Consider the following 48,755-nt stretch of genomic DNA (forward strand, 5'->3'; position numbering starts at 1 on the left):
GGTTCCTCACCGACCAACTCCTGCGCCGCGGAGTCCACAAAAGCGTTGCGGCACTGGACAAAGACATCACGACCTGGATCGAGCATTGGAACTCCAACCCGAAACCATTCGTCTGGCGAAAGACCGCGGAGGAGATCCTCGAATCACTCGCTAAATATCTTCAACGGATTTCAGGCGCGACACACTAGCACGACAGTTGTATTTCGTTGTTATGCAGCAGAGTTGCTTCTGCGGTAGGTTTTCGTAGGTGCTGGATGATGTTGGGGCCGAGGATGTTTCGGCCTGGAGATCGGGTTTCGATGCGGCGTTCGCCCGGGTGGCTGGGGTGTTCTATCGCGCGGAACCGCGGCGGTGGGCGCGGGCATATCTGACCGGGTTGCTGGCGCCGGTGGAGCGGAAGAATTCGTGGCAGCTGGCGGAGGCGGCCGGGGTGGTGAAGCCGGGCGGATTGCAGCATTTCCTCAACCGGTCCCGCTGGGATGCCGATCAGCTGCGTGATTGTGTGCGTGCGTATGTGGCCGAGGCGCTGGCGGGCCCGGATGGCGTGCTGGTGGTCGACGAGACCGGATTCCTCAAGAAGGGTGTGAAATCCGCTGGGGTGCAACGGCAATACTCCGGTACCGCCGGACGGGTGGAGAATTGCCAGCTGGGTGTGTTCCTGGCCTATGCCGGTCGGCCGGGTCGCGCGCTGGTCGACCGAGAGCTCTATCTGCCCGAGTCCTGGATCGACGACCGAAACCGCTGCATCGAAGCCGGGATACCGGAGCCTCGTTGCAGCCAAGGCGTTTTAACGAAGCCGAGGCTGGCAGAGGCGATGATCGCCCGGACCCTGGACGCCGGTGTGATGGCCGGATGGGTGGCCGCTGACGCCGCTTACGGCCGTGACGGGCAGTTCCGGGCGTTCTGCGAGAGTCGGCGCCTGTCCTCTACGTGCTCGAGGTCCCGGTCCGCCAGACCGTCGCTGATCTCGACGGCCGCCGCCGCGTCGACACCTTGGTAGGCCGCGCACCCGCCGAAGCCTGGCACCGCGTATCGGCCGGGCCCGGAGTGCGTGGCGAACGCGAATACGACTGGGCGTGGGCCACCCTCCCCAACTTCGGTGACCTGCCGATCGGGTTCACGCGCACGCTGCTGGCCCGGCGATCCCTCGATGAACCTGCTGATATCGCCTACTACCTGTGCTTTCACCCCGACACCGTCGCCCGCGAACAGGTCGTGACCGTCGCCGGCGCGAGGTGGGCGGTTGAGGAATGCTTCCAGGCCGCCAAGGACCAATGCGGCCTCGACCACTACCAGACCCGCAAATGGACACCCTGGTATCGGCACATCACCCTCGCAATGCTGGCCCACGCCTTTCTCGCAGTCACCGCCGCCACCGACCCAAAAGCCCACGCGAGCTGGGAAACATCACAGTCGCCGACGTCCGCCGTCTCCTGGCGATAGTCCTGCGCCCCGCCCGCACCCTCACCCACGCCCTGGCCGCTTGTCGATGGCGACGACAACACCAAACCTATGCCAGAATGTCTTCGCTACCAGCGAAAACGATTACAGCGCAACAAAATACAACTGTCGTGCTAGTACTCCAACATCACTTCGTGATGTAATCCCTGTCTTCGCTGGTAGTGGGCTTGTTTTGCGTGGTGTTGATGTCTTCGTCGCCAGGTCGACCAGCGGAGCAGTCGGGTGGGGCCCGGGATCGGGTGATCAGGTGTGCCAGGAGATGCTTGACTTCACCGATCGTGAGTGGAATGAGGCCGCTGCCAACGCTTTTGGTGAGACAGCGACAGTCACCGCGAGGTAGGTGTGGGCGAGCAGGGTGAGGGTGATGTGCCGGTACCAGGCGTCGTAGCGTGGGAGAACCGATTTGACGACTGTCGAGTGAAGCAGCACCGCTAGCGGCCGCCACCGCGTTTGGGGCGCAGGGTGTCGGCGCCGTTGCGCCACGTCGCGCTCATCGCGGTCCGCCACCACGCGCGCTTGGGGTCGGGGTTCTTGCCCTTGCCAAGACGATGGAGTTGATCGGTGTGCCATTGCAGGTCGAGCATGCTCTGCAATGGCCGCACTAGCGCCGCACGGGCAAACGGCAACTGGACCTGCCCGGCGGTGAGACGTGCTCCGGGCGAGGCGAGGACGTTGGTCGCGGCTTGGGGATCAAGGCACGTGGGTCGGCCCAGGCCGATGATGGCGCAATCACCTGCCGCGACCGCCTCGCTCATCGCGGTCGCCGTGCGGAATCCGCCGGTGACCGCGACTGGCACCGCGCCGGCCAATTCGATGACGGTACGCGCGTAGTCGAGGAAGTACGCCTCGCGTGCCGCCGTCGACGCTTTTGCCGCGCCCATCATCGCCGGGCTCTCATACGAGCCGCCGCTGATCTCAAGCAGATCGATCCCCTCGGCGACCAGCGCAGCAACCACCTCGCGGGATTCCTCCTCGGTGAAACCGCCGCGCTGGAAATCGGCGGAGTTCAGTTTTACACCGACGGCGAAGCCAGGACTCACCCTGGCACGGATCGCCGCGACGATCTCAAGCAGGAAGCGGCGGCGACGGATCGGATCGCCGCCCCATTCGTCGTCGCGTTTGTTGGTCAACGGCGAGAGGAATTGGGTGACGAGGTAGCCGTGGACGGCGTGGACTTGCACGCCAGCGAACCCGGCGGACTCGCAGACAGCGGCGGCGGTGGCGAAGCGGTCGATGATGTCGGAGATCTCGGATCCGGTCAGCGCGCGCGGTGTTGGTGCGCCCGGGATGTCGAGTGCGACCGCGCTCGGCGCGACCGTTTTGATATCCGCGAGTGGATTCGATTGGCGCCCAGGATGATTGAGCTGCACCAGGCAGACTGTGTCGACCTCATTGAACTGGGCGGCGACGCGACGCAGCGCGTCGAGATGGCGATCGTCTTCTATGACGACGTTGCCTGGTTCGCCGAGGTGGCATCGGTCGACCATCACATTGCCGGTCACGACCAGACCGAAACCACCGTGCGCCCAGCGGCGATAGAGCTGTTCAAGGGCGTGATTCGGTGCGTTGTCGGCGCCGGCGAGCGCTTCGCTCAACGCCGACTTCATCACGCGGTTGGGTAGGATGGCCCCGCACGGCAACGTCACAGTGTCGGTCAGTGCGGGGATGGTGGTCGCCGACATCAATTGCCCTGTCCGCCGGTCAACGCGCGTACCGTGGGATGCAGCCTGACGACTCGCTCGTAGATCCCGGCCCCGCCTCGGGTGCTCGCCAGCGCGCCAGCCAGCCAGCTCGGCGCGTACACCGAAGCCGATCGACGGGCGATCCCGTCGACGATGGCCTTGCCCGCTTTGTCGACCGGTGCCGGCTTGCCGAGCGGGCCTGGCATCTGTGACCAGATATCGGCGACGTGGGCGATCGCGGTGCTGGCCATCGGGGTATCGATGACGCCGAAATAGGCGACGCCGACGCCGACCCCGCTCGGGGCGAGCTCGATGCGCAGGCTGCGGGCGAATCCGTCGACGGCGTGCTTGCTCGCCACGTACGAGGCGATGCTTGGAACGGGGATGAGTCCGGCGATCGACGACACGCACAGGATGTAGCCGCGCGACTCGGTGAGGTAGGGGAGCGCGGCGTGCACGGTGTTGAACACGCCGAGCACGTTGACCGAGATCAGGCGGGCGAACTGGCGCGAGGTCGTCTGCGCGACGCTCATGGCCGGGTCCATGACCCCGGCATTGGCGACCACCGCGTCCAAGCGCCCGAAATGTGCGGCCGCGGCATCGACGGCGGCGGCGATCGCGGCGTCGTCGGTCACATCGGCGATGAAACTCGCTGCGGCTATACCCAATTCGGTGGCCAGCGCAGTGACGGTTGCCGGAGTCTGATCGACTAGGGCGACCTTGGCGCCGCGCGCGACGAGCTTGCGGGCGACATCGGCGCCGATTCCTTGACCGGCGCCGGTGATTAAGACGACCGCGCCCGAGAGCGGATCAGCCATGTCGATTTCCTTTCGTCGCAAACGACCACCCTCGTTGGCAAGTCGCTGACTTGAAATGTAGGGAGGGTGGCGATGTCGGTCAAGTCGTTGACTTGAAATGGGTACGCTGCTCAGGACAGTGGAGGCAGCGGACCCTGGGGGTTACTAGTGAGCCGAGCGACGCAGGACAAGCAAGCCCAAGCACGGATGGTGATCCTCGATGCGACGGTGGACGCGCTACAACGCGATGGGTACGCGGGCATTTCCGTGCGGCAGATCGCGCGCAAGGCCGAGGTGAGCCAGGGCGCGCTGCAGTATCACTTTCCCACCAAGGCCGCGTTGGTTGAGGCCGCGCTCTGGCAACTGGCGGTGCGGTTGCTTGAGCAGGCACAGGATCGGTTCGTTGATCTGCCGGAGGGTCAGCCGCAGCGTGCTGAGGAAGTGCTTGACGCGCTGTGGGAGATCCATAACTCGCCCATTGCCCATGTCATCGCCGAACTGTTCTTGGCCGCTCGCACCGACCCTGACCTGCGCGAGACCATGAGCACTGGCGTGGACACCGCGCACGCGATGACGATCGCCACGGTCGGACAGGCTCTGCCTGAACTTGCCGCTCGACCGGATTTCCCTGAGTGGGTACTCAGCTGTGTGGCCACCATGCGTGGACTCGTGGCCGTGGGCGCGCTCACGCTCGCGCCGGCGAGTGTGGTCAGCTGGCCGCAGGCTCGCACCCTGATGTTGCGCACGATCTATCTGCCTGGCTGACCGAGGGGATGGGTTCGCGCTGTCGGCGACGAGGGCTAGCCGGGCTCGGCGAGTACGCGTTCGCCGAGGGTGGCCACGCCGCGCAGGGCCACCTCAAGGGCCATCCGGTGTTCGTCGAGCGGACGTGGCAGGAGTTCATCGACCTGCTGCATGCGGTAGAGGACGGTGTTCTTGTGGACGGTGAGCGCCTCGGTGGCCTTGGTCATGCTGCCCTGTTGGAGATAGACAAGGGCGGTGTCGCGCAGGCGGGCGGCAGCGGGGCCGCGCTCGGCGAGACCGCCGAGTTCGCGCTTGACCATGCGGGATGCCGCGGCGAGGTCGGCGGTGAGGCAACTGACGAGTTCGACGTCTCGGTAGAGGGTGATCGGTGCGGCTTCCGGGGCGATCCGGTAGGCCCGTTGGGCCTCGTGATGCTGACGCGGAACCCATCGATACCGGTCGCGGGGACCCCGGCGGCCAACTGGACCATTGGGCCGCGCTGCTGGAAAGCCTTGAGGCTGGCGATTTTCCGTAGGTCTGGTGCGTCCGGGGTGGCGAGCCAGGCCCACACCATTCGGCCGCCGGCGGGCAGGACAAGCGCGCGGGGTGCGCCGAGAGCGGTCGCGACCGCGATGGCGGTGTTCTCCAGCGTGGCGCTCGCGTCGTCGGTGGCGCGGTCGACGGTCCACGGGATCAGGCGGTGTAGGCGGAGGTTGTGCCCGAGCTGGCGGATCCCATGGTCGAGGTCGATCCTGTTCTCGCGCAGGATGGACTCGATGAGCTCGCGCCTGCGGGTCAGCGCGGTGCTTGCCTGTTTGCGGGTCTCGTCGAGGAAGGCCAGTTCGGCACGCTCAGTGGCGGCGGAGATGGTGCGGCTGAGGTGATCCCACTGCTGGTCAAGGACAACGGCAACAATTCTGGATCGGTGATCTCCCGGCAGGCCGAGGTCATGATCTCGGCTCAGCTGATGCGTTGCAGGGTGCGATAGCAGCGTTGCAGGAGCGCGATGTCGTAGCCGCGTCGGGCAAGGGCACGGCCAAGGGCCTTGGCCGCGCCGGGCAGATGGATATCGCCGGAACGTTCGTGGGGACCGCGACTGAATTACACCCCGACACCGTCATGCACCGCGAGGCGGAGTTCCTGGCCTAGTCCTGCGAGCCGGACGAATCAGCCTCGTGGTCGGAGCCAGTGATCGATCTCGAGGGCCACGCCGACCTCCAGCGAGCGCGTGGTCCAGCGCTGGGGAAGCAGCTGATCTGCGCGTTGCAGGCGTTTGAGCACCGTGTTCCGGTGGGTGAACAGGGCACTGGCGGCACGAGCGGCGCTGTGGCCCTCGCGGACATAGATACGCACGGTTGTGCGCAGGTCCGGGTCTGCAGTGGACAGCCGACCCAGGACCCGGGAGACGTAGGCGCGGGCAGCCTGTTCGTTCTGCGTCGCGAGGTGGACCAGGGCGATGTCATCGAAGGCCGCCGCACGCACCTGGTGTGCGCGGAGCAGGAGTAGTTGGGCGCTCACCGCCTCGAAATGGCTGCGCCGGAAGCCGTCGACGTCGACGCCGGTGCCGCCCACTGCCAGACGCACCCCGCCCTCTGCGAGGACAGCCGTGTCTGCCCCCAGGGCGTCGGTGAGGATGCGCGGATCCAGTGGTTCGTGGGACCCCAGCCAGAGCCACAGCGAGGAGGAACTGGCCGGCACGGCCAACATCTGTGGCGCTCCGGCGCGACGTCGCAACTCGGACGCCGTTCGCATCAAGGCGGCCTGGTCGGGCATAGTGGCGACGGTCCACAGCACGGCCGCGAGGTGGGCGCCGCGGAGGCGGTATCCCAAGCGGTGTTCGGCGAGGTCGATGTCCGCCGGGTTCTCGTCCAGGAGCTGGGTGACGGTTGCGAGTCGCTGGGTGTGTGTCTGCCACAGGTAGTCGTCGCGCTCACGTTGGACGAGCGCGGTCAGTTCGTCGAGGGTGGCTTCGATCCACGAGCCCATCGACCTGGAGGCCAGATCCAGTGACGCGGCCAGGACCGCTGGATCCGCTTCCAGCTCGAAGGTCCGCTGCATCCACAGCCGCCAGGCCTCGTCCTTCGCGACGTGGTACGCCGTCCACACGGCGCGGTCGGCTCCGCGCCGGATCACCTCGCGGGCGATGCCGACGACGGGCCCTGCGAGCGTCGGCATCACCGGATCTTGTGGAGCGGTCGCCATCGTCGTCGCCCAGTGCCGGACGTTGAGGCGGGTCGACTCGCGCACTTCCTGCGCCATCACCGGATCGGTGTTGAACGGATCCCCGATGCCGGCGAGCGCTGCCTCCTCAACACGTGGCAAGGCTCCGCTCTCCGGGTCGACGAACCAGGCCACCACTGCGCGCAGAACGTCTTCGACGCCGCCGCGCCCTGCTTGCGGCACTGTCGCGGGGTTCGACCCGTCGCTCGTCGTCACGCCTGAATTCTGGGCCCAATATGGGCATTTGCACATCAGAATAGGAAATTCAGTGCAAATCGCCCCTGTCATTGTGGTCGGGGTCACGTGATGATGGGCGCATCGCCCCCACTGAAGGAGCTGTCGTGGAGAAGACATCACGCACTATCCCCGCCCGAAATCGGAGAGAGAGCACACAAACCCCGGACTTATCCGAGGTGGAACTGCTCATCATCGGCGCTGGTCTCACAGGACTCGGTTTCGCCACCAGGTCAAGGACGGGCCTTTGAGCTTCCGGATTCACTACCGCTTCGACCTCGAACGCCTCGCGGGTCCGATCGACGACGGCACCTTGGAATTCGGGCGCAGCGCCGACCGGGCGCTGCTGACGGTGGCCGGGGGAGTCGCATGAGCCGGGTCGATGTGACCTTCCTCAGCGCGGGCACCACATGTGCTGCGTGGCACTACACCGGGCCGACCTCGGCGTTCGAGACCGAGGCCGGGCGCCCGTGCGTCGTGATGGCACATGGCTTCAGCGGCACACGGGATGCGGGGCTGGAGGGCTACGCCGAGGGGTTCGCCGCAGCGGGGTTCGACGTACTGCTCTTCGACTATCGCGGGTTCGGCGGATCCCAGGGCGCGATGCGGCAGCACATCGACTACCGCGGCCAGCGGGCCGACTACCATGCTGCGGCTGCGGCCTCCCGGGGACTGGCCGGGGTCGACCCCGACAAAATCGTCCTGTGGGGTACGTCGTACTCCGGCGGGCACGTGCTGAACGTCGCGGCCCATGACCAGCGGATCGCCGCGGTCCTCTCGCTCACGCCCGCTGTCGACGGAGTCCCGGTGCTCGGCATGATCATCAAATCCGGGGGGATCGGAAAGGTCCTCGCCTTGTCCGGGGCGGGCCTGCGTGACCGCTTCGGTCGCCCGCAGATGCTTCCAGCGGTGGGACCGGCCGGCTCGTCGGCCGTGATTGCCAAGGACGGTGCCCTGGAGAACTTCCTCGCGGTGGCGGGTCCGTCGTGGCGCAATGAGGTGCGCGCCCGCTGCACCCTCGACGTCGCACTCAACCGACCGGTCCTGGGCATCCGCAAGATCACAGCGCCACTGCTGATCCAGGTGGGCGACAACGACACCGTCGTCTCCACACCTGCTGCCGTGCGCGCCGCCCGCAAAGCCACCGCGTTCAGTGAGTTGCGGAACTACCCCGTGGACCACTTCGACGTGTACGGCGATCCCTGGCTGTCGACCGTCCTGCACGACCAGATCGAGTTCCTGTCCCGCCGACTCGGCACTTCCGACCAGACGCAAAGGAATGCATCATGAGCAGCAATTTGACCAACATCACCGTCCTCGGCGCCGGGGTCCTCGGGCATCAGATCGCCTTCCAGGCGGCGTTGCACGGCTTCGCCGTCACCGCCTACGACGTCGACGACGCCGCCGTGGCAGCCGCGCGACAGCGTTTCTCCGACCTCGCAGCCACCTACGAGGTCGAGGTCCCGGCTGCCAAGGGCCGCACGCAGGAGGTGCTCGCGGGACTGAAGGTCACCTCCGACCTGGCCGATGCCGTGCACGACGCCGACCTAGTCATCGAGGCGGCGCCAGAGCTCCCGGAGGTCAAGCAGGCCCTCTACCGATCGCTGTCGAAGGTGCTGCAGGAGAAGACGATCCTGGCAACCAACTCCTCTACCTTGCTGCCGAGCGACCTGGTCGGCTCGACCGACCGTCCGGATAGGTTCCTCGCGCTGCACTTCGCCAATCGGATCTGGCAGTTGAACACCGCCGAGGTGATGGGCACCGACCTGACCGACCGCGCCGTGTTCGACCGTGTCGTGGCCTTCGCGGAGGAGATCGGCATGGTCTCGATCCCGATCCGCAAGGAGAAGGCGGGCTACGTGCTCAACTCGATGCTCGTGCCGTTCCTGGCCTCCGCCGCCCAACTGGCGGCCGAAGGTTATGCCATCCCGGCCGATGTCGACAAGGTGTGGACAATCGGCACCGGAGCAGCCTTGGGCCCCTTCCAACTCCTCGACATCATCGGCCTCGTCACGCCGTACAACATCTTCGCCAACGGGGACGAGGCCATGCAGCAGATTGCCGCCTGGATGAAGGAGGAATACATCGACCGCGGCAAGCTCGGTGTCGCGACCGGCGCGGGCTTCTACACCTACGAGGGGAACCAGTAACCAACCCGGCCGTTTCGCGGCCATCGCCACGCCGAGCTCATCCTGAGCATGCCCGGCTTCGGGCCACTGCTCCGGCGCGGAATTCCTCGCCGCCACCGGCAGCGACCTGACCGTGTTCGGCCGCCCCGACCGCCTGGCCGGAGTCGCCGGCTTGGCCCCGGGGCCCCGCGATTCCGGCCGCGTCAGAGGCAACCTCCCTCACGCGGCCCCCGCTCGTGGAAATTTCCGGATGCCCCGGCGTCCCGTGGTGGTGCAGGAGCGGCGGGTCGCTGGGCTGCCCTCAGCCGCGAGAGTGACGTCCGTGTGGCGGGGCTCGATCGAAGCGGTGTGTCACGCCGCTCATGGAGCGGTTACAGAGTATGAGAAGTTGAAAACATTGAATACAGTATGAGGTCGACTGCCAACATTGCGAACGACCAGGCGTCGGCTGCGATACGATGCCGGCGTGAATGACGCGTCGAAGTTTCGCTCCGAGGTGCGTCAGGTTCTGCGTGAACGCGCACTGGAGACGGCTCGGCAGCTCGTTTGCACCGAAGGCTGGGGTGCGGTGAGCATGTCCCGCGTGGCCAGGGAGGTCGGCATCAGTCGGCCCGTCCTCTACAAGGAGCTCGGCTCCAAGGATTCCCTGGCCCAGGCCATCATCGAGCGTGAGGTCGACATCTTCATGGCCGGCATTGCGGACACCCTGACTGCGTACCCCGCCGACCCGGTCACGGGTCTGACTGCGGCCAGCGCATACGCGCTGCGTAATGCCGCCGAGAACATCCTGATCAAGGCCGTTCTGTCCGGACGTCAAGCCAGTGACACGGTACTGCTGCCGGTGCTGGTGACCGAGCCCGGACCGGTGCTCATCAGGGCGCTCGATGCGCTCACCGATGCAGTTCGCAGGCAGTACGGGCTGCCGGCAATGAACGACGCGAACCTGAGGTCGATGGTCGAAATCGTCGTTCGCATGACCCTCAGTCATATGTTTCAGCCGCTCGGTACGGTAGAGCACGCAGTTGAACAGATAGCCGCGGTGATCGCCGGAATCTTCGGGCGGACGTTGGCGCCCATCATCGCGGTCTAGTACACCTCGAGCGCTTACCCGACACTGGCGCCCTGGACCCCGCGACCTCCTGCATAGTCCTCTTATCGGCGGGTCTTTGTGTGACATCAGGGGATGTGCGCGCACGCCACGACGCCTTTCTCGCTGGTCGCGGGCCGGCGAAGGTTGTTCGTCGGCTCTGGTACCGCCCTCTGGATACAGAATCTGAACAATTGCAATTTCTATTTACAGTTCTCCTTCACCTGTATTGCGATTTGCCATATTCGTCGCTATCGTTCGATACGATCTGGATCACACCTACTGATCAAAGTGGTGCAGATCACCAGAACAGTGGCGTTTTCGGCAGCATGTCTCCGCGATACCGCGGGACCTTTGTCCGCCGAGGCGGCACACGGCGATGCCGGGTTCATTTCCCTCGCGTGACATTGCTGGACACCTGTGTGCGTTGTGTCCGATCGCGCTCGAGAGCCCAAGGTCAGGAATGGAGTGCGATGTCAGCAACGGAAGTTCAGCTGTCCAAGCTGGCGGCAGCTGCCGCCGCGGGTACCCGTGGAGCACCACGCGTGCTGGGGGAGTTCTATGCGACGGCGCTCGAGACATTCCGCTACGTGCCCCGCCGGCCGTTCCAGCTCCGGGAATTCGTCTCTCAGGCTTGGTTCATCGCGAGCGTCTCGATCGTGCCCACGCTGCTGATGGCTATTCCGTTCTGCGTCATGGTGGTGTTCCAGATCAACGTCCTGCTCAACGAGATCGGCGCCATCGACCTGTCCGGCGCGGGCGCAGGAGTCGCGGTGGTCCGCGAGATCGGCCCGATCGTGACTGTTCTCGCCGTCGCTGGAACCGGAGCCACCGCGATCTGTGCCGACCTGGGGTCGCGGACCATCCGCGAGGAGATCGACGCGATGCGGGTGCTCGGCATCAATCCCATTCAGCGATTGGTCGTCCCCCGCGTCCTAGCCTCAACCGTGGTCGCCCTGTTTCTCAACGGTCTGGTCACCGCCGTGGGTTTGACCGGCGGCTATCTGTACGGCGTGTATCTGCAGGGCGCGACACCGGGGCAGTTCATCACGGCGATCCCGATCCTCACCGGAATCCCCGACCTATTGGTCAGCGAGCTCAAAGCCACCGTATTCGGACTGCTCGCCGGACTGGTTGCCTGCCATCTCGGTCTGAACGTCAAGGGCGGGCCGAAAGGTGTTGGCGACGCGGTCAATCAGACCGTCGTCTTCAGCTTCGTCCTGCTCTTCTTCGCCAATGCCATCATCACGACCCTTTCGCTGCACTGACCGGAGCGTTCAATGAATCCCTCGACGACCTACGGAATCGCTGATTCCATGCGTCGCAAGTCCTGGGCGCGCGCCGCGGCGAAGACTGCCGCCGCGCCCGCTGACCGTATTGCCGATGTCGGAAGCCAAATCGCGTTTCACCTCACCAGCGTGGCCGCGGCCCCGCGGGTGCTCAGACGGTATCGATCCGAAGTGTTGCGGTTGATCGCCGAGGTCAGCCTCGGGACAGGCGCGCTGGCGGTGATCGGCGGAACTGTCGTCATCGTCGGATTCCTCACTGCCGCAGCGGGTTACGAAGTGGGCCAGCAGGGCGCCAGCTCGCTGGGCAGGGTGGGAGTCGAGGCAATGGCCGGGTTCATCTCGGCGTTCTTCAACACCCGGGAGGCAATACCCGTCATCGCGGGCGTCGCGCTGACCGCCACGGTAGGTGCGGGATTCACCGCTCAGCTCGGCGCGATGCGGGTCAGCGAGGAGATCGACGCGCTGGAAGTGATGTCGGTTCCCGCGCTTCCTTACCTGGTCACCACCAGGATTCTGGCCGGGGTCATTGCGGTGGGCCCGTTGTACGCGATCGCGCTGTTCATGGGGTACGCATCCACCGAGTTCGTCAGCGTCTTCCTGTCGAACCAGTCTTCGGGCACATACCACCACTACTTCAACCTGTTCCTGGTTCCAGGTGACGTGCTGTGGTCGCTGCTGAAGGTCGCGGTTATGGCCGTGATCGTGATGTGCGTGCATTGCTACCACGGATACAACGCCACTGGGGGGCCGGCCGGAGTGGGCACCGCCGTCGGCCGTGCCGTGCGCACCTCGTTGATCGCGATCATGATGATCGACCTGCTCGTCGGCATCACGATCTACGGCGGGGTTCACTCGACTGTGCGGGTGTCGGGATGATCACTACGACCAGCCGCCGCACAGCGCTCGTTTTCGGCGTCGCCGCCATAGCTCTGGTCATCCTCGCCATCATGGGAGCCCTCGCCTCCTACAACGGGAGTTTCACTCGTTCGGTCCACGTCTACGTGCACGCCGATCGCGCCGGGCTGCTGATGGCCGAGGGATCCGATGTCAAGGTCGACGGCGTCGTCGTCGGGCGAGTCGAAACGGTGCAGTTGGACGCCGATCATGCGGTGTTGACGCTGGATTTGGCCCCCGAACAGGCACGCAAGATCCCCAGCAATGTCGGCGCCCACCTCGAACCGACAACCCTGTTCGGACGCAAGTTCGTGTCGCTGATCTGGCCACAACAGCCCGCATCGACGCGACTGAGCGAGGGAACGGTGATCGATTCGGCCACCGTCACGGTCGAGATCAACGACACCGTCAACACGCTGCTCGCGATCTTGAAGGTTGTGAATCCGCATAAGGTCAACTCCACCTTGACCGCCGCCGCCACCGCACTGGACGGCCGCGGCAAACGAGCCGGTGACCTGCTGGCGGATCTGGATCGATATCTGGGCCAGTTCAACAACGCCATCCCGGCCTTGCAACGCGATATCCCGCTGCTGGCCGACAACCTCGATACTCTGGCCGCCGCGACTCCGGACTTGATGACGACGTTGGCGAACCTGTCTACGACCAGCCGGACAGTCGTGGACGAGCAGACGAATCTGAGCGCCTTTCTGCTCAGCTTCACCGGCTTCGGAAACGCCGGTTCCGCCCTTGTGGACAAGGCAGGTACCCCTTTGATCAGCGCTCTCGACGCTCTGGAACCGACGACGCGGCTGCTGGCCGACAGGGCCCCCAGCTTTCCGTGCTTCTTCGCCAGTCTGAACAAGTCCCGCCAGGTACTGGAGCGGGCGCTGGGTGGCCGACCGGGCCTCAACATCGTCGGAACCCTTTTGCTCGGCAATCCGCCGTATGCCTATCCCAACGATGTTCCGGTCAACGGCGCTGACGGCGCACCGGCCTGCTACTCCTACGCGAATGGCACCGGCGGGCCCGCCCCGGGGCATATCAACTTCGACGATGGCTCGCATGCTTATCGTCCGGTCCGTGAGCCGCTCGACGTGCTCGGCAATCCGTTCGCCGCGCTGATCTACGGACTTACCCGATGAGCGCGCGCCGGGACGGTCTGAAATTGCTGGCGTTCCTGATCGCCACCTCGCTCATCACCGCGGCGCTGTTCGTCGTCGTCGGTGATCTGCGATTCGGCAGCCGGCGCGATTACCACGCCTTGTTCACCAATGCGTCCGGAATCAAGCCGGGCGAAGAGGTCAAGGTGGCGGGCGTTGTCGTCGGCAAGGTCGACAGTGTGGACTTCGCGGCCGATGGACTAACCAACGTCGGTTTCACGGTCGAAGACACTGTTGACATCCTGTGCTCGGCAACGGCGGCGATCAAATACAAGAACCTCATTGGCGACCGGTATCTCGAGCTCACAGTGCAACCCGACTCGTCCGGAATCCTGCCTGCCGGCACCACGATTCCGCAGACCCGGACCCACCCCGCACTGGACCTCGACGCGCTCGTCAACGGTTTTCGTCCGCTGCTGCAGGGACTCGATCCCGACGAGACCAACAAGCTCGCGGGCTCGCTGGTGGAGGTGTTGAACGGGCGCGAGCAGAGCGTCGCGTCCATCGTCGAACAGCTTGGCGCGCTCGGTAATTCGGTCGCCGACCGGGACGAGGTCATCGGCCGGCTGATCGACAACCTCAACCTCGTGCTGAAGACGATCAACAGCCGCGACAAGCAATTCGGCGGACTGGTCGACGGCTTGCAGGGATTGGTCACCGGGCTGAACAACGATCGAGGCACCCTGACCGATGCGCTGCAGCACATAGACGACGTCTCGTCGCAGACCGCGGCGATATTGAGCGACAACCGTCCCGCCATTGCCGCCGACATCGACGGGCTGCAACGCACCGCGGCGAACCTCAATGCCAGCACCGACACCCTCCAACTCGTGCTGGCGCAGCTGCCAGAGGTCTACCGTCGCGGCACCCGGGCCAGTGGTTACGGCAGCTTCGTGAACTTCTTCTTGTGCGGATTGGCGATTCGATACCCGTCGATCGGCGGCGGATACGCGACCACGCCGATGTTCACGTTGCCGGCCGAAAGGTGCAAGTGACAGTGAAGTCCTTCTTCGATCGGAACCCGGTCCGTATGGGCTGGATCGGTACGGCGATCATCGCGGTGCTGCTCGTGCTGGTGTTCAACTACGACAAGATTCCGGGCTGGCCCGGAATGGCAACCTATACGGCGCAATTCACCGATTCCAGCGGACTGCGGCCGGGAGATACCGTACAGATCAGCGGCATCACCGTGGGCAAGGTCGATTCCATCCGCCTGGCCGGTGACCACGTCGATGTCGCGTTGAAGGTCGACACCCATGGACGCCGTCTCGGTGACCGCAGCAGCGCCGCGATCAAGGTCGAGACCGTGCTCGGACGCCGCTACGTCGAATTGCATCCCGACGGCGGGGGCAGCCTCGGCAAGACCATCCCGGTGTCCCGGACCACTTCGGGATACGACATTTCCGAATCACTGTCCCAACTCACCGACAAGGTCGCGGGCACCAACAAGAAGAAACTGTCCGACGCGCTCGACAGTCTCTCCTCGGTCATGGAAGCGCTCCCGCCGAATCTGAAGTCCTCGCTGGAAGGAATTTCCCGGGCGTCGGCCACCGTCGGATCTCGCGACCAGGCGGTGCAGGAATTGCTCGGTAATACCGGCGCGGTGTCGGGTCTGCTCGCCGAGCGCGACCAGAAGATCACAGCACTCATCAGCGACGGCCGAACGTTGTTCGCCGCGCTCAACGACCGGGCGAACACCATCCGTGCATTGGCGGTCGACGTCCGCGATGTCAGTAACCAGTTGCGCGCCTTGGCAACCGAGAACACCGCCGGCGCGCCGCCGATGCTCGCCGAGCTGGACAAGACCCTGGCGGTGTTGAACCAGAACTACGCCAATATCAACGACGCGATCACCGGCCTGCAGCCGTTCGTCACGCAGTTGGGAGAGGTGGTCGGCAGCGGACCGTTCTTCAACGTCCTGCTGCAGAACATCACACCGGCCAACTTGCGCGGACAGGGACCGGGCAGTCTCGGAGGTGGAAAGTAGATGCGCACATCCATTTCGGCCACGTTCCGGCGAATTCCTTTGCCGGGGCGCGTCCTGGCCGTCGGCGTCGTCGCGGCCACCGTGGTCACCGTCGCTGTCGCGACCATCGGGCGCGGCAACACCCATCACGTCACCGCGTATTTCACCAACAGCACCGGTCTCTACACCGGCGACCCGGTGACGGTCAGAGGGGTGCAGATCGGCACAGTCGATGGCATCGAGCCGGTCGGAGACCGGGTCCGGGTCCGGCTGTCCTACGACGCCGACACCTTCGTGCCCGCCGACACCCGTGCCGTGATCGTCTCCCCGACCCTCGTTTCGGGACGGTACGTACAGCTGACGACGGATTCCGGCGATCAGCGCGCGCTCGCCGAGGGCGGCGAAATCCCCCTCGAAAGAACCGCGGTACCGGTCGAATACGACCAGGTCAAAAAGCAACTCGATGAACTCGCCACCGAGATCGGACCTCAGCAAGGCCGGGACGGGTCATTGAGCCGACTGGCCAATGCCACCTCCGCCACACTGTCCGGGAACGGCGCCACCTTGAATCAAACGCTGACCAACCTGTCGGCCGCCGTGCAGACTCTCGCGCAGGGCGGACCGGATCTGTTCAGCACGGTTCGCAACCTGCAAACGCTGGTATCGGCCCTGGCCGCCGGTGATCAGCAGATTACGCAGTTCACCAGCCAACTGGCGGGCCTGTCACGGTTGCTCGACAACAACCGCACTCAACTCGATGCAGCCGTCCAGGCTCTACAGGCGATGCTGCCCGAGATCCGCACCTTCGTGAACGACAACCACGCCGCACTGGGCCGCGACGTGGACGCGTTGACTCGAATCGCCCGCCTACTGGTCGACCGCCAGGATGACCTCGCGCAAATCCTGCATGTCGCCCCGACCGCATTGGGCGATCTGTACAACATCTATGACCCACGGTCGCGCACCCTGACCGCCGCGGTCAGCGTCGCCGACTTCCCGGATCCGATGTCGTTGATCTGCGGACTGTTGACCACCGTCAACGCACCGCAGGAGGAATGCTCGCGGGCCAGTGGGAACTTCGGCGACCTGTTCGCCTCCGCACTGCGTGCCGCCCAACCCAAACCGTCGAGTCCACCACCGCTGGCGCTGCCACAGCTGCTCATTCCCGGATTGGGGGTAGGCCGGTGAACCGTGCGCGCCGCGCGACCGCACTCGCCACCGTGCTGTTCACCTGTACCTTGGCGGCCGGGTGCCGGATGGACGGTCCCAACTCCATCCCGTTGCCGGACAACGCAATTCATCACGGCAGCTATACCCTGCACGTCGAGCTGAGGGACGCACAGAATCTCGTCGGCAACTCGATCGTCAAGGCCGACAACGTCACGGTCGGCGTCCTGCGTCGGATCGAGATCCACAACTACGTCGCCGTCGCGACAGTGGAAATCGACAATGCCGTGTCACTGCCGAAAAACACGACCGCCCAGCTCGCTCAGACCAGTGTGCTCGGGGCGCAGTATCTGGAGCTGACGACTCCGCCGAACGCACCGGTGAGCGACCGACTGCGCGGCGGGGACACCATCGCGTTATCGGCGAGCTCGGAATATCCGGCGACCGAGGAGGTGCTCGCCGCGCTCTCGCTGCTGCTCAACGGCAGCGGCCTGCAGCAGGTGCGCACCATCATGAGCGAGCTCAATCAGGCCGTCGGCGGCCGCGAAGACGTCGTCAACAGCGCAATCGGCCGTATTCAAACGTTCGTCGGCGGCCTGGACAAACAACGTGCCGACATTGTTCGCGCCATCGACAGCCTCGGTGCACTTGCCCAAGCGCTGGCCCACCAGAACACCGCCCTCGGCAAAGGCATCGAACAGATCCAGCCCGCGATTTATATCCTCAACGAGCAACGCCGGCAGTTGACGACCATGCTCGACAGCGTCGGCCGCTTCGGGACCCAGGCCGCACAGGTCCTGCGCAGCAGCAAGGAGAATCTGACCGCCGACCTGGCCAGTCTGCAACCGGTTCTCAACCAGCTCGCCGCCTCGGGAAAGGATCTGCCCGAATCCCTGCTGGTGGCGCTCAGCGTGCCGTTTCCCGTCACCGCCGTCGACGGCATTCGCGGCGACTATCTCAACTTGTTTCTGACATTGGATCTGAGCGCCGAGGCCATCCAGAACAAGGTCATCGGCAGCATCCCCTTCCCGGACCTGCTGCCCGCGGGACCCGATCGCGCGGTCGATCCACTGACCGCCCCGACCCAGCCTGCCACCGGAGGCCGATGATGAAATCACGTCTGATCAAAGGCCAGCTGATCGTCTTCTCTGTGCTGGCAATCGTGAGCCTTGTCTACGGCCTCGTCCAATACGTCGACATCCAGCGTCTGACCGGGTTCGGAACCTACACGGTCACAGTCGAATTCGCTGATTCCAGCGGCCTGTACACCAACGCTCTGGTCACCTACCGCGGCTCCGACGTCGGTCGCGTCGCGGGTATCGACTTGCGAGACAACCAGGCCGAGGTGCACCTTCAGATCAAGTCCGGCCACCGGATTCCCGCAACCGCGGCCGCCGCGATCAAGAGCATGTCAGCGATCGGCGAGCAGTACGTCGATCTGATACCGGACAACAACAATGGGCCCTATTTGCAGAACGGTTCCCGAATACCGTTGGCCAAGACCTCGGTGCCCGCGCCGACCGGCAAAGTCCTCGACAACCTGCAAACCCTGCTGACGAACATTCACACGGACAGTCTGAACAAGGCGATCGACGAAGCCGCCGCTGCACTCGACGGCACCGGGCCGGCCTTGTCGGGTCTGATCGAGTCGTCCACGGCCCTGATCCATCTGGCCCAGGCCGATCTCGGACCGACCATAACCCTGATCGACGACGCTGAACCACTGCTCACCACCGGTAATGCCGCGGCATCCGACATCCGTTCGTTCTCGCGCGATCTGGCTTCGTTCACCCACCAACTGGTCCTCAGCGATGCGCAGATACGGAACCTGCTCGTCCAAGGACCCAGCGCCGCCGACACAGTGGCCGGCACTTTCACCGAGCTCACCCCGACGCTGCCGCTGCTACTGGCTAATCTGCAAACCGTCGGACAGGTCCTGCGCGTCAATGTCCCGCAGCTCCGGCAGATCCTGGTCGTTTACCCGGCCTTGAGCGCCGTCGTCAACAACAGTGCCGTGGGCTACCAGGACACTTCCGACCCCCAACTGCCCTTGCCGCTCGATATCAAACTCGGCGACACGCTGAACCCGCCGCCATGCACCGAGGGCTATCAGGGCACCGAGCGACGCGATCCGTCCGACACCGGACGCGTTCCGGCGGTGCCTGGACAGCACTGCGACGTTCGCTCCGACAACCCGAAGGTCGTCCGTGGAGCACGCAACCTTCCTTGTGCCACCGACCCGGCCGTACGGACCGCTGACATCGCCCACTGCCCGCGCGGGCTGCCCTCGACCTGGCCCGAGATGCTGGCCCGACCGGGCGCGTCCGAGCTTGCGGTGGATCCCTTCCCGCTTCCGCCTCCCACTCCTTCCGCCACAACGGTTCCCGCCTTGCCCACACCGAGCACCGACGCTGTGCCCTACGCCGAATCCAGCGGCACCTTCCGAGGTCCCGATGGCTTCACCTATCTGCTCGGACCCGCATCCACCATCACCGGAAAGGAAATCAAGGGATGGCAATCACTACTGATCAAGTAACAGAAGTCGCCGACGCTGATCGTGGCATCGATGGCGAGGAATCCGAGGAATCCACCTCGGCCGAACCATCGACCCCTGTGCCGGAGCGAACCACCCATCCCAAACTCGCGGCGGCGGTCCTGATCCTGAGCGCACTACTGATCGGTGTCGCGATCAGCGCGACTCACTTCAACCTGGACGTTCACGAGAACAGGGCGGCCACCGAGCGAGATCACGCCGTCCTCGATACCGGGCGAAGGGTCGCCGCCGAGCTCGTCACACTCGACCACAACTCTGCCCAACGTGACCTGGACAGCATCGCGGCGAATTCCACCGGGTCCTTTCGAGACCAGTTCTCCAAAGTTTCGGGAACGTTCGCGTCGGTGCTGAGCCAAGGCCGGGTCGAATCCACCGGCGAGGTCAAAGAAGTGGGCATATCGAGTGCCGACGACCACCACGCCACAGTGCTGGCGGCGGTCACGTCCACCGTGAAGAACACCGAAGCCCCCGACGGGCAATTGCGCGTTTACCGAATGAAAATGAGCCTCGACAAGATTGATTCGAAGTGGCTCGTATCGAATGTGGAGTTCGTAGCATGAGAATCCTGGTTATCCCACGTCGAATCTTCACGGCAGTCGGTCGGGTGCGACGTGTGCCGCTCGTCGCGGTAACGGCCGTGCTGGCCGTCGCGTCGGCCAGCGCCGCGACCGCTACGACCGTGGCCGTGGTCGAACTCCGACACGACGATGCGATCCGGCAAGCCGAAGCCGCCGCCGAAACCGATGCGAAGGCAAAATTGCCCGCGGTGCTGTCCTACGACTATCACACCGTAGACACCGAATTCCCCAAGGCCGCAGACAATCTCACCGGCAAGTTCAAGGACGACTTCGCCCGCCTCGGCACGTCGATCATCATCCCTGCGGCGCACCAGGATTCGATTGTCACCAAGGCCGACGTCGTCGAAACGTCGGTGGTCGAGGCCACCGCCGAACGTGTCACGCTGCTGATGTTCCTCAATCAGACCACTACCAGTACCAAGATGCCCGGACCCCGGCTCGACGGCAGCCGTGTCCGGATCACTATGACCCAGAGCGGTGCGCAGTGGCTGATTTCTGATATCACCCCTGTCTGACCCGAGGCGCTGAAAGGCAATCAAGGTAATGGGAATCGAAGTCTCCGTAGAGAACCTGAGCAAATCATTTGGGTCGCAGCGTATTTGGCAGGACGTCTCGCTGACGCTGCCGTCGGGGGAAGTCAGCGCTCTGCTCGGCCCGTCGGGTACCGGTAAGTCGGTCTTCCTGAAGTCGTTGATCGGTCTGCTCCGTCCGGAGAAGGGCTCGATCTACATCGACGGCACCGACATCACGACCTGCTCGAACAAGGAGCTCTACGAGATCCGCAAGCTGTTCGGTGTCCTGTTCCAGGATGGCGCGCTGTTCGGGTCGATGAATCTGTTCGACAACACGGCCTTCCCGTTGCGTGAGCACACCAAGAAGAGCGAATCCGAGATCAAGAAGATCGTCATGGAGAAGCTCGAGCTGACCGGTCTGCTGGGTGCGGAGGGCAAGCTGCCCGGTGAGATCTCCGGTGGTATGCGCAAGCGTGCCGGCCTGGCGCGTGCGCTGGTGCTGGACCCGCAGATCATCCTCGTCGACGAGCCGGACTCGGGTCTGGATCCGGTTCGCACGAAGTATCTTTCGCAGTTGTTGATCGATATCAACGCGCAGATCGACGCGACGATCCTGATCGTCACGCACAACATCAACCTGGCTCGTACGGTGCCGGACAACATCGGCATGCTGTTCCGCCGCAATCTGGTCATGTTCGGTCCGCGTGAGGTGCTGCTGACCTCGGAGGAGCCGGTGGTCAAGCAGTTCCTCAACGGTCGTATGCAGGGCCCGATCGGTATGTCGGAGGAGAAGGACGAAGCCCAGATGGCCCGTGAGCAGGCCATGTTCGGCTCGGGTCACCACGCCGGTGGCGCCGAGGAGATCGAGGGCATCATCGCGCAGATGGTGGCCACCCCCGGCATGCCGGTGCGTGGCGCGGTGCACCGTCGTCGCGAGCGCGTCCGCCAGATCATGTACACCCTGCCGCCGACTGCCCAGGAAGCGATCCTTGCCCACATCGACCAGGCCGAGGATCCACAAACTGTCGTGCTGGAATCGGCTATGTCCAGTGAACCGATCCGTCGTCACCTTGCCATCGCCTCATCGCGTCGCGAGCACAGGGACGAAAAGAGGTGAGCAGCAATGGCTTTGCATCGTATCGCCCTTACCGCGCTGAGTTTTGTCGGTGTGTTCATGGCGACCTCTTCGGTGATCAACCCCCGCATAAGCCCGTATTGCTGGCGATGGGGAAGTCGGGCGCCGAGCGAGCGGCCGACAGCGAGCAGGCTGACTCGGGCCAGACTGTAGGACTTGTTCCGGCGGAGGCCCTTCTACCCATTCATCCACGTGCGGCACCTGCTGCGGATCCTGCCGAGTCATGCGGCCACTCGCGGCCGCTGACACAGCTTCCGTGACGAGTCAACTCAGCGTCCAGGGGATCCTGGAGATCGTCCTGGCCGCCTATCGCAATGCCGAGCTGAGTCTCGTGAGCTCCCAGCCGGATTGTGGACTGTTCTGGAATCTATTGGCGGGCATCGGACGTATCGAGTCGGGCCATGCTGGCAGTGGCAAGGTCGACGCTTACGGCACGACAGTGACCCCCATCCTCCTGCGCTCGATGGAACGCCGGCCGGCAACGAAGTGTTCGCCGACGGGCGAGGCGGGTTCGTCCGCGCCGTCGGGCGCATGCAACTCCTGCCGAGCACCTGGGCATTCTGGGCCGCCGATCCCCTGCGGCATCCTGTGCCCAACCCCGTCCGACGGTCAGCACTGACAGCTGAGGCGGTGGCGTGACCGCAGGTCCCGCTCGCCCGCGTCGGGACTCAGGCGTTTCGCCAAAGATCAGCAATCCGGGCTGTACGTAACATCCAACAGAGAGGTGCTCGCGATGAACCGCGACGGCTGCTTCGACGCTCGCGTCTACGAGTTCGTCGCCACCCAATCGGATCCGGCATCTGTCGGGCAGTGGGTCGATCGCATCGCGCACCGCATTCTGGACGTGCTTCCCGCAATGGCGTCAGACCCGTATCTAGCTGGGGTGATTCGAGGGAGCGCGGAAAGCCAGTGGAAAGCCTTCCTGGCGAGCATGACTCAGCCAGAACAGGATGTGCAGATGGTGCCTTCGGCGGCCGAGATGGCTGTTGAGATCGCCCGACGGGGGCGGACGATGCAAGAACTATTTCAGATCTACCGGATCGCCCGACGCGGGGTGTGGGAGCACATCACCGGCGTGCTGATGGAGCAGGCGGTAGATACCGAGAGTACGGCGTTCCTCATTTTCTTCTGGAATCGAGCAAGCCACTGGATCGATGCCGTCGTTGAATCATCAGCCACCCTCTTCGAGGACGAGCGGGATCAAGTACGCCTGGGTGCGGCTGCGCAGAGACTGGAGACGGTCCGAGAAATCCTCGAGAGAAGGTCGACAGCTAACCCGAGGGATCTTTCAGAGGCCCTCAACGGGCATCCGGTTTCGGGCTCCAACACTGCCTTGGTGCTCAGTGCATCCGATGCGGACAAGGTCAGTGAACTCCGTGCGGTCGCTTTCGAGCTCGCTAAGTTCGCGGGTGTACGTAACCCCCTCATCGTGAACCCGGGTGGCCGCGACCTGTGGGTCTGGCTCAGCACGGTGAAGGAACCATCACTTGCCCAACTTGTCACTGCCAAGCCGGAACTCACCGCCCGTGGGATCCGGGTCGCTGTGGGCGCCCCGGGCGAGGGGGTCGAAGGATTCCGGCAGAGCCATTCCGAGGCCCAACATGCCAAGAAGATCGCAGCCGTTGCGAAGAAGGATCTCGCCAATCCGCTGTACTTCCCGGATGTCGAAACGCTGGCGATGTTGTGGCAGTCGAGCGAACAGGCAGTCCGGTTCGTCCAGCGTACGCTCGGCGATCTGTACAAAGACAACGAAGCCATGGACCGGCTGCGACAGACTGCGAGGGTCACTCTCCGGGTCGGGAGTGTCGAGAAGGCCGCCGCCGTCCTCATCGTGCATAAGAACACGGTTCGCTATCGGCTCAGCCAGATAGAGAAGATTCTCGGGCGGGATCTGAATGAAGCGCCAATTGCGCTCGCGCTTGCTCTCGACTACCACGAGGCATTCCTTGCGGGCAACTAGCCGCCTGAGTCTGAATAGATGGAGGCGTCAGCGGCAGGGTCTCGGGTTCCCGCCGCCGACGGTATTTGTTTTGATGGTGCGCTCAGCCCGCCAGTTCCAGCGAATTCACCGGGCACCCGGTGCTGGCGCTTCCAACAATGAATTCAGCGAGGTGTAGGGGTTGGCCAGCAACTCACGGTTCGGCGTCAGCCCCTGAGCGATGGCACGCTTGCTGAACATGAATTCCTGTGGTCGATTGACGCAATCGGCAGCGATGAGTTGGCCCTTGTCGAGGTAGAAGCAGGCGAAGTCGCGGCCCTCTTCTGAGTCGCCACGCAGCACGATCTCGTCATAGCCGGTGTTGAGGCCCGCGATCTGCAGTTTGAGATCGAACTGATCCGACCAGAACCACGGCAGGGCGGAGATCTCTTTGTTCTTGCCGCAGATCGTCGCTGCGACGACTTTGCTCTGCTCTACCGCATTGGGCACTGACTCCAAGCGCAGGCGACAATCGTAGCGAGTATCGAAGTAGTTGGCGCAGTCTCCGGCCGCAAATATGTTCGGGTCACTGGTTCGGCCGTGTGGGTCGATGAGGATCCCGTCGTCCACCGTAAGGCCGGCCTCCTGGGCGAGTTCGGCGTTGGGCACGACGCCGATGCCGATGATGACCAGATCAGCGGCGATGTAATCACCGTTCGCGAGTCGGACGCCGCTGACGTGGTCCTGGCCCTCCAGTGAGGTGACGCCAACGCTGACACGAAGGTCAACTCCCTCCTCGCGGTGAACGCGATCGTAGAACGCGGACAACTCCGGAGCGGTAACCCGCTGCAGGACTCGGTCGGCAGCCTCGAGCACCGAAACGGTGACGCCCAACCTCCGGAGCGACGCGGCCGTCTCCAGCCCGATGTAGCCAGCACCGATGATGACGGCGTGGCTGGTCGTGGTCAGGCCGTCACGGATGGCCTCGATGTCGGCAGCGTCACGCAGGTAGTGCACTCCTGGAAGATCGGCCCCCGGCAGGCTCAGTCGACGCGGGCGGGCACCCAGACAGAGAACGAGCTCGTCGTAGCCGAGAGTCTCCGCCTCGGCCAGAGTGACCGTACGGGCGCCCCGGTCGACACTGGTGACACGTGCCTGGCGGAACGTGACTCGTTGCTTCTCGTAGAAGTCCGGCTTCTTGATCAAGAGTTCCTCGAGGCTGGACTTGCCCGCGAGGTATGTCTTGGACAGCGGCGGACGCTGGTAGGGCAATGATGGCTCATCGCCTATTAACAGGATTTCTCCCTTCCAGCCGTCCTGCCGCAAACTTGCGCACAACTGTGCGCTTGCGTGGCTAGCCCCGACGATGACCACACGTTTGGTGTCCATGATGTTTCTTCCCTGCCCGCCGCTGTCGCTCGAACTCAGTCCGTCGACTTGGGCGTCAACTGGACCAGCATCTTCTCGTAGCCCTTCACGAAGTTGGACTGCACGTACCCTGGTTCACCGATGACCTCGATCTTGTCGAACCGAGCCAACAACTCCTCCCAGAGGATGCGCAGCTGCATCTCGGCAAGACGGTTTCCCATGCAGCGGTGCACGCCGAAGCCGAACGACATGTGGTTGCGTGCGTTCGGACGGTCGATGATGAACGCATCCGGGTTCTCGAACTGGCGCTCATCACGGTTGCCGGAGGCGTACCACATGACAACCTTGTCGCCCTTGCGGATGAACTGCCCACCGAAGTGAACGTCTTCCTTCGCGACCCGGCGCATGTACGCCAACGGTGTCTGCCAGCGAATGATCTCCGAGACCATGTTGGTGATCAGTGATGGGTCGGCCTTCAACTTCTCGAACTGATCCGGGTTCTGGTGCAGAGCCACTACGCCGCCGGACATCGAATTGCGGGTGGTGTCGTTGCCGCCGACTATCAGCAACGTCAGGTTGCCGAGGAACTCCATCGGCCGATTGATCAGGTCCTTGGTGTCCTCGGAGGTCTGCATCAACGTGATTAGGTCGAAGCCGGGCGCCTCGCCCCGCTCCCTCCGCGCGGCCTTGTCGTGCCAGAGGGCCATGAAGTTGCGCGCCAAGTCCCCCGTGGCCTCGTAGAACTCGTCCTGGTGAGTGGTGCCGCCGGTCGCCTCCGCGGTGCCGCTGATCGTGTCAGACCAATAGACGAGCTTGTGGCGCTCGTCGTACGGGAAGTCGAGCAGGGTGGCGAGCATGCGGCCGGTCACCTCTTTCGAGACCCGTTCGACCCAATCAAACGGCTGATCGGTCGGTAGGTTGTCGAGCACATCCTGAATCCGCTGCCGGATGAGTGACTCCATTTCCTTGAGGTTCCTGGGAGCCACGACGCCTTGGACGGCCTTGCGCTGGACGTCGTGGGCCGGTGGGTCCATCGCGATGAACATCTCGACGTTGATAGGCGCGTGGCCGAGGATGATGTAGGGCTCTGCGGAGAAGATGGCGGGGTTCGTGTCGACGGCGAGGATGTCCTCGTAGCGCGTAACCGACCAGAACGGGCCGAACGCGCTATTGGCGAGATAGTGGACGGGAGCTTCCTCGCGGAGCCGCTTGAAGTACGAGTGCCACTTCCCTTGGCGGAACAGGAAGGGATTGCTGACGTCGAGTTCGGTCAGCGGTACGTCTGCTGCGTCCGGGATCGGCCGTTCGGTGAATATGAGCGGCTCGCCCTTGCCGACGAATCGTTTGGCTTTCTCCATCAGGTGGGCGGCCTTGACCTGCCGATCGAGAGGGATCGTGGCCTGCACCTTGTTCTGCACTTTGGTCTTCGCCCTTTCGAGCACGCTGTCCACGATGTTCATGAGTCCGTTCGTCCGCCTGTCGTGAAGGTGAGGGAAGTTGTGGCCTACATCTGGAATTCCGGCAGGCGGACCTTCAGCCCGTCCATACCCGCCGACGCGATCACCTGACAAGACAGGCGTGAGTTCGGCTCGCACTCCGGCGACATCTCGAGCATTTGGGTCTCCCGCTCGCATCGCCTTCCGGTCACGGAGATCCACTCATCGTCGACGATGATGTGGCAGGTGCCGCACGCGGACTCGCCACCACAGTCGCCGTCGATGCCGGGAATGGCGCTGCTCGTGGCGATCTCCATGATCGACTCGCCCTCGACGAGGTCGGCGTCGTGGGAGGTGCCGTCGTGTTCGACGAAGGTGACAGTCGCCATGGTCTTGCCCTCTTTTGCATGTGATGGGTTGCCAGTCCGCTACCGGAACCCTGCTGGCTACCTATGCTTCCGCCGGGCACCACCCTTACTCTTGCGCTTGTCTGCCAGAGTTTCGGAAGTCGTATTGGCAATTTCGACCAATCCGGGCCACCGGGGCTGGAACTGGGCCGAGCCGGAAACAACGAACGCGGCGATCCTTTGGCCCAGCACACAAAGCCCGCGGACCTTCCTCCTGCATAGCCTCCGATCCTCGGTACTACGAAAAGGCGGCGACCAGATGAAGTTCCACTAGTAGTCGCCGAAAATCCAACGAATTTCGGGATGTGTCCTGGTAGAGGGTGATTCGCCGGACCGGGATGCGGGGTGGGTTGGTTGGTGCTTGGCTGCCGATGAGGTTGGTCGGCATGCCGGAGGGCTGGGTTCGTAGCAACGCGGGTATTCGCGGATGAGGAGACCAGCACTTCGGTGGCACCATTGCGGATTGCGGGCCGGCCGGGGAGCAAGCGCCGGAATGGAGACAGTTCGTGTGCTGGGCGGCCGCCGCGGAACTACCCGCCCTGCCTAACGTCGCCGACACCGTGCTGGCCTACCTGTCCGAACACCCGGGCACCTATCTCCGGTGCCGCCGAAGCGGTACGCCGCGCACTGAATCCCGGCCGCGCACAACGCCTTGCCGGACTGCGGGCACAGGCGGACACGGTCATCACCGGTCTGCTGGTCCGAGCTGGGCAATGGCCGCACTCTGAGCGCAGGTGCGAGATTTGCATGCGCGGCTGCCATCGGTCACCGACGTCGCCGGGAGGGGGTACGTCCGCCGGGTCGGCATTCGGCGCCACCTCCGAGTGGCTGGGGGGTGGGTTAGGAGCCGCGGTGCGGTGGAGTGGCGGCGCGTTGCTCAGGTGGACCGACACCGCTGGAGGCTCTGATGTGGCGCTCCAGCGGTGCCGAACCGGATGTCCCCCTCGTGCCTTGAGGGGATGCGCGCGCTGACAGTTGGGAAAGGGCTCAACGCTACTGGCCACCGGATATCGTGGCACCCGGAGATGATTTCGGCCGAGATCCGTTGATGTGCCAGCGATTTCGACCGTAGATCAAGATCGTCGAAATGTCCGTATCGGTCAGGCGATTTAGGGGATCTTGGCGATGATCCTGCGGCGGACTAGGGATTTGTTCAGATGTCCGGTCCGAAGTGTTTCCAGTCAACTGTGCGTGGTGATCCGCGGCCCGGAAACGATCCTCTCCCAGAGTGCGAGGTGTCTGTCCGGGCGCAGGTTTGTGGTGCCGACGACGGGCCAGGGCTGCCACCAGTATCAGGGATGTCAGGATCAGGACCTGTGCTGTGAAGAGCGCCAGCATGGGCCGGGCCAAGCCCTCGTTGGTGAGGGCGCCGCGTTCGCCGATGCAGTACAAGGTGTAGTTGGTCGAGGCTCCGTCGGAGTTATGGAAGGTGTCCGAGACGACCACGGGTCTATGATCGGGGGTGGGCAGAACAGGGGCGCGAATTGTTGACATGAACTGAGCCGTGTGGGTCTGTCTGGCACAGTGGCTTAGCCGAGGCGGAGGGCGTCGGCGAGGGTGCACAGCTCTCGTGCACTTGTTCGCGTGGCTCGTGGACGAATTCGACCTCACTTCACTCCATGGACCCCAGTGCTGGTTCATCCTCACCCGAGGTGTCTGTATCGCGGAGGGCTTACTGTAGGTCTTTGAACCAATCGATCTCCAACGCTTCGCCTCTCATCCACGCTTCCATGCTCGGCCGATCTGCTGATCCTTGAATCTCGATCCGCAGCCCTGCCGGATGTCGCAGGTAGGCGAAGCCGAGGATGCCGTCGCCGTGATGGTATGGAGTGACTTCGAGCTCGAAGCCCTGCGCGATCAATGATGCTGTGGCTTCATTTAAATCATCGGCATAGTAGGCAACGTGGTGGAAGGTGATGCCCCGTCCTTCGGTGTGCCATGGAGAACCGGGCTCGCCCTGCCAGAACTCTATCGGTAGTCCGTTTCTGACCAGCCAGCACACTCGGCCGCGTACCCGGATCGGACCATCCGAGAGCCGGGGTGCGTGCACCAGGGCTTCGAGTTCGGCTGGATTGGTGCGGGTCCCGCCTGCCAGTGACTGATACGAGCTCATCGCGGCATCGAGATCTCCCACGGCAAGAGCGAGATGAAATACGTCGCCGAGGCCGGTCGGATCGTGTGCGAAGTGGTGCGCGGCACCCTGGATCTCAGCGTGGGCGAAGTCAGATCGGCGGAGCCGCCCGTCTGCCCCATGTGTGTGCATGATGTCTCCGATGTTGGTCGTGATCATTCCAAGCAGGTTCGGGTGCGCAGTGAGTCGCACCGTAGTACCCCGGGAGGTTGGGGAACCGGCGGGCAGAAGCCGAGACTCCCGCCCGCCGGGCCGGCATACGGTGCGGTGCTCTCCGGGGAAGAGGGCGGCGATCGGCCCGCATACTGGCTCAGCGGTGAAGCTGACGCCGCGGGCCGATCCCGGCTCTGCGATCAGGAATGGCTGTGAAGCGGGCGGCCGGCCAGGACGAGCATGGCTTCGCCGAGCGCTTCGTTCTGGGTGGGATGGGCGTGGATAAAGGGCGCGACGTCGGAGGGGAGAGCCTCCCAGGCGACCGTCAGCTGGGCCTCACCGATGGACTCACCGATTCGGTCGCCGACCATGTGGACGCCGACCACCGGACCGGTTTCACCCGCGCGCACGACCTTGACGCCGCCTGCGGTGCGCAGGATCTGGCTCTTGCCGTTGCCCGCGAGGTCGTAAACCGTTGCGATACAGGCGCCGTACTGTTCGCGGGCGGCGGCCTCTGTGAGGCCGACGGAGGCGAGTTCCGGGTGCGAGTACACCACGCGCGGAATCAGGTGGTCGGCGACCGGGGCCGGCGCGAGGCCAGCGATCTCCTCGGCGACGAACAGGCCATGCTGGAATCCGCGGTGCGCCAGCTGGGGCCCGGCGACGAGATCGCCGACGGCGTACACCCCCGACACATTCGTGCGCAGCCGCTCGTCGGTGACCACGCAGCCATTGTCGACAGCGATGCCCGCCGCCGCGAGGTCGGCGCTGCGCGGGGTGCGGCCGACGGCGACGAGAAGGACATCGGCCGTCACCGTCTCACCCTCGACCAGCTCCACCGACACCCCGTTGTCGTCTTCCTTCGCAGCTGTCACACGGGATTTCGTGCGCACAGTGATCCCGCGTCTGCGTATGGCACGCGTCAATTGTGTCGCGCTCCAGGGATCTTCGGCCATGAGCAGGCGGGGGAGTGCTTCGACGATGGTCACCTCGGCGCCGAAGGAACGCCAGAGACTGGCGAATTCGACGCCGATGACGCCTCCCCCGAGCACGATCGCCGAGCTCGGGATGAAGTCCAGCTCCAGGGCTTGATCGCTGGTGAGGATGCGGGCGCCGGTCTCGATGCCATCGAGCAGGCGCGGTTGGGATCCGGTCGCCAGGACGACCGCGTCGCCGGTATAGCGCACGCCGTCAACGGTGACCGAGCGGTCCGGCGAGTACACACCGGCGCCGGCCACAATCCTGATCTTGTCGCGGGACAGCAGCCCGCGCAGTCCTTTGAACAAGCGCTGGACGATGTCGTCTTTGTACTTGTGCAGCTCGTGGACATCGATGCCGTGGAGCTCGGCGAGGACGCCGAAAGAAGCTGCGGTGCGGGCTGTTTCGGCGACTTCGCTGGCGCGCAGCAGCGCCTTGGTCGGGATGCAACCCCGGTGCAGGCAGGTGCCGCCGACCTGGTCGGCCTCGACGAGGGTGACTGTCGATCCCAGCTGAGCGGCGCGTAGGGCGCAGGTGTAGCCGCCCGAGCCGCCGCCCAGGATCAGGACATCACTGTGGGTGTCGGTCATCAGAGCCTCCCGAGCGCGGCGACGGGGTTTTCGAGGTAGTCGGCGAACAGCCGCAGGAATCCGCCGGCCGCTCCGCCGTCGCATACCCGGTGGTCGAAGCTGAGCGAGACCTGGGTGAGCTTGCGGACGGTGAGCGCACCGTCGAGGACCCACGGCCGGTCGACTATGCGGCCGATTCCCAGGATCGCGGCTTCAGGGTGATTGATGATCGGGGTCGAGCCGTCGACACCGAAGACGCCATAGTTGTTGAGGGTGAAGGTGCCACCGGTCAACCGGGCAGGCGGCAGCTTGCCCTCGCGCGCGGTCTCGACGGTGTCGCGCACCACACGGGTCAACTCCACGGCGGTCATGGTGTCGGCGTGGTCGATGACGGGCACGACCAGACCGCGGGGAGTTTGCGCGGCCACGCCGAGATTCACCTGCCCGTGGCGGATGATCTCGCCACGCTCGATGTCCACCGACGCGTTGAGCTCCGGATATCGGGACAGCGCCGCGATGGTCAGCCGGGCCACCACCGCAAGCAGACTCACCTGGTCCTCCGGTGGCAGGCCGCGATTGACGGCTTCGCGAGCCCGCAGCAATTCGGTGGCGTCGACGTCGACCCAGGTGGTGGCGTCGGGGATCTCGCGACGACTGGTGGACAGCTTGTCGGCGACTGCCTTGCGCAGGCCTTTCAGCGGAATCCGCTCGAGGTGAAAGCGGCCGGGGCCCGGCGCGGGAGCGGCGGGTACGGGAACGGTCAGACCCGTGACCTTGGCGGGGTTCTCGACATCGGCACGCACGATGATGCCCCCGGACCCCGTTCCGGTCAGCGCGGAGAGGTCGATTCCCCTGCTCAGGGCCAGGTTTCGCACCAATGGCGAGATGACTCGAGGCGCGGACGGGGGAACGTTAGTGCTGCTGGTCGATCTCGCCGTGTCCGGTGGCGTGTGCGCCTCGGGAGTGGCAGGCGGGCGGTGGGTGGTGGGTACCCGCCTGCGTCGGCGTGGGGCATCGAAACCGGTGCCGTACCCGATAAGCACATTGCCCGACCCTGCGCGCTCCTCCTCCCGATACTGCTCGTGACCCGCCGGCGCCTGTCCGGCCGGTGCGGTGTGCGTGCCACGGATGGTGACCAGCGGGGTGCCGACCTTCAGCGTGTCGCCCGCGGCCCCGTGTAGTTCGATCACGGTGCCCTCGAACGGAACCGGCACCTCGACCGCGGCCTTGGCGGTCTCCACCTCGGCGATGATCTGGTCGATGTGCACGGTGTCGCCGACCGTGACCCGCCATTCGAGGATGTCGGCCTCGGTCAGGCCCTCACCGAGGTCGGGCAGAAGGAAGACCTGGTCGTTCACGCGGTCACCGCCCATCGGGTATCGGGAATGTCGTTCCACTGCAGGCGGTCCACAGCGTCGAGGACGCGATCCACGCTGGGCCGGTGGATCCGCTCGAGTTTCGGTGCGGGGTAGGGAATATCGAATCCGTTCACCCGCAGCACAGGCGCGTGTAGATGGTGGAAGCACCGTTCCTGCACGCGGGCCGCGATCTCGGCACCGACCCCGGCGAATCCCTGTGCCTCGTGAATCACCAGGCAGCGACCGGTTTTTCGTACCGACGCGGTGACGGTGTCGTCATCGAAGGGGACAATCGAGCGCAGATCCACCACCTCCAGGTCGTGACCGTCCGCGGTGGCGGCTTGGGCCGCCTCCAGCGCCACTTCCACCGAGGGGCCGTAGGCCACCAGGGTCGCGTCACGACCGGGCCTGCGCACCACCGCTCGTCCCAGCCGGTCGTCCGCGCGCGGCTCCACCTCGGCACGAGAGTAGTAGAGCCGCTTGGGCTCCAGGAAGATGACGGGGTCCGGGTCGTCGATGGCCGCACGCAACAGGGAGTAGGAGTCGGCCACGGTCGCGGGCGTCACCACCTTCAACCCCGGGGTGTGGGCGTAGTACGCCTCGCTGGAATCGCAGTGGTGCTCCACGCCGCCGATGCCGCCCGCGAACGGGATACGGATGACCATCGGCACCGACAGCTTCCCGCGGGTTCGGTTGCGGATCTTGGCCACGTGCGAGGTGATCTGTTCGAAGGCCGGATAGGCGAAGGCGTCGAACTGCATCTCCACCACGGGCCGGAAACCCGACATCGCCATGCCGACGGCGAAGCCGATGATGCCGGATTCGGCCAAAGGTGTGTCGAAGCACCGCGTTTCGCCGAAATCCTTGGTCAGTCCGTCGGTGACCCGGAAGACACCGCCCAGAGCGCCGACGTCCTCGCCGAAGACGATGACGTTCTCGTCGGCGGTCAACGCATCGCGCAGGGCCAGGTTCAGTGCCTGCGCCATCGTGAGTTTCGGCATGATCAGTCCTCCTCGGCTTCAGCGGCGAGTTCGATTTCGACCTGGGCCGATTGCTCGCGCAATTGCGGGGTGGGCTCGGCGAACACGTGCTGGAACAGCTCCATCGGGTCGGCGGGTCGGTCGGCGTTCATGGCTGCGCGCAGCGCGGCGGCCTCCGCTTCGACCTCGGCGGTCAGCTGCTCGTCGAAACCGTCGTCGACCGCTCCCGCGGCGCCCAGGTAAGTGCGCAGACGGCTGATCGGGTCCCGGGTGAGCCACTGCTCGACTTCGGCGGATTCGCGGTATCGGGTGGCGTCGTCGGCATTGGTGTGGGCGTCGAGCCGATAGGTGTGGGCCTCGACGATGACCGGCCCATTGCCCTCGCGGGCGAACCGCACGGCCTCGTCCATGACGCCCATCATGGCGACCGGATCGTTGCCGTCGACCTGCTCGGAGCCGATGCCGTAACCGACGCCCTTGTGCGCCAGCGAGGGCGCGACACTCTGCCTGGCCAGTGGCACGCTGATCGCGAAACCATTGTTCTGCACCAGGAATACGACCGGCGCGTGGAACACCGCGGCGAAATTGAGCGCCTCGTGGAAATCGCCCTCGCTGGTCGCGCCGTCACCACACAGCGCCAGCACGACCGTGTCCCGCCCGCGGCGCTGCTCGGCGTGCGCCAGCCCCGTGGCGTGCAGGAGCTGGGTGGCCAGCGGCGTGCACTGCGGCGCGGTGCGGTGCACGGCCGGGTCGTACCCACAGTGCCAGTCGCCCGCGAGCATGCTGAGGATCTCGGCGGCCGGGATTCCCCGCACGGTCATGGCCATCGAGTCCCGATAAGTGGGGAACAGCCAATCGGTGGGGCGCAGGCACATCGCCGCGCTGACCTGGCACGCTTCCTGCCCGCGCGCGGACGGATACACCGCCAGCCTGCCCTGCTTGGTCAGCGCGGTGGCCTGCTGATCGAAGCGCCTGCCGCGCACCATCTGCCGATACACCTCCACCAGACGATCATCGTCGGGGCGTGGGTAGCGGGCGTCGCTGTCGGCCGGCACGCCGACCGGGTCCAGGTACTGCACCGGACGGTCCGCCGGAAGGAACTTCTGATAGCGCCGCACATCAGGCGGCTCCACAAGGGTCATAATTCTCCAAACACGCTGTACGTCATACGGTCGGCGCCCACCGTATCGACGCAGCCGAGACGGATTCCCTTGTGGAACCGAGGAATTCGGAGAAGATTGCCTGTGGTTCACACAAATCGGCGCCGGAACGGATCGATTACCCGAAACCGTTCGAAGCCATCACCAGGCGGGTGCTTGATCGATGTGCGTGACCGGACCGAAATCGGCCGGGTGGGTAATCATCCACTCCGACACCTCCGCCGATGGCGCGTGCCAGATACGCTCGTCGGCGTCAAGTCGGTCCATGAGGGTTGCGATCGCCGCAATCTTCTCGGGTGTGTTCTGCCAAAGCACATGGAACACAAAGGATACGAATCCTCCGTTCGCGACCGCTTCCTCGAGCAGCTTCTCGGCGCCCCGGAGGAGAACTTCGGGCCCGACGGCATCGGGCCCCGGCTCCTCGATTCGCAGAGAAGCGAATGCCGGAATGTAGTAGCATCCGTCGACCGCAGTCCACGGGAAGGGCAGCAGGGGCATGTCGTCTTGAAGGCCGTGGGTCGTACCTGCGAGCGAGACCCGCGTAAAGCCATACTCCCGCAATAGATCCAGGCCATGCTGCCCGAGCAGGCCCCCGGGCGGTCGAGCGGCGGTGGGCCGGATGCCCAGTTTGTCGAAGGCGACCAGGCTCCGCTCGAACGCAGCATGGAGCTCGGCCTCACTGCTTCGGGTCCATGGCTCATGAAGCCAACCGTGCCACCCGACCTCGTGGCCGGCATCGACGATGGACCGCACCGCATCCGGGTAATGCTCGAAGTTCCAGGTCTCGAGGTAAAAGGTGACGGGCGGCCTCCCACGCAACATGTCGAGTACCGCGGGCAATTCCCGTTCCACGCTGTGGTGATGGCCGATCGGTGTGCCGGAGGGCCAGATGCCCATCTGCAATTCAGCAGCCTCACCGAGATGGTCGAAAGTCACGCATGCCGCGGCGGCCCTGCCGTCGGGACCCCACTTGCCCATATCGCCTCCTTGCGATGGTATTCGAATACCGAGATCGGCTGCCTGGGGCCCGGATGTGCGGGTGAGGCTTACGTGACGGAGCATCGTTGATCCGTGCGGCACGCCATTGTGCCGAAATCGTGCGCCCTACGGTCGACATATCCGGGTACTCCTTGGTCGCGGCCCCAGGCTATCCATGCTGTTGCTACACGTCTTCGAGGAATGCTCAATCCTCGGAGACGTAATTTCTTGGGTTCCACAAAACCGCAGGTCGTTGTGGCGGAGCAGCGGTTGCACGTGTGGTGGTACATCGCGGCGAACTCAGCGCAACGGGATACCGGCTGTGGGGTAAACCACAAAAGATGGCTCCTCGAGTTCTCGTTTTCACAAGAGAGATCGAAGCTTTCCGGTCGATACAGTCGGACCCCTCGAGCGCGATACGGATCGTGCTGAGGCAGTAGGGAATTCGGCAGACAGGATCGGAATGACCCACAACACGACCTTTGATCCGACCGGCGCGGCGTTCACCGCCGACAGGTTCACGGTGTATCGCGCGCTGCGCGACGAGAACCCGGTCGCACGCACGGTCATCAACGACGAAGAAACCTACGTGCTGACCCGTTATGCCGATGTCAGCCGCACGTTCAAGACTCCCCGCGCCCGTGTCCAGCCGGTGGCGGGGGAATTCCCGAAGAAGATCGGGGACGGACCCGCTTCCCAGTTCTACCGATTCTCCCTCCCGGAATTGGATCCCCCGACGCATACCCGGCTGCGTAAGCTTGCTTCCTCGGCGTTCTCCACTCGCGCGGTGGCATCGATGCGCGGCTGGGTGGAGCAGATCATTACCGCCGGTATCGACAGGCTGGCTGAGACGGACACCGACTACGACTTCGTCGCCGAGTTCGCCACTCGCGTTCCCGCGGAGATCGCATGCCGATTGCTGCACGCGCCGATGGCGGACGCCCACACCGTCCTCGAACAGATGCCAGCCCTGAACGGCGTGCTGGGGCACGGCGAGATCAGTGCCGAGACGCTGGCAGCTGCCGACAAATCGGCGCAGTTCTACATCGACTACATCGGCGACATCGTCGATACGCTGCGCGGCACCCTCTCCAGCGACGACGCGGTGGGCGCGCTCCTCGAAGCCGAGGAGGACGGCTCGAAGCTGACTCGAACCGAACTGATCATCACGCTGGTCGGGTTCTTCGTGGCCAGCTACCACACCACCATGGTCGCGATGACCAATGCGGTGTATGCGCTCGCATCGCATCGTGATCAGCTCGGCAAGCTCGCAACGAATCCCGAGCTCGCCCCCAAGACGTGGGAAGAGGTGCTGCGCTACCTCTCGCCGGTCCATTTCGTCCAGCGCTACGCGGGCGAGGATATGGACTTCAGCGGCCACACCGTCCCCGCGGACGCACAGATGCTGCTCGCGATCTCCGCCGCCAACCGGGACGATCGCTTCTTCGCCGACCCCGACCGGTTCGACATCGAGCGCGACAACTCCCGGCAGCTCGCCTTCGCCGCGGGCGGCCACTTCTGTCTTGGTGCACCGCTGTCGCGGATCGAGGGCGGCATCTTCCTGCGCCAGCTCGGACAGCGACTGCCGGATATTCGTCTCGCCCACGAACCCGAGTGGGGCACCAACTTCACGTTCCCGTCCATCGGGTCGCTACTGGTGCACAACGGCCGAGTGCAGGGAGCGTAGCGAGTGAGCCTGCGGATAGTCAGTTTTCACAGCAGCGGCAGCCTCGTCCCCGGCGTCCTGGTCGGCGAAGACCGGATTCTGCCACTTATTCCGGCGCTCGCGAAGCATGGGATCGCACTGACCGCGGTGCGCGACATGCTCGCACTGTGGCCGTCGCTCGCCCCGCTGGTGAGTGCGGAGGCCCGGACCGGAGACGTCGAGTTGATCGCGCTGGACAGCGTGCGCCTGGGCCCGCCCCTGCCCGATCCCGGACAGGTCATCGCCGTCGGATTCAACTACGGCACGCACTCCGGAACCGAGCTCGAGCTGACGTCCAAGGCCGATCCGGTTGTCTTCATGAAGAGCCCCGCCAGCGTCAGCGGTCCCAACGACGAGGTCGTGCGGCCGTTGGCGGCACAGGCGTTGGACTACGAGGCCGAGGTCGCCATCGTGATCGGACGGCCGGGGCATCGTATCGGACGGGAACAGGCCGCCGCGCACATCGCCGGATTCATGCTCGCCAACGATGTCACCGCCCGCGACATCGCACTGCCGCCCGACATGGAATCCCCGCTGCAAGCGCAGATCGTACGCGGCAAGGGCTATCCCACCTTCTGCCCGACCGGACCCTGGCTGCTGACCGTGGAACCCGGTGCGGCCCTGCCGGTCTTCGACTTCGACCTGTATGTCAACAGCGAGCTTCGGCAGGTCGGCACGACCGAGGACTTGGTGCTGGGATTCGCCGAGACAATCGAATCCGTCAGTGCGGCAATCGAACTGCGTGCCGGAGACGTCATCCTCACCGGAACACCGGGCGGCTGCGGATTCCAGATGACGCCGCCCCGATATCTCGCCGCCGGCGACGACGTCCGGGCGAGCAGCGACCTGCTCGGCGAAATGCGCTGGCGGGTCCGCGACGAGCAGGCAATGGAATCGGCAAGCTAGTCGAGAACGAGGAACTATGAAGATCACCTTCACAACCGGAGACGGCCGGGTGCAGACCGTCGACGCGGAGCTGGGGAACACGGTGATGCACGCGGCGGTCGCGCACAACATCCCCGGAATCACTGCGGACTGTGGCGGAAATGCCATGTGCGCCACCTGCCATGTCTACGTCGACGAGAAGGACCTGCCCAGGCTGGGCGCCATCGCCGACGATGAGGAAGAGATGCTCGAATTCACCTCCGCTGCAAGGAGATCGAACAGTCGACTGGCCTGCCAGGTCCGCGTCGACGGCGGGCTCGACGCGATCAGCGTGGAGATTCCACCGGAGTCCGAGTAGTTCGGCGAAATCAGAGGGTGCAGATGAGTGAGCAACAATCGGTCGTAGTGGTCGGCGCGGGGCACGCGGGCGTGCAGCTGGCCGCCTCGCTACGGGAGCACGGAAGTACGAGGCCGATCACCTTGATCGAGCCCGACCCCGAACTGCCCTACCAGCGGCCACCGCTGTCCAAGGAATTCCTCTGTGGGGCCGAGGCGTCCGGCTCTCCGCTGCGGCCGCTCGAGTTCTACCGTGAACAGAGCATCGAGCTGCGGTGCGGATGGGCTGACTCGATCGATCGCGCCGCTCGGACTGTGCGGCTGCGGGACGGGGAAGTCGTCGAGTACGGCCACCTGGTGCTGGCGACCGGTGCACGCAACCGGCTGCTGCGTGTACCGGGTGCTGACGCTCCCGGGGTTCACCCGTTGCGTTCGCTCGCCGATGCCCGCGTCCTACGCAGGGCATTAGCTGACGCCGAGCGCGTGGTCGTTATCGGGGGTGGCTTCATCGGACTCGAAGTCGCCGCTGCCGCAAGCAAACTGGGCTGCGAAGCGACCGTGGTGGAAACGGCCGGAAGGGTGATGTCACGAGCGGTGTCCGCGCCGACCTCCGAAAGCCTGACGCGGCTGCATCGTCGTGCGGGTGTCGTCGTGCTGACCGGTAGATCCGTCCAGGGATTCACCGTCGATGCGACGGGCGGCGTCAGTGGTGTCGAATTGGATGATCGGGAGATCCTGCCCGCCGACCTGGTGGTCGTCGGAGTCGGCGTAGTACCTAATGTCGAACTGGCCCGAGACAGTGGGCTCGAGGTGGCGAACGGAATCGTCGTCGACGAAACCCTGCTCACCGCGGATCGCCGGATCTCAGCCATAGGTGACTGCGCGGCCTTTCCTGACGGCGGACCGCTGCCGCTTATGCGCCTGGAGTCGGTGCAGAACGCGCTCGACCAGGCGCGTTTCGTGGCCGCGCGGCTGTCGGGCGACACGGGCGCCTACGCTGCCGTGCCATGGTTCTGGACCGCGCAGTTCTCCGCGAAACTTCAGATCGCCGGAATCGCTCATACAGAGGGCGAAGTCGTGGTGCTCGGTGATCCGGATGCCGCGTTCTCGGCACTGCGCTTCGAGGAGGGAGTCCTGGCGGCAGTCGAATCCGTCAACCGGCCCGGCGACCATATGGCCGCCCGCCGGATCCTCGGCTCCGGAGTGCTACCCCGTATCGAGGAGGCGCGAGCAAACGGCTTCTCGCTCAAAGGATTTCTCGCCGGCTCTCGAGCGCCGGTCATCTGAGATCGGCCGCCGCGACTATTCCTGTCGCGGCGCGCCCTCTGCGGGGGCTATTCGTGTGCCGATGACCGAACAAACCAATCCGGCGAAGGTACGAGGATCGGCGCCGGTGAGTTCCTGCCAGCGAGTCAGCCGATACGCCACCGAATTCGGGTGCATTTGCAGCTCTTTCGCGGCGCGTGCCAAGGAGAATCCCGTTTCAGCGAAGGTCATCACCGCCGCGGCGAGATCCGGATGCGAGCGCTTGGCCCGCTGGACCTTCTCGAAGATAGGCGCCAGCTGATCGTGGCTATCCAACAGCGACGCCTCCAGCCACGCCTCATGGAAGCGCTCCACCGGCGACTCCCACATCTCCGCCGCCCGCAGCGCCCGCTCGGCATCGACACTGCTCATCTGCGCTCCGTCGAGGCCGGTGCGCCGCAGGCCGATACCGTAGGAGGCACTCTTGCCGCTGATTGCCTGCGCTGATCGCACCACCGCGTCGACGTCGGCGTCCTGTACCAGAATCAGCAGCACCGTGCCTCGTATTCCGCAGGCCACCACGCCCGGCAGACGGCGCGTCGACCGTTGCAAGCTCTCCACCTCCGCATCCGGCCAAGACGATCGCGGGGAACACACGGCTTGAAAGATGCCGTCCACGTCGAAGGCCAACAGACGCGCGGTCTCTGCCAGGTGCTCGCGCCGACCTTGATCGCCCAGCTCAGCGAAGAAGCGCTGCCGCACCTGTGCTTCCCAAGCCGAGTTGATCGGAGACTCGTCGACGAAGGCATCGACGACCGTTGCGGTCATCGATTCGGTCCACAGCGCCAATGGCTCCACCAAATCGAGCAAGACCTCGTCCGTGGCCTCCGGCGCATTCTTCAGCGCCTCCCACAGCGTCCGGTTCCCGATATGGAACGAACGCAGCACATCGTAGGCCGAGACGCCGAGCTGGGCTCGCCGACGAGCGGCGCGGCGTGTGAATTGCAAATTTTCGGCCACTGGTCCCTGGCCCTGTGCGATGCCGGTCAGTATCTGCCGTGCGAATTCCTGCAGTGTCCGCCGGTGCTCGGCCTCGGATATATTCTCGTACGACGGCAGCTCGGATCGGACGTGCGCTGTCAGATCGGGGTCGTTGTGCTCTAGTCGTTGAGCAACGGCTTCACACAGAGTAGTCGCGGCATCGTGATCGAACTTCATGGACTGCAGACTACACCCAGCAATGCTTGACGTGTCTGCGAAATTGGAACGTAAGAGACTTTGGTTGCGCGAATCTTTCGCGCATCACAAATTTCCAGGTTCACTCCCGTTTGTGGCTGAGATCGCGCCGTTTTCATTGGTTCCTGATGGGGAAAGTCAACGTGTTCTTTCGTTATTGTTCGAAATCGACGCGAATGAATTCACGTCACTTCGGATTCAGTTGTGGAGGGTTCGCATTTTCGGAGTTTCGAACTGCCGACGGGTACGCAATTCTGGGTCGTGTCTCCCAATTATTTGAGCCACTAGACGACCAGGGGCAGAACAACGGATGGTCGGTGGTTGGTGCTGGATTCGCGTCCGTTGGAATTGATTCGGGATCGAGACAGGGTTGCCTTCAGTGCGATGGCAGCCACGTGCGCGGACGTCGGTTGGAGTTATGTCGCGAGGGATCTGATGGATCCGGTTGTAGCGGCTAATAATCGCTGGTTGGGCGGGTATCACCAGTCCGCGACGCGGAAGCGTGGCGCACTCGCCTCGGCGAACTCGCCGCGATCACCGAAACCGACTCGATGTGCTGGTCAACAACGCGGGGGTGCTCAGCTCTGGGCGGTTCGCCGACATCCCGCTCGACGAGCAGCAGGCGATCCTCCATATCAACGTCGGCGGAATGCTCAATGGCTGCCGGCGGATGTTCTTGCGGCGCTGTGCTTCACAGACTCAGCGGTTGAACCAGCCGCAGCAGGTAGCCGTCGGGATCCTGAACCAAGAGTTCACGTTGGGATTCTTCGCCACCGCCCACGTCGTATGTCTCGTCGGCCAGATCCCGGAACAAGCTGTGCCCAGCGGCGAGAATGCGGTCGCGCAGACTAGTGACGTCATCGACCTCGATCTGCAGATTGCATCCGCGTCCCCGGGGAGCGCGCAGGTCTGCGGTTCGCCACGCCTGCGGGTGGTCCTGCAGGATCATCAACTGGGCGCCGCCGAGCCCGAGATAGCTGAACCGATCCTCGGCACGCTCGAACAGGACGGCAAAACCCAGCACCTCGGTGTAGAAGGCACGACTGGCTTGCTGGTCGCTGACCAGCAGCTCGGGCACCATCGGGTTCCATTCCATACGTTATCGATAGACCACCCGGCGGCAGAACGGCAACCGAGTTTCCAAGACCGCAAAACGATGGGAGACACTAGAACTGGGTGTCGCGCATCCGCAGCGGCCGGTAACCGGTCGGCCCGAGCTGAGCGAGTTCGGCGTCGATGTCGACCTCGATGATGGTCAGCTGCGCGCAGCGAGCGGAAGCGCACGTAATGCAGGTTTGTCGATCTTTCCGACCGCGTTCTTCGGCATCGCGTCGAGTGAAAGTATCGCAGCGGGGAGTTTGTACTTGGCCAACGACTTTCGCAGATGCTCGAGCATCTCCCTCTGCTTGATCTCGGTGCTGTCGCGATAGACGACGAAGGCGATCGGGACCTTGCCGAACACCCGATGCGGCCGACCGACCACGGCGGCCTCCAGCACCATCGGATGCGAGTACATGACGGACTCGATCTCCTTGGGGTAGATGTTCTCCCCACCGCGAATGATCATGTCCTTGATTCGGTCGACCAATGTGAGATAGCCGTCGGCGTCGATGCGGCCAACATCGTCGGTGTGCAGCCAACCGTCCACGATCACCTCCGCGGTGTGCTCAGGACGGCCGAGGTCGACCTAATGGGCCAGGCTCGGCCCACGTGGCCTTTGCGGGAATTCGGCCTCTTCGTCAGTTCGGCAGGTTCTGGCACCCGGATGTGGCCGGCACTCCCGAAAGCCGCGCGGTGAGCCAGTCGAGCGATGCCGACAGGTAGGGGTGCGTGCCGGCGCCGTGGCCGAGGACCGTGCTGGGGAACAGCGGCGGAATCCAGTCGACGGTGTCCAAGGTGACGTTCGCTCCGCCCGCACACCAGTCGACGGCGAGCTGCCGGACTTGCGGGTACGGGATGACGTCGTCGGTAGTGGAAGACGTGATGAGTACTGGTGCGGCGGGGGTCAGGCCGCCGATGCGTTGTTCGTCGAGGATCGGGCGCAGGACAGCGGAATCCGCGAACTCCGCCGATATCGGCCGCCCGCTGGTGGTGAACGCGCTGGAGCTTCGATACATGTAGCGCAGCGCGCCCTCGACCACGCAAATCGAATTCATCTCCGCCAGCATGGCTTTGCCGTCCGCGTTGAAGATCTGGTCGATCTCCTGCCGGGCCTGCGGGTAGTCGGTCGCGATGCTGTTGCTGATATATCCGAACAATCCGACGCCGGCGCCGCTGGGTTGATCGGTGCCAAACGGACCGCTCTCGATGGCGGGGGAGTGCATCGTCGCGAGCAGGTCCGCGGGCGGCGCTCCGACGGCGGCGCCTCGGACGTCGAGTTCCGGTGCGTAGGACGGCTGCATCTCAGCGGCGGCGGCCGCACCGCCACCACCCTGGGAGTAGCCCATGATCGCAACTGGGGACGTCGCCGTGAGCGAGGTTCCGGGAAGGCGCAGCGCGGCCCTGGCCGCGTCGAGGACTGCGTGGGCTTCCGAGCGTCGGTTGACATAGTCGTGGACAGCGGGTGTGCCGAGCCCGAGATAGTCGGTGACCACGACCGCGACGCCGCGCGACAGCAAGGCGTCGACCGACGTGACCTCGAATTCGGGCATGACGTCGAGCGGCGGGTCGAAGTGGATCAATTCTTCGAACAGTTTCGACGGCGCGCACTGGTCACCCTGGCCTTGCGTACCCGGTGCGAGCGCGACCACCGGCCGGGCTCCCGGTCCGGTCCAGGGTCGGCTCGGCTCGAAGTACGTGCCGGTGACCGCAGCCGGCGCATCGTGAGTGTCGTTGCTGCGATACATGATTCGTTGAGCGGTTGCCGCACCCGACCCGCCTGCCGTGAGTAGCGGCGCCACGGCGAGCGGTTCGGCCCGCAGGATGTCACCGGGCGCCGACTCGGGCAGCCGGTCCGGTGGCAGGTAGAAATCGGCTCCGGCGGTGGTCGTGGGATCGGCGGCGGACGGCGCGGTGAGTACAGCAGGCAGCAGTGACAGGGCGGTGACGGCGACGACTGGCAGGCATCGGGAGATATTCATAGTGTGTGGTTCCTTCGGCGGAGCGATTCAGCGGCGAACTCGGCGCAGGCCTCGGGCGCTGACGAAGCGCAGCGCTCGGGCTGCCACCGCGTCGCGGGCCGGGGTGTACGGGAACCACAGCGGTTCGGTGGGCAGGGTGACCAGGTTCGGTTCGGTGATCGCCTGGGTCCGGGTGTATTTGCGCAGTGAGTAGCTACCGCTGAAGCGCGCGCCGGTCCCGGACGACTTCCAGCCACCCTGCGGCACTGTCCAATTGAGCAGGTTGACGATGACGTCGTTGATGTTGACCGCGCCCGCGTCGAGCCGGGTGGCGATCGCGCGGCCGCGTGCGAGATCGCGGGTCCAGACGGTCGCCGACAACCCATACCCGGAGTCGTTGGCCAGCCGGACCGCTTCCTCCGCGTTGGCGACGCGCATGATCGGGATGGTCGGGCCGAAGGTCTCCTCGCGCATGATGTCCATCGAATGATCGACGTCGATCAGCACCGTCGGTTCGAAGAATCGGCCGCCGTCGACGACCGTGCCGCCGGTGAGCGCGGTGGCGCCCGCGTCCAGCGCCTGCCGCACATGGGTTTCGACGATCTTGGACTGCGCGGTGGTCGCCATGGTCCCGATCTCGGCGTCGTCGGCGACTCCTTGACGGCGGTCCCGCACGAATTGGGTGAGCCGCGTGACGAATTCGTCGTACACCGGCGACTCGACGTACACCCGTTCGACCGACACGCATGCCTGCCCCGAGTTCAGCAGCCCGCCCCACGCGACACCGGCGACCGCGCGGCCCAAGTCGGCGTCGGCCAGCACGATCGCCGGATCTTTGCCGCCCAGTTCGAGGCTGTACCCGATGCCCCGGTCGACCGCGCGGTGGGCGATCGCCTTACCGGTTCGGGTGGAGCCGGTGAACTGGACATAGTCCACGGTGTCGACGACGGCCGCGCCGGTCGCACCGGCACCGGTCACCACCTCGAAGACCGGTGGCGCGCCGATCTCCTGCCAGCCACGCGCCAGCTCGAGCGCCGTCAGCGGTGTCACCTCGGAGGGTTTGAGCAGCACCGCCGCGCCGGCGAGCAGCGCCGGTACGACGTCCGCGCCCGGGATCAGCAGGGGGAAGTTCCACGGTGAGATCACCCCGACCACCGGATAGGGGCGAAACGCGATGTACCGCTTCTGCTTCCAGCTCAGCATGCCGGACGAACGCGGGCGCTCACCGGCCAGGAAGCGGGCCGCGTTGTCGGCGAGATAGTTCACCATCTCGACCACCAGCGGCAGCTCCAGCGCGGCCTCCCGCCGGGAGCGCCCGGTCTCCTCGCGCAGCGTCGCATCGAGGTGGCCGGCGTTGTCGAGCAGCCAGTCCCGGAAGCGGCGCAACACCACCGCTCGCTGCTTCGGACCTGCCGCCTCCCAGTCCGGCTGGGCCGCGCGCAGGCGGTTGCCTGCGGTGGCCACCTCGTCCATGGACGAATCGGGCACAGTGGCGAGGAGCCGGTCATCGAGCGGGGACCGAACCTCGATCGGGGCTGTCATCGCGTGCCTCCGGCGATGCGATGATGGTAGGTAGCACGGGCCGCTTCGTCGCCACCGGTGATCAACCCGTCGAGACGGACCAAGCGCAGGAGCCTGGACCGCAGGCGCGGCGGCAGCCCGGAACTGCCCACCATCGCGCCACCGAGGCCCCCCGGCACGGCGACCAGCACCCGACCGGGCCGCGAGACCGCGGCGACCACCGCGGCGGCGATGTCCTTCGGATCGACGACCGCGAGGCGTTCCCACAGTGCGGGCAGCCGGCGCCCGGACGCCAGTTCGGTGCGAACGACACTCGGCAGTACCACGGTGACGTCCACTCCCTGCTCCCTCATCTCCAGATTCAGGACCTCGGAGAATCCGATGACGAAGCGCTTCGTGCCGGTATAGGTCGCGAGGCCGGCGAAACTGGCGACACCCACCAGTGAGGCGATGTTCACGATGTGCCCGTGTCCGCGCGCGGCGAAGGCCTGGGCCGCCACGCGCGAGCCGTTGAGCACACCGTCGACATTGATCGCCACCTGCCGCGCGGTCATAGCCGGATCCTCGTCGGCGAACAGGCCGGTCGGCATGATGCCCGCGTTATTGACCAGGACATCGATCGGCCCCAAGGCATGTTGGGTGGCATCGAAGAAGGTCTGGAAGGACTGCTGGTCGGTCACGTCCAGCGGCAGCCCGATCACCCGCGCGCCGGGGATCGATTCGAGCTCCGCGAGTGCGACCGCGGTCTGCTCGGCGTCGACATCCCCTATGGCGACCGAGGCACCGGCGGCGGCGAAGGCTCGCGCCGTGGCCAGCCCGATGCCGCGCGCACCACCGGTGATAGCGACGACCTTGCCGATCAGCTCGATTTTCCTGCTTGTTTTCGACCACAAGTGCCGCTTTGTGGCGACTCCGTCGTCGCGCATTCGGTTCTCCTTACCGCAGATGTCTGACCCTCGAAAGGGTGACTCAGACGGTAGGTCCGCCCGGAGTCCACTGGAAAGGACCGCAACGGACCGATTGTGTGACAGTTTCGGCGAGACCTCGATTCCGGCGGTTGGTTGCTAATCTCGGTGTCGTGGACGTACCCGACTGGTCGGCACTTGTCCTGCGCCGGGTACTGGACGCCGCGGAACGCCAGGGCTTGGCGGAGAGGCTGCAGGAAAGTATGGGCGATGGCGAGATGACCGTCGCTGGGCTAGCTGCGGTGACCTGGCAATGGTATGTGCTCGCCGACGATGATCTATTCGGCCTCGGCCGGCGGCCGGTCCCGCGCGGCACCTTCCGGCTCGTGGCTTCGAGTATCGTGCACGCGCCCAACCTTCGTGAAGTGTTGGCCCGCACAGAACTGGTCACTGCCGTGATGCCGGCCCTGCCGCGACTTCGCGTCGTCGCCGGTCCGGAGCAGACAACCGTCGCATGGGACGTCGGCGTTCTCGACGATCCGGACCACCTGGGTGCCGAGTTGTTGCTGGTGTTCTTTCATCGTCTGTTCGGCTGGCTGATCGGCACCCCCCGCATCACGCTGCGTTCGGTTGAGCTTCCCACCCGGGAACCGGCGCCGATCGACGCCTACCGTGTGGTCTTCGGATGCGTACCTGTCATCGAATCAACCAGCGCCGCACTGATTTTCGATTCGAGTCTGCTCGAGGTCGCGGTGACTCGCACCGAGGCCGATTTGCAACGGTTCTTCCGGCAGTTCCCCGGCAATCTGTACATGGCTGACGGCACGGACGTACCGATAGCCGCCCGGGTGCGGCATGTGCTGGAACGTTCTGCGCCAGGCTCTCGACCCACCCCGGAAAGGGTTGCCGCGCAACTGCACCTGAATGTGCGGGCCCTGCGGGCAGAACTGCGCGCGCACGGTACGTCGCTACGCGGGCTCGAGGACGAGGTACTGCGGCACGCGGCGATCGAGGGTCTTCGGCAGGGCGTGTCGGTCGCGGAACTCGCGGCTCGGCTCGGCTTCTCCGAGCCGAGCGCGTTCCGTCGAGCCTTCAGGCGATGGACCGGTAGCAGCCCCGGCCGCTACGACGCGGGCGACAGAGCGGAGCCTGGCACAGGTGCCGCGCGGTGAGCACGCCGAAACCGCTCCGTGTGTGCGGCTGGTCGCTGTACCGTACGTTCGATGACGACTCGGACCGTACCGACTCATTTGGTACTGGGTCTGCTTCGCGCCGCGCGGCGGCGGCAAGTGGACACCGGCCCCCTGCTCGGGGCTGCCGGAGTTCCCCGGTCGGCGGCGGAGGGACACGCTCACGTCACCATTGACCAGATGACGGCGCTGACCCGCGAGCTCGTCCTTCGCACCGAAGACGATCTGTACGGGCTGGGCGAACCGGTCGCGCCCGGCACCCTCGAACTGATGTCGTCGATTCTGATCCACTCCCGTGACCTCGGTGACCTGTTGGGCAGGCTCGACGAGGCCACCCGCGTCCTGCCGAACCTGCCTCGGCTGTGCTTTCATCGCGGTCCCGCGGAATCCGTGCTGCGGGCAGATCTCACCGCGTTCGACGATCCGGAGCACCTCGCCGCCGAGCTGAGTCTGGCCTACGCGCACCGCCTGTCCGGCTGGATGATCAGGAGGCGGATTCCCCTGCGCGCGCTCGAGTTGGCTTATCCGTCGCCGGCGCACGCGCTCGAATACACCACCATGTTCGGCAGTCGGCCGGCTTTCGAATCCTCCCGCACCGCCATCACCATCGACAGCGATCTGCTCGCCGTCCCGCTGACCCGAACTGAGGCCGACCTGGCCGATCTGATGAACTGGTTACGCGGCGGGATGTTCGCCACCCGCGACTACGGCACCACGCCCGCGGACCGGGTTCGCGCTCTGCTCGAGGCCGATCTCACCAGCGAGCCGCCGACACCCGCCGAAATCGCGGCGAGGCTCCACATCAGCACCGGCTACCTGCGTAGGCTCTTGCAGCAACAGCGCACTTCTGTCAGCGCGATCCGCGACGAGATCATGCGGGACATCGCGATAGGTGGTCTGCTCCATGACGAGCCTTTGGCCACCCTCGCCGAACGGCTCGGCTTCTCCGATGTCAGTGCTTTCCGGCGGGCGTTTCGCCGCTGGACCGGCAGCACGCCGTCGGCCTATCGCGCCGGTAGGACCGCGGCGGGTCAATGACGCAGATGGTCCACCAGGGTGCCGAGCGAGATGTCCCCAGTGCCGAAGACCGCGACCACCCCCGAGAGGGTGAACAGCATTAGTCCGTACTCCCAGCCGTCCGGCTCGAGCACGCGGCATACAAGCACAGCGCGGTGTGGCTCGACCCTCAGACCGGTTACCTCCAACCCGAGCTTGTCAAGGCAGCAGAACGCGGACAGGTCAGGACAGGCGAAGGTAGCGTCGCGCACGTCGAGGTTTCTCGGATGGCCGGTGTAGGAACCTCCATCCTCGGAAGACCTCGACGCCTACCCGACCACCGACGCGCCAGCGACTACATCATCAACTGCGATGAGCCTTCAAACGCCTCAAGCAGTGGCGACGGGGTCGCGATGCGCTCCGACAAGACCCCGCGACTACCACTCCGCGCTTTGCCTCGCTGCCACCCCCCATGGGTTAGCAACACAACCCTAAGCACGGAGGGGGGGCCCCGGCGGCGGAGCGCCCCCCGGGGGTATTTAGCCGGGGGGTGGAGGTGGCCCGCGGGGGGGGGGATGGGAACCGCGGGGAGCCGCCCCCCCACAAAAAAGGGGGGTGTGTGCCACGAAACC

44 protein-coding genes and 5 pseudogenes are annotated in these 48,755 nt (G+C 64.9%); 28 read left to right on the forward strand and 21 right to left on the reverse strand.

Annotated features, from left to right (window positions below; translation table 11 throughout):
* Both ACFXKA_RS36820 and ACFXKA_RS36825 read left to right on the forward strand, forming a co-directional pair.
* Positions 1 to 188, forward strand: a pseudogene (locus ACFXKA_RS36820) (IS630 family transposase); the annotation flags it as partial.
* 59 nt (positions 189 to 247) lie between these two features.
* A pseudogene (locus ACFXKA_RS36825) lies at positions 248 to 1,368 on the forward strand (IS701 family transposase); the annotation flags it as partial.
* 524 nt (positions 1,369 to 1,892) lie between these two features.
* On the opposite strand, the gene ACFXKA_RS36830 reads toward ACFXKA_RS36825, so the two are convergent.
* Together ACFXKA_RS36830 and ACFXKA_RS36835 are read right to left on the reverse strand one after the other, a co-directional pair.
* Positions 1,893 to 3,143, reverse strand: coding sequence for an NADH:flavin oxidoreductase/NADH oxidase family protein (locus ACFXKA_RS36830; RefSeq protein ID WP_379430895.1), 1,251 nt, complete (start codon positions 3,141 to 3,143; stop codon positions 1,893 to 1,895).
* A complete protein-coding gene (locus ACFXKA_RS36835) occupies positions 3,143 to 3,961 on the reverse strand; it encodes a short-chain dehydrogenase/reductase (protein ID WP_379430896.1) in 819 nt (272 codons plus the stop codon). The genes ACFXKA_RS36830 and ACFXKA_RS36835 overlap by 1 nt, the downstream gene beginning before the upstream one ends.
* 186 nt (positions 3,962 to 4,147) lie before the next feature.
* On the opposite strand from ACFXKA_RS36835, the gene ACFXKA_RS36840 reads away from it, so the two are divergent.
* On the forward strand, positions 4,148 to 4,705 hold the full coding sequence (locus ACFXKA_RS36840) for a TetR/AcrR family transcriptional regulator (RefSeq protein ID WP_379430897.1): 558 nt from the start codon (positions 4,148 to 4,150) through the stop codon (positions 4,703 to 4,705).
* A gap of 35 nt (positions 4,706 to 4,740) precedes the next feature.
* Here the strand turns inward: ACFXKA_RS36840 and ACFXKA_RS36845 are convergent, their stop codons facing one another.
* Complete coding sequence (locus ACFXKA_RS36845; protein ID WP_379430898.1) at positions 4,741 to 5,004, reverse strand: helix-turn-helix domain-containing protein; 264 nt, start codon at positions 5,002 to 5,004, stop codon at positions 4,741 to 4,743.
* 395 nt (positions 5,005 to 5,399) lie between these two features.
* Between ACFXKA_RS36845 and ACFXKA_RS36850 the strand changes: the two genes are divergently transcribed.
* The gene (locus ACFXKA_RS36850) at positions 5,400 to 5,672 is read left to right on the forward strand and encodes a hypothetical protein (protein WP_379430899.1); all 273 of its coding nucleotides are present in this window, start codon (positions 5,400 to 5,402) and stop codon (positions 5,670 to 5,672) included.
* Positions 5,657 to 5,833 carry a hypothetical protein gene (locus ACFXKA_RS36855; protein ID WP_379430900.1) on the forward strand — a complete coding sequence of 59 codons (177 nt, stop codon included), beginning with the start codon at positions 5,657 to 5,659 and terminating at the stop codon, positions 5,831 to 5,833. Before ACFXKA_RS36850 ends, ACFXKA_RS36855 begins: the two co-directional genes overlap by 16 nt.
* An 18-nt stretch (positions 5,834 to 5,851) precedes the next feature.
* Here ACFXKA_RS36855 and ACFXKA_RS36860 read toward each other — a convergent pair whose 3' ends face one another.
* Positions 5,852 to 7,120 carry a PucR family transcriptional regulator gene (locus tag ACFXKA_RS36860; protein ID WP_379430901.1) on the reverse strand — a complete coding sequence of 423 codons (1,269 nt, stop codon included), beginning with the start codon at positions 7,118 to 7,120 and terminating at the stop codon, positions 5,852 to 5,854.
* Positions 7,121 to 7,385: 265 nt separating this feature from the next.
* Here ACFXKA_RS36860 and ACFXKA_RS36865 point away from each other — a divergent pair, with 265 nt between their 5' ends.
* The 17 genes and pseudogenes from ACFXKA_RS36865 (at position 7,386) to ACFXKA_RS36945 (ending at position 23,569) form a co-directional block, all read left to right on the forward strand.
* On the forward strand, positions 7,386 to 7,511 hold the full coding sequence (locus ACFXKA_RS36865; RefSeq protein WP_379430902.1) for a hypothetical protein: 126 nt from the start codon (positions 7,386 to 7,388) through the stop codon (positions 7,509 to 7,511).
* Positions 7,508 to 8,428: an alpha/beta hydrolase gene (locus tag ACFXKA_RS36870; RefSeq protein ID WP_379430903.1), complete on the forward strand. Its 921-nt coding sequence runs from the start codon at positions 7,508 to 7,510 to the stop codon at positions 8,426 to 8,428. The genes ACFXKA_RS36865 and ACFXKA_RS36870 overlap by 4 nt, the downstream gene beginning before the upstream one ends.
* Entirely contained in the window at positions 8,425 to 9,288 is an 864-nt protein-coding gene (locus ACFXKA_RS36875) for a 3-hydroxyacyl-CoA dehydrogenase (RefSeq protein WP_379430904.1), read from the forward strand. Before ACFXKA_RS36870 ends, ACFXKA_RS36875 begins: the two co-directional genes overlap by 4 nt.
* Positions 9,289 to 9,300: 12 nt before the next feature.
* Positions 9,301 to 9,490: pseudogene (locus ACFXKA_RS36880) on the forward strand (transposase); the annotation flags it as partial.
* Between the two features lie 243 nt (positions 9,491 to 9,733).
* Positions 9,734 to 10,357, forward strand: a complete 624-nt coding sequence (locus ACFXKA_RS36885) for a TetR family transcriptional regulator (protein ID WP_379430905.1) — start codon at positions 9,734 to 9,736, stop codon at positions 10,355 to 10,357.
* Between the two features lie 470 nt (positions 10,358 to 10,827).
* On the forward strand, positions 10,828 to 11,622 hold the full coding sequence (locus tag ACFXKA_RS36890) for an MlaE family ABC transporter permease (protein WP_379430937.1): 795 nt from the start codon (positions 10,828 to 10,830) through the stop codon (positions 11,620 to 11,622).
* Between the two features lie 12 nt (positions 11,623 to 11,634).
* Positions 11,635 to 12,519, forward strand: coding sequence for an MlaE family ABC transporter permease (locus tag ACFXKA_RS36895; protein WP_379430906.1), 885 nt, complete (start codon positions 11,635 to 11,637; stop codon positions 12,517 to 12,519).
* A complete protein-coding gene (locus tag ACFXKA_RS36900) occupies positions 12,516 to 13,679 on the forward strand; it encodes an MCE family protein (RefSeq protein ID WP_379430907.1) in 1,164 nt (387 codons plus the stop codon). The genes ACFXKA_RS36895 and ACFXKA_RS36900 overlap by 4 nt, the downstream gene beginning before the upstream one ends.
* A complete protein-coding gene (locus tag ACFXKA_RS36905; RefSeq protein ID WP_379430908.1) occupies positions 13,676 to 14,692 on the forward strand; it encodes an MCE family protein in 1,017 nt (338 codons plus the stop codon). The genes ACFXKA_RS36900 and ACFXKA_RS36905 overlap by 4 nt, the downstream gene beginning before the upstream one ends.
* Complete coding sequence (locus tag ACFXKA_RS36910; protein WP_379430909.1) at positions 14,689 to 15,684, forward strand: MCE family protein; 996 nt, start codon at positions 14,689 to 14,691, stop codon at positions 15,682 to 15,684. Before ACFXKA_RS36905 ends, ACFXKA_RS36910 begins: the two co-directional genes overlap by 4 nt.
* Entirely contained in the window at positions 15,685 to 16,851 is a 1,167-nt protein-coding gene (locus ACFXKA_RS36915) for an MCE family protein (protein ID WP_379430910.1), read from the forward strand. It abuts the gene before it with no gap.
* A 32-nt stretch (positions 16,852 to 16,883) separates the two neighbouring features.
* Positions 16,884 to 17,939: an MCE family protein gene (locus ACFXKA_RS36920; RefSeq protein WP_379430938.1), complete on the forward strand. Its 1,056-nt coding sequence runs from the start codon at positions 16,884 to 16,886 to the stop codon at positions 17,937 to 17,939.
* Positions 17,936 to 19,366 carry an MCE family protein gene (locus ACFXKA_RS36925; RefSeq protein ID WP_379430911.1) on the forward strand — a complete coding sequence of 477 codons (1,431 nt, stop codon included), beginning with the start codon at positions 17,936 to 17,938 and terminating at the stop codon, positions 19,364 to 19,366. Before ACFXKA_RS36920 ends, ACFXKA_RS36925 begins: the two co-directional genes overlap by 4 nt.
* Positions 19,342 to 19,944, forward strand: a complete 603-nt coding sequence (locus ACFXKA_RS36930) for a hypothetical protein (RefSeq protein WP_379430912.1) — start codon at positions 19,342 to 19,344, stop codon at positions 19,942 to 19,944. The genes ACFXKA_RS36925 and ACFXKA_RS36930 overlap by 25 nt, the downstream gene beginning before the upstream one ends.
* 53 nt (positions 19,945 to 19,997) lie before the next feature.
* Positions 19,998 to 20,477: a hypothetical protein gene (locus ACFXKA_RS36935; protein ID WP_379430913.1), complete on the forward strand. Its 480-nt coding sequence runs from the start codon at positions 19,998 to 20,000 to the stop codon at positions 20,475 to 20,477.
* 28 nt (positions 20,478 to 20,505) lie between these two features.
* On the forward strand, positions 20,506 to 21,591 hold the full coding sequence (locus ACFXKA_RS36940; protein WP_379430914.1) for an ABC transporter ATP-binding protein: 1,086 nt from the start codon (positions 20,506 to 20,508) through the stop codon (positions 21,589 to 21,591).
* Positions 21,592 to 22,342: 751 nt separating this feature from the next.
* On the forward strand, positions 22,343 to 23,569 hold the full coding sequence (locus ACFXKA_RS36945; RefSeq protein ID WP_379430915.1) for a PucR family transcriptional regulator: 1,227 nt from the start codon (positions 22,343 to 22,345) through the stop codon (positions 23,567 to 23,569).
* A gap of 105 nt (positions 23,570 to 23,674) precedes the next feature.
* Here ACFXKA_RS36945 and ACFXKA_RS36950 read toward each other — a convergent pair whose 3' ends face one another.
* From ACFXKA_RS36950 to ACFXKA_RS36995, 10 genes are all read right to left on the reverse strand, one after another.
* The gene (locus ACFXKA_RS36950) at positions 23,675 to 24,916 is read right to left on the reverse strand and encodes an NAD(P)/FAD-dependent oxidoreductase (RefSeq protein WP_379430916.1); all 1,242 of its coding nucleotides are present in this window, start codon (positions 24,914 to 24,916) and stop codon (positions 23,675 to 23,677) included.
* A 35-nt stretch (positions 24,917 to 24,951) separates the two neighbouring features.
* Entirely contained in the window at positions 24,952 to 26,355 is a 1,404-nt protein-coding gene (locus tag ACFXKA_RS36955; protein WP_379430917.1) for a cytochrome P450, read from the reverse strand.
* A 44-nt stretch (positions 26,356 to 26,399) separates the two neighbouring features.
* Positions 26,400 to 26,720 carry a 2Fe-2S iron-sulfur cluster-binding protein gene (locus ACFXKA_RS36960; RefSeq protein WP_379430918.1) on the reverse strand — a complete coding sequence of 107 codons (321 nt, stop codon included), beginning with the start codon at positions 26,718 to 26,720 and terminating at the stop codon, positions 26,400 to 26,402.
* A gap of 1,011 nt (positions 26,721 to 27,731) precedes the next feature.
* Positions 27,732 to 28,184, reverse strand: coding sequence for a hypothetical protein (locus ACFXKA_RS36965; RefSeq protein WP_379430919.1), 453 nt, complete (start codon positions 28,182 to 28,184; stop codon positions 27,732 to 27,734).
* A gap of 226 nt (positions 28,185 to 28,410) precedes the next feature.
* A complete protein-coding gene (locus ACFXKA_RS36970; RefSeq protein ID WP_379430920.1) occupies positions 28,411 to 29,028 on the reverse strand; it encodes a VOC family protein in 618 nt (205 codons plus the stop codon).
* Between the two features lie 194 nt (positions 29,029 to 29,222).
* Positions 29,223 to 30,590, reverse strand: a complete 1,368-nt coding sequence (gene lpdA / locus ACFXKA_RS36975) for a dihydrolipoyl dehydrogenase (RefSeq protein WP_379430921.1) — start codon at positions 30,588 to 30,590, stop codon at positions 29,223 to 29,225.
* A complete protein-coding gene (locus ACFXKA_RS36980) occupies positions 30,590 to 31,927 on the reverse strand; it encodes a dihydrolipoamide acetyltransferase family protein (protein WP_379430922.1) in 1,338 nt (445 codons plus the stop codon). The genes lpdA and ACFXKA_RS36980 overlap by 1 nt, the downstream gene beginning before the upstream one ends.
* Positions 31,924 to 32,928 carry an alpha-ketoacid dehydrogenase subunit beta gene (locus tag ACFXKA_RS36985; protein ID WP_379430923.1) on the reverse strand — a complete coding sequence of 335 codons (1,005 nt, stop codon included), beginning with the start codon at positions 32,926 to 32,928 and terminating at the stop codon, positions 31,924 to 31,926. Before ACFXKA_RS36985 ends, ACFXKA_RS36980 begins: the two co-directional genes overlap by 4 nt.
* A gap of 2 nt (positions 32,929 to 32,930) precedes the next feature.
* Complete coding sequence (pdhA, locus tag ACFXKA_RS36990; protein ID WP_379430924.1) at positions 32,931 to 34,049, reverse strand: pyruvate dehydrogenase (acetyl-transferring) E1 component subunit alpha; 1,119 nt, start codon at positions 34,047 to 34,049, stop codon at positions 32,931 to 32,933.
* A gap of 159 nt (positions 34,050 to 34,208) precedes the next feature.
* Positions 34,209 to 35,045 carry a polysaccharide deacetylase family protein gene (locus tag ACFXKA_RS36995; RefSeq protein WP_379430925.1) on the reverse strand — a complete coding sequence of 279 codons (837 nt, stop codon included), beginning with the start codon at positions 35,043 to 35,045 and terminating at the stop codon, positions 34,209 to 34,211.
* A 463-nt stretch (positions 35,046 to 35,508) separates the two neighbouring features.
* On the opposite strand from ACFXKA_RS36995, the gene ACFXKA_RS37000 reads away from it, so the two are divergent.
* The 4 genes from ACFXKA_RS37000 to ACFXKA_RS37015 are packed head-to-tail and all read left to right on the forward strand — an operon-like array spanning position 35,509 to position 39,258.
* Positions 35,509 to 36,732: a cytochrome P450 gene (locus ACFXKA_RS37000; RefSeq protein ID WP_379430926.1), complete on the forward strand. Its 1,224-nt coding sequence runs from the start codon at positions 35,509 to 35,511 to the stop codon at positions 36,730 to 36,732.
* 3 nt (positions 36,733 to 36,735) lie between these two features.
* Positions 36,736 to 37,656, forward strand: a complete 921-nt coding sequence (locus tag ACFXKA_RS37005) for a fumarylacetoacetate hydrolase family protein (protein WP_379430927.1) — start codon at positions 36,736 to 36,738, stop codon at positions 37,654 to 37,656.
* Between the two features lie 16 nt (positions 37,657 to 37,672).
* The gene (locus ACFXKA_RS37010; protein ID WP_379430928.1) at positions 37,673 to 37,993 is read left to right on the forward strand and encodes a 2Fe-2S iron-sulfur cluster-binding protein; all 321 of its coding nucleotides are present in this window, start codon (positions 37,673 to 37,675) and stop codon (positions 37,991 to 37,993) included.
* A 23-nt stretch (positions 37,994 to 38,016) separates the two neighbouring features.
* Positions 38,017 to 39,258: an NAD(P)/FAD-dependent oxidoreductase gene (locus ACFXKA_RS37015; RefSeq protein ID WP_379430929.1), complete on the forward strand. Its 1,242-nt coding sequence runs from the start codon at positions 38,017 to 38,019 to the stop codon at positions 39,256 to 39,258.
* 15 nt (positions 39,259 to 39,273) lie between these two features.
* On the opposite strand, the gene ACFXKA_RS37020 is transcribed toward ACFXKA_RS37015, so the two are convergent.
* The 6 genes and pseudogenes from ACFXKA_RS37020 to ACFXKA_RS37045 all read right to left on the reverse strand — a co-directional run bounded on the left by ACFXKA_RS37020 (position 39,274) and on the right by ACFXKA_RS37045 (position 45,958).
* Positions 39,274 to 40,434 (reverse strand): PucR family transcriptional regulator, encoded by a 1,161-nt coding sequence (locus tag ACFXKA_RS37020; protein WP_379430930.1) that lies wholly within the window; start codon positions 40,432 to 40,434, stop codon positions 39,274 to 39,276.
* A 709-nt stretch (positions 40,435 to 41,143) separates the two neighbouring features.
* On the reverse strand, positions 41,144 to 41,533 hold the full coding sequence (locus ACFXKA_RS37025; protein ID WP_379430931.1) for a bleomycin resistance protein: 390 nt from the start codon (positions 41,531 to 41,533) through the stop codon (positions 41,144 to 41,146).
* 174 nt (positions 41,534 to 41,707) lie between these two features.
* Positions 41,708 to 42,133: pseudogene (locus ACFXKA_RS37030) on the reverse strand (class I adenylate-forming enzyme family protein); the annotation flags it as partial.
* A 58-nt stretch (positions 42,134 to 42,191) separates the two neighbouring features.
* Positions 42,192 to 43,532 (reverse strand): lipase family protein, encoded by a 1,341-nt coding sequence (locus tag ACFXKA_RS37035; RefSeq protein ID WP_379430932.1) that lies wholly within the window; start codon positions 43,530 to 43,532, stop codon positions 42,192 to 42,194.
* Between the two features lie 27 nt (positions 43,533 to 43,559).
* Positions 43,560 to 45,053 (reverse strand): aldehyde dehydrogenase family protein, encoded by a 1,494-nt coding sequence (locus ACFXKA_RS37040; protein WP_379430933.1) that lies wholly within the window; start codon positions 45,051 to 45,053, stop codon positions 43,560 to 43,562.
* Complete coding sequence (locus tag ACFXKA_RS37045) at positions 45,050 to 45,958, reverse strand: SDR family NAD(P)-dependent oxidoreductase (protein WP_379430934.1); 909 nt, start codon at positions 45,956 to 45,958, stop codon at positions 45,050 to 45,052. The genes ACFXKA_RS37040 and ACFXKA_RS37045 overlap by 4 nt, the downstream gene beginning before the upstream one ends.
* A 152-nt stretch (positions 45,959 to 46,110) precedes the next feature.
* Here ACFXKA_RS37045 and ACFXKA_RS37050 point away from each other — a divergent pair, with 152 nt between their 5' ends.
* Together ACFXKA_RS37050 and ACFXKA_RS37055 are read left to right on the forward strand one after the other, a co-directional pair.
* The gene (locus ACFXKA_RS37050) at positions 46,111 to 47,109 is read left to right on the forward strand and encodes an AraC family transcriptional regulator ligand-binding domain-containing protein (protein WP_379430935.1); all 999 of its coding nucleotides are present in this window, start codon (positions 46,111 to 46,113) and stop codon (positions 47,107 to 47,109) included.
* A 51-nt stretch (positions 47,110 to 47,160) separates the two neighbouring features.
* Positions 47,161 to 48,165, forward strand: a complete 1,005-nt coding sequence (locus tag ACFXKA_RS37055; RefSeq protein ID WP_379430936.1) for an AraC family transcriptional regulator ligand-binding domain-containing protein — start codon at positions 47,161 to 47,163, stop codon at positions 48,163 to 48,165.
* Between the two features lie 92 nt (positions 48,166 to 48,257).
* On the opposite strand, the pseudogene ACFXKA_RS37060 reads toward ACFXKA_RS37055, so the two are convergent.
* Positions 48,258 to 48,395: pseudogene (locus tag ACFXKA_RS37060) on the reverse strand (ISL3 family transposase); the annotation flags it as partial.
* Positions 48,396 to 48,755 lie beyond the last annotated feature (360 nt).

The sequence above is a fragment of the Nocardia sp. NPDC059228 genome (assembly GCF_042754245.1).
Classification (GTDB): Bacteria; Actinomycetota; Actinomycetes; order Mycobacteriales; family Mycobacteriaceae; genus Nocardia.

What these genes read in the sequence shown, in the direction of transcription:
- ACFXKA_RS36830 (WP_379430895.1), bottom strand. Translation starts at nt 3,143, where the DNA reads ATGTCGGCGACCACCATCCCCGCACTGACCGACACTGTGACGTTGCCG.
- ACFXKA_RS36835 (WP_379430896.1), bottom strand. Translation starts at nt 3,961, where the DNA reads ATGGCTGATCCGCTCTCGGGCGCGGTCGTCTTAATCACCGGCGCCGGT.
- ACFXKA_RS36840 (WP_379430897.1), top strand. Translation starts at nt 4,148, where the DNA reads ATGGTGATCCTCGATGCGACGGTGGACGCGCTACAACGCGATGGGTAC.
- ACFXKA_RS36845 (WP_379430898.1), bottom strand. Translation starts at nt 5,004, where the DNA reads ATGGTCAAGCGCGAACTCGGCGGTCTCGCCGAGCGCGGCCCCGCTGCC.
- ACFXKA_RS36870 (WP_379430903.1), top strand. Translation starts at nt 7,508, where the DNA reads ATGAGCCGGGTCGATGTGACCTTCCTCAGCGCGGGCACCACATGTGCT.
- ACFXKA_RS36875 (WP_379430904.1), top strand. Translation starts at nt 8,425, where the DNA reads ATGAGCAGCAATTTGACCAACATCACCGTCCTCGGCGCCGGGGTCCTC.
- ACFXKA_RS36890 (WP_379430937.1), top strand. Translation starts at nt 10,828, where the DNA reads ATGTCAGCAACGGAAGTTCAGCTGTCCAAGCTGGCGGCAGCTGCCGCC.
- ACFXKA_RS36895 (WP_379430906.1), top strand. Translation starts at nt 11,635, where the DNA reads ATGAATCCCTCGACGACCTACGGAATCGCTGATTCCATGCGTCGCAAG.
- ACFXKA_RS36900 (WP_379430907.1), top strand. Translation starts at nt 12,516, where the DNA reads ATGATCACTACGACCAGCCGCCGCACAGCGCTCGTTTTCGGCGTCGCC.
- ACFXKA_RS36905 (WP_379430908.1), top strand. Translation starts at nt 13,676, where the DNA reads ATGAGCGCGCGCCGGGACGGTCTGAAATTGCTGGCGTTCCTGATCGCC.
- ACFXKA_RS36915 (WP_379430910.1), top strand. Translation starts at nt 15,685, where the DNA reads ATGCGCACATCCATTTCGGCCACGTTCCGGCGAATTCCTTTGCCGGGG.
- ACFXKA_RS36925 (WP_379430911.1), top strand. Translation starts at nt 17,936, where the DNA reads ATGATGAAATCACGTCTGATCAAAGGCCAGCTGATCGTCTTCTCTGTG.
- ACFXKA_RS36930 (WP_379430912.1), top strand. Translation starts at nt 19,342, where the DNA reads ATGGCAATCACTACTGATCAAGTAACAGAAGTCGCCGACGCTGATCGT.
- ACFXKA_RS36940 (WP_379430914.1), top strand. Translation starts at nt 20,506, where the DNA reads ATGGGAATCGAAGTCTCCGTAGAGAACCTGAGCAAATCATTTGGGTCG.
- ACFXKA_RS36945 (WP_379430915.1), top strand. Translation starts at nt 22,343, where the DNA reads ATGAACCGCGACGGCTGCTTCGACGCTCGCGTCTACGAGTTCGTCGCC.
- ACFXKA_RS36950 (WP_379430916.1), bottom strand. Translation starts at nt 24,916, where the DNA reads ATGGACACCAAACGTGTGGTCATCGTCGGGGCTAGCCACGCAAGCGCA.
- ACFXKA_RS36955 (WP_379430917.1), bottom strand. Translation starts at nt 26,355, where the DNA reads ATGAACATCGTGGACAGCGTGCTCGAAAGGGCGAAGACCAAAGTGCAG.
- ACFXKA_RS36960 (WP_379430918.1), bottom strand. Translation starts at nt 26,720, where the DNA reads ATGGCGACTGTCACCTTCGTCGAACACGACGGCACCTCCCACGACGCC.
- ACFXKA_RS36970 (WP_379430920.1), bottom strand. Translation starts at nt 29,028, where the DNA reads ATGATCACGACCAACATCGGAGACATCATGCACACACATGGGGCAGAC.
- lpdA (WP_379430921.1), bottom strand. Translation starts at nt 30,590, where the DNA reads ATGACCGACACCCACAGTGATGTCCTGATCCTGGGCGGCGGCTCGGGC.
- ACFXKA_RS36985 (WP_379430923.1), bottom strand. Translation starts at nt 32,928, where the DNA reads ATGCCGAAACTCACGATGGCGCAGGCACTGAACCTGGCCCTGCGCGAT.
- pdhA (WP_379430924.1), bottom strand. Translation starts at nt 34,049, where the DNA reads ATGACCCTTGTGGAGCCGCCTGATGTGCGGCGCTATCAGAAGTTCCTT.
- ACFXKA_RS36995 (WP_379430925.1), bottom strand. Translation starts at nt 35,045, where the DNA reads ATGGGCAAGTGGGGTCCCGACGGCAGGGCCGCCGCGGCATGCGTGACT.
- ACFXKA_RS37000 (WP_379430926.1), top strand. Translation starts at nt 35,509, where the DNA reads ATGACCCACAACACGACCTTTGATCCGACCGGCGCGGCGTTCACCGCC.
- ACFXKA_RS37010 (WP_379430928.1), top strand. Translation starts at nt 37,673, where the DNA reads ATGAAGATCACCTTCACAACCGGAGACGGCCGGGTGCAGACCGTCGAC.
- ACFXKA_RS37015 (WP_379430929.1), top strand. Translation starts at nt 38,017, where the DNA reads ATGAGTGAGCAACAATCGGTCGTAGTGGTCGGCGCGGGGCACGCGGGC.
- ACFXKA_RS37020 (WP_379430930.1), bottom strand. Translation starts at nt 40,434, where the DNA reads ATGAAGTTCGATCACGATGCCGCGACTACTCTGTGTGAAGCCGTTGCT.
- ACFXKA_RS37025 (WP_379430931.1), bottom strand. Translation starts at nt 41,533, where the DNA reads ATGGTGCCCGAGCTGCTGGTCAGCGACCAGCAAGCCAGTCGTGCCTTC.
- ACFXKA_RS37035 (WP_379430932.1), bottom strand. Translation starts at nt 43,532, where the DNA reads ATGAATATCTCCCGATGCCTGCCAGTCGTCGCCGTCACCGCCCTGTCA.
- ACFXKA_RS37040 (WP_379430933.1), bottom strand. Translation starts at nt 45,053, where the DNA reads ATGACAGCCCCGATCGAGGTTCGGTCCCCGCTCGATGACCGGCTCCTC.
- ACFXKA_RS37045 (WP_379430934.1), bottom strand. Translation starts at nt 45,958, where the DNA reads ATGCGCGACGACGGAGTCGCCACAAAGCGGCACTTGTGGTCGAAAACA.
- ACFXKA_RS37055 (WP_379430936.1), top strand. Translation starts at nt 47,161, where the DNA reads ATGACGACTCGGACCGTACCGACTCATTTGGTACTGGGTCTGCTTCGC.